Source organism: Sutcliffiella horikoshii, assembly GCF_021991925.1.
Classification (GTDB): Bacteria; Bacillota; Bacilli; order Bacillales; family Bacillaceae_I; genus Sutcliffiella_A; species Sutcliffiella_A horikoshii_F.
Genome location: NZ_RXZI01000004.1, coordinates 172,314 through 229,984 on the forward strand (window position 1 = coordinate 172,314; position 57,671 = coordinate 229,984).

The 57,671-nt window shown below is 42.4% G+C and carries 55 protein-coding genes (1 of these 55 only partly in view); 14 read left to right on the forward strand and 41 right to left on the reverse strand.

All coding sequences use genetic code 11. The features are described from left to right. The first annotated feature begins 106 nt into the window (after positions 1-106). Complete coding sequence (locus EKQ44_RS13085; protein WP_029326573.1) at positions 107-364, forward strand: YhdB family protein; 258 nt, start codon at positions 107-109, stop codon at positions 362-364. An 85-nt stretch (positions 365-449) separates the two neighbouring features. On the opposite strand, the gene EKQ44_RS13090 is transcribed toward EKQ44_RS13085, so the two are convergent. From EKQ44_RS13090 to EKQ44_RS13130, 9 genes are all read right to left on the reverse strand, one after another. Next, complete coding sequence (locus tag EKQ44_RS13090) at positions 450-989, reverse strand: NADPH-dependent FMN reductase (RefSeq protein ID WP_237664003.1); 540 nt, start codon at positions 987-989, stop codon at positions 450-452. Between the two features lie 130 nt (positions 990-1,119). Next, positions 1,120-1,752 carry a response regulator gene (locus tag EKQ44_RS13095; RefSeq protein WP_269151667.1) on the reverse strand — a complete coding sequence of 211 codons (633 nt, stop codon included), beginning with the start codon at positions 1,750-1,752 and terminating at the stop codon, positions 1,120-1,122. Further along, positions 1,749-2,888 carry a GAF domain-containing sensor histidine kinase gene (locus EKQ44_RS13100; RefSeq protein ID WP_331254662.1) on the reverse strand — a complete coding sequence of 380 codons (1,140 nt, stop codon included), beginning with the start codon at positions 2,886-2,888 and terminating at the stop codon, positions 1,749-1,751. Before EKQ44_RS13100 ends, EKQ44_RS13095 begins: the two co-directional genes overlap by 4 nt. Before the next feature lie 396 nt (positions 2,889-3,284). After that, on the reverse strand, positions 3,285-4,007 hold the full coding sequence (locus EKQ44_RS13105) for an SDR family oxidoreductase (protein WP_237664004.1): 723 nt from the start codon (positions 4,005-4,007) through the stop codon (positions 3,285-3,287). A gap of 147 nt (positions 4,008-4,154) precedes the next feature. Next, the gene (locus EKQ44_RS13110; protein ID WP_237664005.1) at positions 4,155-5,909 is read right to left on the reverse strand and encodes a phospho-sugar mutase; all 1,755 of its coding nucleotides are present in this window, start codon (positions 5,907-5,909) and stop codon (positions 4,155-4,157) included. Between the two features lie 180 nt (positions 5,910-6,089). After that, the gene (locus EKQ44_RS13115; RefSeq protein WP_237664006.1) at positions 6,090-7,790 is read right to left on the reverse strand and encodes a glycerol-3-phosphate dehydrogenase/oxidase; all 1,701 of its coding nucleotides are present in this window, start codon (positions 7,788-7,790) and stop codon (positions 6,090-6,092) included. A gap of 342 nt (positions 7,791-8,132) precedes the next feature. Continuing rightward, the gene (glpK, locus tag EKQ44_RS13120) at positions 8,133-9,623 is read right to left on the reverse strand and encodes a glycerol kinase GlpK (RefSeq protein WP_237664091.1); all 1,491 of its coding nucleotides are present in this window, start codon (positions 9,621-9,623) and stop codon (positions 8,133-8,135) included. A 22-nt stretch (positions 9,624-9,645) separates the two neighbouring features. Further along, positions 9,646-10,203, reverse strand: coding sequence for a glycerol-3-phosphate responsive antiterminator (locus EKQ44_RS13125; protein WP_237664007.1), 558 nt, complete (start codon positions 10,201-10,203; stop codon positions 9,646-9,648). 60 nt (positions 10,204-10,263) lie between these two features. Next, positions 10,264-11,166 (reverse strand): AEC family transporter, encoded by a 903-nt coding sequence (locus EKQ44_RS13130; protein ID WP_237664008.1) that lies wholly within the window; start codon positions 11,164-11,166, stop codon positions 10,264-10,266. Between the two features lie 176 nt (positions 11,167-11,342). Between EKQ44_RS13130 and EKQ44_RS13135 the strand changes: the two genes are divergently transcribed. Then, complete coding sequence (locus tag EKQ44_RS13135) at positions 11,343-11,759, forward strand: DUF4395 domain-containing protein (protein ID WP_237664009.1); 417 nt, start codon at positions 11,343-11,345, stop codon at positions 11,757-11,759. A gap of 710 nt (positions 11,760-12,469) precedes the next feature. Here the strand turns inward: EKQ44_RS13135 and EKQ44_RS13140 are convergent. Together EKQ44_RS13140 and EKQ44_RS13145 are read right to left on the reverse strand one after the other, a co-directional pair. Further along, a complete protein-coding gene (locus EKQ44_RS13140; protein ID WP_237664092.1) occupies positions 12,470-13,969 on the reverse strand; it encodes a bifunctional GNAT family N-acetyltransferase/carbon-nitrogen hydrolase family protein in 1,500 nt (499 codons plus the stop codon). Positions 13,970-14,179: 210 nt separating this feature from the next. Next, positions 14,180-15,862 carry a glycoside hydrolase family 13 protein gene (locus tag EKQ44_RS13145; protein WP_237664010.1) on the reverse strand — a complete coding sequence of 561 codons (1,683 nt, stop codon included), beginning with the start codon at positions 15,860-15,862 and terminating at the stop codon, positions 14,180-14,182. A 204-nt stretch (positions 15,863-16,066) separates the two neighbouring features. Here EKQ44_RS13145 and EKQ44_RS13150 point away from each other — a divergent pair, with 204 nt between their 5' ends. Both EKQ44_RS13150 and EKQ44_RS13155 read left to right on the forward strand, forming a co-directional pair. Next, on the forward strand, positions 16,067-16,501 hold the full coding sequence (locus tag EKQ44_RS13150; protein ID WP_237664011.1) for a disulfide oxidoreductase: 435 nt from the start codon (positions 16,067-16,069) through the stop codon (positions 16,499-16,501). A 2-nt stretch (positions 16,502-16,503) separates the two neighbouring features. Beyond that, a complete protein-coding gene (locus EKQ44_RS13155; protein ID WP_237664012.1) occupies positions 16,504-16,986 on the forward strand; it encodes a thioredoxin family protein in 483 nt (160 codons plus the stop codon). 30 nt (positions 16,987-17,016) lie between these two features. Here EKQ44_RS13155 and EKQ44_RS13160 read toward each other — a convergent pair whose 3' ends face one another. After that, complete coding sequence (locus EKQ44_RS13160) at positions 17,017-17,430, reverse strand: DUF5365 family protein (protein ID WP_237664013.1); 414 nt, start codon at positions 17,428-17,430, stop codon at positions 17,017-17,019. A 154-nt stretch (positions 17,431-17,584) separates the two neighbouring features. Here EKQ44_RS13160 and EKQ44_RS13165 point away from each other — a divergent pair, with 154 nt between their 5' ends. Next, positions 17,585-18,481 (forward strand): RluA family pseudouridine synthase, encoded by an 897-nt coding sequence (locus EKQ44_RS13165; RefSeq protein WP_237664014.1) that lies wholly within the window; start codon positions 17,585-17,587, stop codon positions 18,479-18,481. A 248-nt stretch (positions 18,482-18,729) separates the two neighbouring features. Here the strand turns inward: EKQ44_RS13165 and EKQ44_RS13170 are convergent, their stop codons facing one another. Continuing rightward, positions 18,730-19,149 (reverse strand): GNAT family N-acetyltransferase, encoded by a 420-nt coding sequence (locus EKQ44_RS13170; protein WP_237664015.1) that lies wholly within the window; start codon positions 19,147-19,149, stop codon positions 18,730-18,732. 149 nt (positions 19,150-19,298) lie between these two features. Here EKQ44_RS13170 and EKQ44_RS13175 point away from each other — a divergent pair, with 149 nt between their 5' ends. Next, a complete protein-coding gene (locus EKQ44_RS13175) occupies positions 19,299-20,102 on the forward strand; it encodes a FixH family protein (RefSeq protein ID WP_237664016.1) in 804 nt (267 codons plus the stop codon). A 288-nt stretch (positions 20,103-20,390) separates the two neighbouring features. Here the strand turns inward: EKQ44_RS13175 and EKQ44_RS13180 are convergent, their stop codons facing one another. Then, positions 20,391-21,218, reverse strand: coding sequence for an aldo/keto reductase (locus EKQ44_RS13180; RefSeq protein ID WP_237664017.1), 828 nt, complete (start codon positions 21,216-21,218; stop codon positions 20,391-20,393). Positions 21,219-21,346: 128 nt separating this feature from the next. Here EKQ44_RS13180 and EKQ44_RS13185 point away from each other — a divergent pair, with 128 nt between their 5' ends. After that, the gene (locus tag EKQ44_RS13185) at positions 21,347-21,673 is read left to right on the forward strand and encodes a hypothetical protein (RefSeq protein WP_237664018.1); all 327 of its coding nucleotides are present in this window, start codon (positions 21,347-21,349) and stop codon (positions 21,671-21,673) included. Positions 21,674-21,722: 49 nt separating this feature from the next. On the opposite strand, the gene wrbA is transcribed toward EKQ44_RS13185, so the two are convergent. From wrbA to EKQ44_RS13200, 3 genes are all read right to left on the reverse strand, one after another. Next, a complete protein-coding gene (wrbA, locus tag EKQ44_RS13190; protein WP_237664093.1) occupies positions 21,723-22,337 on the reverse strand; it encodes an NAD(P)H:quinone oxidoreductase in 615 nt (204 codons plus the stop codon). A gap of 163 nt (positions 22,338-22,500) precedes the next feature. Continuing rightward, positions 22,501-22,650: a hypothetical protein gene (locus EKQ44_RS13195; RefSeq protein ID WP_237664019.1), complete on the reverse strand. Its 150-nt coding sequence runs from the start codon at positions 22,648-22,650 to the stop codon at positions 22,501-22,503. 13 nt (positions 22,651-22,663) lie between these two features. Then, positions 22,664-23,965: a helix-turn-helix transcriptional regulator gene (locus tag EKQ44_RS13200; protein ID WP_237664020.1), complete on the reverse strand. Its 1,302-nt coding sequence runs from the start codon at positions 23,963-23,965 to the stop codon at positions 22,664-22,666. 331 nt (positions 23,966-24,296) lie between these two features. Here EKQ44_RS13200 and EKQ44_RS13205 point away from each other — a divergent pair, with 331 nt between their 5' ends. After that, complete coding sequence (locus EKQ44_RS13205) at positions 24,297-24,803, forward strand: MerR family transcriptional regulator (protein WP_237664021.1); 507 nt, start codon at positions 24,297-24,299, stop codon at positions 24,801-24,803. 24 nt (positions 24,804-24,827) lie between these two features. Here EKQ44_RS13205 and EKQ44_RS13210 read toward each other — a convergent pair whose 3' ends face one another. Then, on the reverse strand, positions 24,828-25,103 hold the full coding sequence (locus tag EKQ44_RS13210; RefSeq protein WP_237664022.1) for a hypothetical protein: 276 nt from the start codon (positions 25,101-25,103) through the stop codon (positions 24,828-24,830). 114 nt (positions 25,104-25,217) lie between these two features. Between EKQ44_RS13210 and EKQ44_RS13215 the strand changes: the two genes are divergently transcribed. Next, entirely contained in the window at positions 25,218-26,516 is a 1,299-nt protein-coding gene (locus EKQ44_RS13215; protein WP_237664023.1) for a histidine kinase dimerization/phospho-acceptor domain-containing protein, read from the forward strand. Between the two features lie 45 nt (positions 26,517-26,561). On the opposite strand, the gene uppP is transcribed toward EKQ44_RS13215, so the two are convergent. The 4 genes from uppP to EKQ44_RS13235 form a co-directional block, all read right to left on the reverse strand. Next, positions 26,562-27,392, reverse strand: coding sequence for an undecaprenyl-diphosphatase UppP (gene uppP, locus EKQ44_RS13220; protein WP_237664024.1), 831 nt, complete (start codon positions 27,390-27,392; stop codon positions 26,562-26,564). 21 nt (positions 27,393-27,413) lie between these two features. Then, complete coding sequence (gene crcB, locus EKQ44_RS13225) at positions 27,414-27,803, reverse strand: fluoride efflux transporter CrcB (RefSeq protein ID WP_237664025.1); 390 nt, start codon at positions 27,801-27,803, stop codon at positions 27,414-27,416. Then, positions 27,800-28,207, reverse strand: a complete 408-nt coding sequence (locus EKQ44_RS13230) for a fluoride efflux transporter FluC (RefSeq protein ID WP_237664026.1) — start codon at positions 28,205-28,207, stop codon at positions 27,800-27,802. The genes crcB and EKQ44_RS13230 overlap by 4 nt, the downstream gene beginning before the upstream one ends. A gap of 86 nt (positions 28,208-28,293) precedes the next feature. Continuing rightward, positions 28,294-29,358 (reverse strand): SDR family oxidoreductase, encoded by a 1,065-nt coding sequence (locus tag EKQ44_RS13235; RefSeq protein WP_237664027.1) that lies wholly within the window; start codon positions 29,356-29,358, stop codon positions 28,294-28,296. 171 nt (positions 29,359-29,529) lie between these two features. On the opposite strand from EKQ44_RS13235, the gene msrA reads away from it, so the two are divergent. Beyond that, positions 29,530-30,657, forward strand: coding sequence for a peptide-methionine (S)-S-oxide reductase MsrA (gene msrA, locus EKQ44_RS13240; RefSeq protein ID WP_237664028.1), 1,128 nt, complete (start codon positions 29,530-29,532; stop codon positions 30,655-30,657). A 150-nt stretch (positions 30,658-30,807) separates the two neighbouring features. Here the strand turns inward: msrA and proC are convergent, their stop codons facing one another. From proC to EKQ44_RS13255, 3 genes are all read right to left on the reverse strand, one after another. Continuing rightward, on the reverse strand, positions 30,808-31,620 hold the full coding sequence (proC, locus tag EKQ44_RS13245) for a pyrroline-5-carboxylate reductase (protein WP_237664029.1): 813 nt from the start codon (positions 31,618-31,620) through the stop codon (positions 30,808-30,810). Positions 31,621-31,999: 379 nt separating this feature from the next. Next, a complete protein-coding gene (locus tag EKQ44_RS13250) occupies positions 32,000-32,992 on the reverse strand; it encodes a sodium:calcium antiporter (RefSeq protein WP_237664030.1) in 993 nt (330 codons plus the stop codon). 405 nt (positions 32,993-33,397) lie between these two features. After that, complete coding sequence (locus EKQ44_RS13255) at positions 33,398-34,666, reverse strand: hemolysin family protein (RefSeq protein WP_237664031.1); 1,269 nt, start codon at positions 34,664-34,666, stop codon at positions 33,398-33,400. Positions 34,667-34,870: 204 nt separating this feature from the next. Between EKQ44_RS13255 and EKQ44_RS13260 the strand changes: the two genes are divergently transcribed. Then, on the forward strand, positions 34,871-35,839 hold the full coding sequence (locus tag EKQ44_RS13260; protein WP_237664032.1) for a ring-cleaving dioxygenase: 969 nt from the start codon (positions 34,871-34,873) through the stop codon (positions 35,837-35,839). A gap of 45 nt (positions 35,840-35,884) precedes the next feature. Here EKQ44_RS13260 and EKQ44_RS13265 read toward each other — a convergent pair whose 3' ends face one another. Beyond that, positions 35,885-36,610: a DUF1538 domain-containing protein gene (locus tag EKQ44_RS13265; protein WP_237664033.1), complete on the reverse strand. Its 726-nt coding sequence runs from the start codon at positions 36,608-36,610 to the stop codon at positions 35,885-35,887. Beyond that, positions 36,607-37,299, reverse strand: a complete 693-nt coding sequence (locus EKQ44_RS13270) for a DUF1538 domain-containing protein (protein ID WP_237664034.1) — start codon at positions 37,297-37,299, stop codon at positions 36,607-36,609. Before EKQ44_RS13270 ends, EKQ44_RS13265 begins: the two co-directional genes overlap by 4 nt. Positions 37,300-37,447: 148 nt before the next feature. On the opposite strand from EKQ44_RS13270, the gene EKQ44_RS13275 reads away from it, so the two are divergent. Together EKQ44_RS13275 and EKQ44_RS13280 are read left to right on the forward strand one after the other, a co-directional pair. After that, a complete protein-coding gene (locus EKQ44_RS13275) occupies positions 37,448-37,627 on the forward strand; it encodes a hypothetical protein (RefSeq protein ID WP_237664035.1) in 180 nt (59 codons plus the stop codon). 83 nt (positions 37,628-37,710) lie between these two features. Continuing rightward, positions 37,711-38,604 carry a GNAT family N-acetyltransferase gene (locus EKQ44_RS13280; RefSeq protein WP_237664036.1) on the forward strand — a complete coding sequence of 298 codons (894 nt, stop codon included), beginning with the start codon at positions 37,711-37,713 and terminating at the stop codon, positions 38,602-38,604. A gap of 11 nt (positions 38,605-38,615) precedes the next feature. Here EKQ44_RS13280 and EKQ44_RS13285 read toward each other — a convergent pair whose 3' ends face one another. The 4 genes from EKQ44_RS13285 to EKQ44_RS13300 all read right to left on the reverse strand — a co-directional run bounded on the left by EKQ44_RS13285 (position 38,616) and on the right by EKQ44_RS13300 (position 42,801). After that, positions 38,616-39,617, reverse strand: a complete 1,002-nt coding sequence (locus tag EKQ44_RS13285) for a DUF3231 family protein (RefSeq protein ID WP_237664037.1) — start codon at positions 39,615-39,617, stop codon at positions 38,616-38,618. 106 nt (positions 39,618-39,723) lie between these two features. Then, on the reverse strand, positions 39,724-40,572 hold the full coding sequence (locus EKQ44_RS13290; protein ID WP_237664094.1) for a VOC family protein: 849 nt from the start codon (positions 40,570-40,572) through the stop codon (positions 39,724-39,726). Positions 40,573-40,723: 151 nt separating this feature from the next. Then, positions 40,724-41,236 (reverse strand): DinB family protein, encoded by a 513-nt coding sequence (locus EKQ44_RS13295; protein ID WP_237664038.1) that lies wholly within the window; start codon positions 41,234-41,236, stop codon positions 40,724-40,726. A gap of 143 nt (positions 41,237-41,379) precedes the next feature. Then, positions 41,380-42,801, reverse strand: coding sequence for an alanine/glycine:cation symporter family protein (locus tag EKQ44_RS13300; protein ID WP_237664039.1), 1,422 nt, complete (start codon positions 42,799-42,801; stop codon positions 41,380-41,382). 362 nt (positions 42,802-43,163) lie between these two features. On the opposite strand from EKQ44_RS13300, the gene EKQ44_RS13305 reads away from it, so the two are divergent. Continuing rightward, the gene (locus EKQ44_RS13305; protein ID WP_237664040.1) at positions 43,164-43,346 is read left to right on the forward strand and encodes a hypothetical protein; all 183 of its coding nucleotides are present in this window, start codon (positions 43,164-43,166) and stop codon (positions 43,344-43,346) included. 34 nt (positions 43,347-43,380) lie between these two features. On the opposite strand, the gene EKQ44_RS13310 is transcribed toward EKQ44_RS13305, so the two are convergent. The 10 genes from EKQ44_RS13310 to EKQ44_RS13355 form a co-directional block, all read right to left on the reverse strand. Next, entirely contained in the window at positions 43,381-45,480 is a 2,100-nt protein-coding gene (locus tag EKQ44_RS13310; protein ID WP_237664041.1) for a sigma 54-interacting transcriptional regulator, read from the reverse strand. 80 nt (positions 45,481-45,560) lie between these two features. Continuing rightward, positions 45,561-46,730, reverse strand: a complete 1,170-nt coding sequence (iadA, locus tag EKQ44_RS13315; protein WP_237664042.1) for a beta-aspartyl-peptidase — start codon at positions 46,728-46,730, stop codon at positions 45,561-45,563. Between the two features lie 35 nt (positions 46,731-46,765). Next, positions 46,766-49,147 carry a cyanophycinase gene (locus EKQ44_RS13320; protein WP_237664043.1) on the reverse strand — a complete coding sequence of 794 codons (2,382 nt, stop codon included), beginning with the start codon at positions 49,145-49,147 and terminating at the stop codon, positions 46,766-46,768. After that, positions 49,120-50,139 carry an ABC transporter ATP-binding protein gene (locus EKQ44_RS13325; RefSeq protein ID WP_237664044.1) on the reverse strand — a complete coding sequence of 340 codons (1,020 nt, stop codon included), beginning with the start codon at positions 50,137-50,139 and terminating at the stop codon, positions 49,120-49,122. The genes EKQ44_RS13320 and EKQ44_RS13325 overlap by 28 nt, the downstream gene beginning before the upstream one ends. Continuing rightward, a complete protein-coding gene (locus EKQ44_RS13330; RefSeq protein ID WP_237664045.1) occupies positions 50,136-51,119 on the reverse strand; it encodes an ABC transporter ATP-binding protein in 984 nt (327 codons plus the stop codon). Before EKQ44_RS13330 ends, EKQ44_RS13325 begins: the two co-directional genes overlap by 4 nt. A gap of 15 nt (positions 51,120-51,134) precedes the next feature. Continuing rightward, entirely contained in the window at positions 51,135-52,694 is a 1,560-nt protein-coding gene (locus EKQ44_RS13335) for an ABC transporter permease subunit (protein WP_237664046.1), read from the reverse strand. 21 nt (positions 52,695-52,715) lie between these two features. Next, the gene (gene nikB, locus EKQ44_RS13340) at positions 52,716-53,639 is read right to left on the reverse strand and encodes a nickel ABC transporter permease (protein WP_237664047.1); all 924 of its coding nucleotides are present in this window, start codon (positions 53,637-53,639) and stop codon (positions 52,716-52,718) included. Between the two features lie 64 nt (positions 53,640-53,703). Beyond that, the gene (locus tag EKQ44_RS13345) at positions 53,704-55,329 is read right to left on the reverse strand and encodes a glutathione ABC transporter substrate-binding protein (protein WP_237664048.1); all 1,626 of its coding nucleotides are present in this window, start codon (positions 55,327-55,329) and stop codon (positions 53,704-53,706) included. Positions 55,330-56,274: 945 nt separating this feature from the next. Continuing rightward, positions 56,275-57,288, reverse strand: coding sequence for an ABC transporter ATP-binding protein (locus EKQ44_RS13350; RefSeq protein ID WP_269151668.1), 1,014 nt, complete (start codon positions 57,286-57,288; stop codon positions 56,275-56,277). Beyond that, positions 57,281-57,671 carry the 3' portion of an ABC transporter ATP-binding protein gene (locus tag EKQ44_RS13355; protein ID WP_237664049.1) on the reverse strand. 632 nt of this gene lie beyond the right edge of the window, so only the last 391 of its 1,023 coding nucleotides appear in the window; its start codon lies beyond the right edge, outside the window; its stop codon occupies positions 57,281-57,283. Before EKQ44_RS13355 ends, EKQ44_RS13350 begins: the two co-directional genes overlap by 8 nt.

A 57,671-nucleotide genomic window follows, 5' to 3' on the forward strand; every position in this document is an offset into this window, starting at 1 on the left:
GTGTAAGTTTTCGTTTGGAGATACGACCAACATTTTCATTGAGGAAAACCTGGCTTTTTAACACAAAATAATAGCACTCCTTAACAAGAGGAGGCGAGGAATTCAGATGAACACAGTTGATTATGATCGAGCGTTATATTACACGCACCGCTCAGAATGGGATAACCTGCTTATCCTGATGGTGCGGACAAAAGATGACTTCCTCTCCAAAAATATCGAGCATTTTCTTCACTCCTACAATTTCTCTAAGGACTACAAGGAGATCGAGAAGAATCTGTATCAACTATTACGATATATTGATCACGCTGTAACAAGGAGCACAGAAGATCAATTGGATGAGATAAGTCACGGATATATGGTGTGATTCCATTTCTTAGGTGAAACAGTGATCCGGGGTGCGACGGCCTTGGGTTGCTGTTTTTTAATTTTCAATAAAAAAAGGCCTTTAATCAGGCCTCTTCACTCTGCAACAGGTATTCACGCATTTTCACATACATTACTAATTCTTTATATAACGCATCCACCAGTTCCGCACTCTCTGCATTCACGGTGTCATTTTCATAATCAAAGCAATGCGGATCTAGAACTAGCTGTCTTGGTATCACATTCGCGTATACTCCACGGCCCACCACACGCATATTGTTCAATGCATTGATACCGCCTTTCCCACCACCAGCTACTGCCAACAATCCGACAGGCTTGCTGTGAAACTGTTCGCTGCCAAGGAAATCCAATGCGTTTTTTAGTGCACCGCTCATACCGCTATGGTATTCGGGGGAAAGTAACAGGACAGCATCTGCTTCTTTCACCTTTTCCCTTAAAGATTTCACATTATCAAGCTCTGCCTGATAAGCCTCACCATTATATAATGGGATGTCCCCCTCGCTTAGATCAATAATTTCCACCCCGTATTTCCTATTTAAAGATCTTGCAGCTATTCCTGTACGTCCACTTTTTCTTGGACTTCCATTGATCGCTAAAATTTTCATATGAACTACTCCCTCCAACTTCTTTATACTTTCAGTATATTCGACAATGAGTGTTGGCAAATCGGAAGAAATAGCTAACTTCCCCTACGAAAAACGAATCATTTTTTCTACGACTAAAGATGTACGTAAGTCAGGCAATGCCATGTTTCACGGCATATAACGCCGCCTGTGTCCTATCTGCCACTTCCAATTTGGCTAAAATATTGGAGACATGCGTCTTCACTGTCTTTTCGGTGATGAATAGAGCGGAGGCAATTTCTTTATTGCTTTTCCCCTTTGCAATCTCCGCTAAAACTTCCAGTTCTCTTTTTGTAAGATCCTCATGGAGGGTCTTATTTCCCACTCCCCTTGAAAAATGGGACATCACATGGGAAGTTACCTTCGGATGGAGCTGGCTCTCCCCACGATGGACCGCACGTATAGATTCGATCAGCTGATCAGGTTCCACATCTTTGAGTTGATAACCGGACGCCCCTGCACGTATGGCCGGGATAACATGGTCCTGATCAGAGAAACTTGTCAGGATCAACACCTTGGACGGAATTTTTCGTTCCATGATCTGTTTGGTTGCTTCAATTCCATCCAATTCCGGCATCACCAAATCCATCAGGACAACATCCGGCTTCAGGGCTTCTGCTAGCTCCACCGCTTCCTTCCCGTTCTTTGCTTCCCCGACAATCTCAATATCCTTTTGCGTTTTCAAGAAAAAGAGCAAGCCTCTCCTTACAACGTGGTGGTCATCTGCAATCACAATTCTAATCAATTTTTTTCCTCCTTTGTCAATGGCAGTTCCACCCGCACAAGTGTACCTTTGCCAAGTTCACTTAACAGTGTGAACGATCCTCCTTTGGCTTCGGTTCGTTCCTTCATACTCCTTAAGCCTAAAGAAGGAATCTCTTCACTTTGTGTAAAAGAAAAGCCTGCTCCTGTGTCTTTGATCTCCATCGAGACTCTTTTGTTTTTCACTTCAATCAGCAAGCAAGCGTTCTTTTTTCCCGCATGCTTCTTGCAATTGTTCAATGCCTCTTGGCCAATGCGCCATAAGCACTCTTCGATATGGTTCGGTAGGTCGATAACACCCTTAACTTCCGAATGAATGGTGAGCCCAAGCACTTTGCCATAATTGAGTAAGGCACTGACGACCCCATTTTCCAACCCTTCCGGCCTAAGCTGCCAGATGAGTGCACGCATTTCACTTAATGCTTCCTGGGAGAGCTCCTGCATGTATGTCAGCATCTCAATGATTTGCGGGTCCGTTGTAAGCTCTTTAGTCCCTCTGGCAGTGAGCACAAGTGAAAAAAGAAGCTGATTCACAGAGTCATGCAGATCTCGTGCCAACCTGTTCCGTTCGGCCAAAATGGACAAATGCTGTTCATTTTCTGAAAGCCTGATTCGCTTGATCGCGGTTCCAATTTGATAGGCAACAGACTCTAAAAGTGCAAGCTCCGTATCCGAAAAATGTGTTTTGGACGGTGCCGCTACATTCAGCAGGCCAAACTTTTCCTCTCCCGCGCGTAATGGGACTGTTGCATGGTGGGTGATATTGTTCGTTTCCCCCCATTCATATTTAACTGCATCCTCCAATCTTTTACAGGCAATGATATTGGATGCACGCTTGAGCCGGCCGTCCTGATATCGATCAAGGCACCAACACCCTCCGTCACACATGGCTTTTTTATTGTGACTTTTTAGGGCCTCTGGCAACTGATGCTCTGCAGCTAATTCGTATTTCCCTTTTTCATCTATTAAGTAAATCCAACCTGTTTGGAGGCTTGTCACTTGAAGTAGTTCTTTTAACACACTTTCTAGCATCGTTGGTAAATCATTCGCTTGATTGAGCGATTCTGCAATGATTTTAAGTGCTCTCAGTTCTTGGATTCTTTGATTTTCCTGGACCACGTTGAAGCCCCCTTGTTTCGTATAGCTTTCATGTCATTATTATCTTTCTATTGTAACAGGGGGAATCCCTTTTGGCTTTCGGAAAAAGTCCGGGGTTTTTGTACGACTTTGGTCGTAGTTGAAGGGCGAAGCGTAACTTTTTTGTGAGTAATTATGAAGACTTCTTACACGTCATTTCCTCCGATAGGGGTTTTCATAAGTTCGATGAAGACTTGGAAGTACTAGTTTTCTGCTTACTGAAGTCTTCATATGTACGATGAAGACATGGACGTCCTGGTTTTCCGCTTATTGAGGTCTTCATTGTCTTGACGTCCATTCCCGTACTTCAACCTAAAAACAAAAACCGCCTCAAGCACAACTACTCTACTTGAAACGGCACCTAATATTGAACTAATTTTATGCTATCGGATAATTCTGCACCAATGGATGCACGACTATTTCATCAATCAACATATGCTTCGGTGCACTTGCCATATAAGCAACCGCTTCGGCAATGTCTTCACCTTTCAACCAATCCTTCTTATCCTCCACTCCCTGTTCGGAGTTATTGAAATAGCTATCCACCATACCAGGGTTCACGGTACCTACACGAATTCCGTATTCACGAACCTCTTGAGCCAATGAACCGCTAAAACCTTGAACAGCATATTTAGTGGCAGTATATGCAGATCCGTTTGCTATAGTATAGCGCCCAACATCAGAAGAAATGGTGATGATGGTCCCTGCCTTTTTTCCTTTCATATGTGGCAGCACCGCTTTTGAGCAGAGAAATACGCCTTGCACATTCACATCAAACACTCTTCTCCATTCTTCCACCGTTGTATCTTCTACCAGTTTGAAAAAGCCCATTCCGGCATTATTGACGAGAACATCTACTCCTCCAAAACCGTTTATAACCGTTGAAACCATAGCATCAACTGACTTTTCCTCAGACACATCCACCTGATACCCTTTTACCTGGTCAAACCCTTTTTCTTTCATTTCCGCTTCAACATTATGTATGTCATCCGAGCTGCCTACCAATGCCAGTTTCATACCTTTTTCTGCAAGCTTATATGCGATGGCTTTTCCGATTCCTCGGGATGCTCCAGTAACGATCCCCACTTGATTCTTCAACATTCATGATCAACCCTTTCGTGATGTATAAGCAAATAGATATTTTTCGCATAAAAATTGGGTGATTTTTAGTTTTCTGTATGTGTGGCCCATAAGAAATGGAAAGGCGATCCACCTCGCCTTTCCATCCCCTTCACAAGCTATATTATCTTATGCTTTCCCAATACTATTCAAAAATTGATCTACTTTCTCCATCAACGAAGTGGAGATAGTATCCAACTTTTCTTTGCTCTGTTCCATTGTTTCAGACTGAGTCCCAATGTAGAACTTAATTTTCGGCTCTGTACCCGAAGGTCTTACACATACCCATGTACCGTCTTCTAGGAAATATTTCAGTACATTTGACTTTGGAAGTTCCATTTTTTCTATATCTTTCGTTTCCACCACTAGCCTTTCTTGTGTGGAGTAATCCTCAATCGCTGTAACCGCATATCCTGCTACTTTCGCTGGTGGCGTGTCCCGGAACGCCGTCAGAAGGTTAGCAATCTGTTCTGCCCCTTCTTTCCCTTTTAACGTCAAGGACTTCATGCCTTCCAGGTAGTAGCCATACTCCTCATACAAGTCCATTAACCCTTCATACATGGTCTTGCCAAGTCTCTTGTAGAATGCGCAAATTTCTACTGCCATGATGCATGCTTGTACAGCATCTTTGTCACGGGCGAAATCAGAAATCAAGGAACCGTAACTCTCTTCGTAACCGAATAAGAAAGTATATTCCCCGCTCTCTTCATACTGCTTGATTTTCTCCCCAATAAACTTAAATCCTGTTAACGTGTCAACCGTTTCCACTCCGTAGCTGTCTGCGATAACACGGCCGAATTCCGATGTTACAATCGTTTTCAGCATAACACCGTTTGAAGGAAGGGTACCTGTCGCCTTCTTTTCAGACAATAAATAGTGTAAGAACAGGGCACCTGTCTGATTACCAGTCAACACCACATACTCCCCAGCAGCATCTTTGACTGCAACTCCAAGGCGGTCTGCATCAGGATCTGTTGCAATCAAGATATCAGCATCGATTTCCTTGCCATCACGGATTGCCAGTTCAAATGCTGCATGCTCCTCGGGGTTAGGAGATGAGACAGTGGAGAAGTTCGGATCTGGCTGTTCCTGCTCAGCCACCACTTTTACATTCTTATACCCAAGTGCAGAAAGGCCTTCGCAAACTGGCAGATTAGCTGTTCCATGTAAAGGAGTAAATACCACCTTCACATCCTCGCCCATTTGCTCACCTAACTCTGGGTGTACACTGATGGTAGTAAGTTGCTTCAAGTACTCCTTGTCCAGTTCTTCGCCAATGATTTTAATCAGGCCCTTATTTTTTAATTCTTCTTCTGAAGAAACTTGAATTTCCAGCTCATTTTCTACTTCTTTTACTTTTGATATAACCTGATCCGCTTCAAACAACGGTAATTGTCCGCCATCTGGACCATACACTTTGTAGCCGTTATATTCTGGAGGGTTATGGCTCGCAGTAACCACGATCCCGGAGAATGCTTTCAAATATCGTACAGCAAATGATAACACTGGCGTAGGACGCAGGCTTTCGAATACATACGTCTGGATACCATGGCTTGCCAATGTTTTGGCTGCTTCCATTGCAAACTCTGGAGATTTATGACGGCAATCGTAAGCGATGGCAACTCCGCCTTTTTTCGCTTCTTCACCGAAGGATTCTATGTAGCGTGCCAAACCTTCCGACGCTTTTCGGACGGTATATATATTCATTCGGTTCGTACCAGCTCCGATTTCCCCTCGCATTCCACCTGTACCAAATTCCAATTCTTTATAGAAACTTTCTTCTTTCGCCTTGTCATCGTGCTTCATTTCTTTTATCAGCTTGACCATCTCTTCATCAAGTTTGGTGTGTGACTCCCAAAGGTCAAATTTCTCCATCCATTTCATCTGTCTTTTCCTCCTTGCGTTTATCAGGATACAGTAAGACTTCTACTTCCATACTAATGCTTCCTGCAAAAAAAATACGTCGAATTATGACAAATTACGCGTACGTGAACGTTTTCACTCATTATTATACTAAAAAAGAAAAGGAATCGCATTCACAATTCCTTTTCCAATCTATTTTATTTATCCAATTTTACTCACTGAGGGCTCAGGCTCCTCTTCATCCACTGCCGTCACGGCATCACGAAGATGACGGTCTAGTTCTTGACTGAATTTATCCTTCTGTGGTCCGCTCCAGACAAGCTCTCTTTCCATGCAATCCAATACTTTTTGTTTCCATTTCTTCACCCAATCGATATTAAAAAACATGGCGCCTGTTCGTCTGATGAAAAAATCAAGTGGGGTTGCAGCCATCTCTTCACGGATAGCGTAAATCAATTGAACATACACATCAATCGGTAACCCAAGCTGGACTGCCTTCCCCCGCTCCGCTTCCGCTATTTTATATAACTTATCAATATTGGAACCATACATGGATACAAGCCTTCTTGCTTCTTCCACCGTAAATCCATAGGCTAATCCCTCTTCACTCTTTTTTGCTACAAAACGAGGGAAATTGTGGGAACCACCTACATCACCTCCAGATATGGGCATTTTCTTTGTTTTGGAAGCTCCATATTTCTTTCCACCCTCCTTGTTTAACTGCTTGTTCAGCAAATTCACCACCATCTCGGCCATTTTTCGATATCCTGTCAATTTTCCTCCTGCTATCGTAATCAGTCCTGATTCTGATACCCAAACCTCATCCTTCCTCGAGATCTCTGATGCGGACTTTCCTTCTTCATGGATAAGTGGTCGCAATCCTATCCAACTGGACTCAATATCCGATTCTTCCAATTGTACGGAAGGAAACATGAATTTTATGGCCGAAAGAACGTAAGCCTTATCTTCCTTCGTCATCCTTGGATGAACCTTATCATCTGTATAGACCGTATCAGTCGTGCCCACATATGTTTTTCCCGCTCTTGGGATGGCAAAAATCATCCGCTTATCCTCTGTGTCGAAATAAATAGCCTGCTTGAGTGGGAACTTTTTCTGATCAAAGACCAAATGAATTCCCTTTGTCAGTTGAAGGTGCTTCCCTTTTTTCGAGCGGTCCATCTCACGGAGCGTGTCCACCCATGGACCTGCGGCATTAACTATCTTCCTGGCGCGAATTTTATAGCTTTTTTTACTAAGCTGGTCTACTACTAGTGCTCCAGCAACTTTTCCGTTCTCGTAAAGAAGCTTCTCCACTTTTGCATAGTTTACTGCCTCGGTCCCCTGCTTGATGGCTTCTTTCATGACTTCTATGGTAAGCCTGGCATCATCTGTGCGGTATTCAACATAGACACCCCCACCTTTTAAACCTTTGCTATTCAGTAGAGGTTCACGTTTCTGTGCTTCCGTTGCATCTAACATCTTCCTGCGCTCTGTCTTTTTTACATTGGCAAGGAAATCATACACTTTCAATCCAAGGGAGGTGGAGTACTTTCCGAATGTTCCGCCTTGATAGATCGGCAAAAGCATCCACTCCGGTGTGGTGACATGCGGACCATTCTCATACACGACCGCTCTTTCTTTGCCGACCTCCGCAACCATCTTCACTTCGAGCTGTTTCAAATAACGCAAGCCTCCGTGAACAAGTTTTGTCGACCTGCTTGATGTTCCACCAGCAAAGTCCTGCATTTCCACTACAGCCGTTTTCATTCCGCGAGTGGCGGCATCGAGTGCAATTCCACAGCCCGTTATACCTCCGCCAATTACCAGGACATCGTATGTTTCCTCAGCCATCTTTTCCAATAAGAGTCCTCGATTAAAGCCTGCGAATGTAAGTTTCTTCATCTGTAACGCCCTCCATCTCTATTAGTATGTATATAAACAATAGGCACTTTTCGTAAACTTTGTTGCTTTTTCGTATGGATACAGTAACCGTTATTTTTTTTACTGTCGTGCTCTTTTCCCTGCCGTACTTGAGAAACTACTTGCACCTAATAGAGCATGAAAGCAGTAAAAAGTCCAATTGCCGACTTTTTACAAGGATATAGCAACAATCTTTGAGAAAAGAGCCATACAAAAAGAGACCACAGGAAACATAGACAAAGCAAAGGCTCTGAATATGTTCTGTGGTCTCTCCTAATCTCCAACCGTCTTATTAACTTATCACTACTATATCATATGCAGCGCTTACTTAAAAGCCATAGTTGCATGAACCGCTTTTTTCCATCCTTCGTAAAGCTTTTCTTGATCTTCTTCCATCATTTCAGGATTAAAGGTATTATCCTTTTGCCATTGTGAGGCGATCTCCTCTTGATCTTTCCAGAAACCAACTGCAAGGCCTGCCAAATATGCCGCACCAAGTGCCGTCGTTTCATTCACCACTGGTCGCTCCACTCCCACACGTAATATATCACTCTGGAACTGCATGAGGAAGTTATTCTTCACCGCACCACCATCAACCCTCAAGGCTTTCAAGGAGATCCCGGAATCTTGTTCCATTGCCGTTAGTACATCTTTCGTCTGATAGGCCAACGATTCCAGCGTCGCTCTGATCAAATGTTCTTTGGAAGTTCCGCGCGTAAGCCCGAACATTGCACCGCGAACATCACTATCCCAATAAGGAGTACCAAGTCCCACGAAGGCTGGTACGACATATACCCCTTCAGATGATTCGACTCGCATGGCATATTCTTCACTCTGACTCGCATCTTTGAACATTCGAAGTCCATCCCGAAGCCACTGAATCGCTGATCCTGCAACAAAAATACTTCCTTCCAATGCATAGGTCACTTTTCCATCCAACCCCCAAGCGATGGTAGTCAACAAGCCATTGTCTGACTGTATCGCTTTATCGCCAGTGTTCATGAGCATGAAGCATCCTGTGCCATACGTGTTTTTCGCCATTCCTTTTTCATAGCAAGCCTGACCAAACAAGGCAGCCTGCTGGTCACCTGCAGCACCAGCAATGGGAACCTCTTGACCAAAGAAGTGAAAGTCGACCGTCTTTGCATACACTTCCGATGATGCTTTCACTTCCGGAAGCATCCTTGCAGGCACACCTATGATTTTCATTAATTCTTCGTCCCATTTTAATTCATGGATATTGAAAAGAAGCGTTCTGGAGGCATTTGAATAATCTGTTACATGTGCTTTACCGCCTGAAAGTTTCCAGATCAACCACGTATCAATGGTGCCGAAAAGCAAATCACCTTGTTCCGCTTTATCCCTTGCCCCTTCCACATGGTCAAGGAGCCATTTCACCTTGGTTCCCGAAAAGTATGCATCCACAAGAAGTCCCGTTTTCTCCCGGATTTTCTCTTCATGCCCTGCAGCTTTCAATTCCTCGCATATGGCTGCCGTTTGCCTTGATTGCCAAACGATGGCATTATGTATCGGCTGACCTGTATGCTTATCCCATACAACTGTTGTTTCCCGTTGATTAGTGATACCTATCCCTTCCACCTGTTCCGGTTTGACCCCGGACTCTGAAAGACAAGATGCGATGACTGCTAGAATGGAGCTCCAAATCTCGTTTGCGTTATGTTCCACCCAGCCTGACTTTGGAAAATACTGTTTGAATTCCTTTTGTGCCGTATAGACCGGCTCCCCTTTTTTATTGAAAAGAATGGCCCTGGAGCTTGTGGTCCCCTGGTCCAATGATAAAATATACGTTTCCATCATCTCTCCTCCTCCACTTTAATCATTTCGAGTAATGCTCCCAAAGTTCCTGCTTGGATGTAGTGACCGCCGTGGCTCCTGCTCCTATCGCACGATCCACATCCTCTATTGTGCGGATCAGTCCACCAGCAAAAACCGGTATTCCCGTTTTCTCCTTCACTTCCTGGATCATGTGAGGAACCACACCTGGAAGAACTTCAATAAAATCTGGTTGCACCTTCTTTATTACCTGATAACTCTTTTCCACCGCATTTGAATCCAGCAAAAACAATCGCTGAATGGCATAGATCCCACGCTGTTTTGCCTTTGTGATCACTGCTGCTCTCGTGGACACCAGCCCTGCAGGCTTCAGTGTCTGACAGAGAAACTCCGCTGCATGCTCATCGTTCTTGATTCCCTGTATCAAGTCGACATGAATGAACAGTTTCTTCTTTTCCCTTTTTGCGGCCTTGATGAAACTGGGAATCTGTGAAAGTTGACTGTCTAATATAACACCATACTCGTAGCTGCTTTGTAAAAAGAGTTCTAGTGTTTTACCGTTCTTCACTGCAGGTAGGATGGTCTGGTTTTGAAAAGTCATGGGAAGCCTCCCGTTTTTAATGAATTATAATATGAGACTGGTAAAATAAAAAGCTCACACTTACAGCACCAACCAATACATCAACGGCAACGTGATGAGGGTCAATAACGTACTGATTAAGGTCGCGCTTGAAACGAATTCAGGCTCTGTATTGAATTCCAAAGCATACATAGTCGTATTCGCCGCGGCCGGCATCGCTGCCATGATAATCATCAACTGTTTGATCATCGGATCCACCGGAAGCACCAGCGTAAACAGAAATGCAATGAATGGTGAAACGATCAGTTTTATAGAAAGAGCGTAGAGCAATTTCTCCTTTGCGGTTGTACGGATAGATATTTTCGCAAGTTGCATTCCAAGAATGACCATGATAACAGGAATGGTTGCGTCTGCCACCAAGTGGACCGCCTGCATGATAGGTTTTGAAACGGGGACTGATATCCCTTGGAAAAGGAGTCCAATAATTGCTCCATACATGATTGGCATTTTCACCACCGACATAAGTGCCGAACGGATGCCATCGTTGTCCGGACTCCCTTTTGCCGCATAATATACTCCAACTGTTGCCATGAGCAGGGACTGAATGACCATCAGAACAATTGCATACTCAAATCCTGCTGCACCAAAGAGCAACAGGGCAACAGGTGTCCCGTAATTTCCATTGTTCATGAAACTTGAGGATAGGATGAGACCACATGTTTCCGATTTGGAATATTTCCTTGCCCATGCAACAAAGTAGGTAAAAATGATTAATGAAAAACAAAGCAAACAGCAATATATGATGATATATAAGTGGTCACTGGAAAAGTCGTTCACGTAGAAAGTCCTAAATACAAGAACAGGTGACAAAAGATACATCGCCATCTTCGACAATGCTTTTACATCAAATCCAATTGTCTTCTGTCCAATAAACCCTATTGCAAATATCATGAAAACCGGTAATATTACCTCAAAAAATATCAATCTGCTCTCCCCAAATCTTATGTAAATTAATTGTGTGTGACTATTTTGTACTTACTATACTATCAAAACTTTTGACATTTATCTTCTTACCAGTTTTTAATCATTGCACTTCTATACTTGAATGGAGTATGATGTAACTAACAAATATCCGATTATACAGGTGGGATTAATTATATATGAAAAATAACACTTTACCAAAACCCTTGGTCACCTTTAATCAATGGTTCATATTGACGTCCGTTATCCTGTCCCTTACAACCGGCTTATATTTTCTGATGGCGGTACCTTTACTTGCAGGGCTTATGGGATTATCGCTAAAGTGGAACCCAGTTATTAGTGTAGCAAGGAAATTCCTTTCCAAGCCTCCAGGGTCCTATCCACAAGAAGATGTTGCCCAGCTTCAATTTAATCAGACCATCGCGGTTGCCTGCTTGGCACTTGCTTTGATTGGATTTTATACCGGGTTTGTCATTGTTGGGTATGCGTTTGCCATTATGGTAGGAGTCGCCTCTGGTGTTGCCTTGATGGGCTTTTGCATAGGATGTTTTATCAGGTTTCAGTGGCAGCAGTATAGATATCGTCGCGCTAATTAACGTGATGAAATAATTTTGTTGATGTGAACTCCTCTTTGGAGTTCATTTTTCTTTGTCCTAAAGTGATTAATAAATTGTAAATAGACTTTATCTCTTTTAAGAGGCTAACAATGTCCTCATTGGGAGTGGAAAAAATCAAACATTGTCCTCATACACCTCGTATGACGACCTTTTTCTGTAAAAATCCCAAACATTGGCCTCATACACCTCGTATGACGACCTTTTTCCGTAGAAAATTCCAAACATTGTCCTCATACACCTTGTATGACGACCATTTCCTGTAGAAACCCCCAAACATTGGCCTCATACACCTCGTATGACGACCATTTCCTATAGAAACCCCCAAACATTGGCCTCATACACCTCGTATGACGACCATTTCCTATAGAAACCCCCAAACATTGGCCTCATACACCTTGTATGACGACCATTTCCTGTAGAAACCTCCAAACATTGTCCTCATACACCTCGTATGACGACCATTTCCTCTAGAACCCCCCAAACATTGGCCTCATACACCTCGTATGACGACCATTTCCTGTAGAAACCTCCAAACATTGTCCTCATACACCTCGTATGACGACTTTTTTCTGTAAAAACCCCAAACATTGTCCTCATACACTGGACACATTAAAACATAACCAGCTTTTCCCCTTGTAAAAAGTACTGAACGTTAAAAAAGCGACCCCCATAACAGGGTCGCTTCTTTATTACTTTTTATACTTGATTTCGTAAACATCCCTGCGACGGTCCTTCAACTGACGCACGGTTCCTGATTGGCGCTGACGACGGAGAATTTCCAAGTCAACATCCCCGATGATTACCATTTCGATATTCGGATTACATTCTCCCACAATCCCGTCCCTTGCAAATTCGAAATCAGACGGCGCAAAGATAGCTGATTGTGAGTACTGGATATCCATGTTCTCCACTTGTGGGAGGTTTCCGCAAGTTCCAGCAATAACCGTATAGATCTGATTTTCCACTGCACGAGCTTGGGCACAGTAACGAACGCGTAAGTAACCTTGGCGGTCTTCTGTATTAAATGGACAGAAGATAATGTTCGCACCTTTTTCAGTAGCAATACGGGCTAATTCCGGGAACTCAATATCATAGCAGATTTGTATCGCAATCTTACCGCAGTCTGTATCAAAAACACGTACACTGTCACCGCGGCTGATCCCCCACCATTTACGCTCGTTCGGAGTGATATGCAATTTATATTGCTTCTCGATTGTTCCATCACGTCGGAAAAGATAAGCAATATTAAATACCTTTTCATCTTCCTCCACAAAATGGGAGCCTCCGATAATATTCACGTTATATTTTACAGCAAGATCAGTAAAGAGCTGGATATACTGCTCTGTAAACTCTGTTAAACGTTGTACCGCTTTACTTGGTACCTTTTCATGCAGAAAACTCATAAGCTGCGTCGTGAAGATTTCTGGAAACACTGCAAAGTCGGCTCCGGCATCTGACGCAACATCCGTGTAGTACTCCACTTGTGTGGCGAATTCCTCAAAGGAGCTGATGGATTTCATCATATATTGAACTACACAAATCCTTACAGGGAATGAGGTTTTAAAGTGTCGTTTTGTCTGTGGAATATACTCCACATTGTTCCATTCCATCAGGGTAGCATATTTATTGGAAGCGACATCGTCAGGAAGATAACCCGGATTGATACGCATTAAGGTAAATTCATTCAACAGCTGGAAAGATAAAACCGGGTCATAGATTTTATGACGCATCACTTGTCTGACATATTCTCGTGGTGTCATCTCCCCTGCATACTTATGATAGTTCGGGATCCGTCCACCGATGATGATACTTTTCAGATTCAGTCTGCGTGCAAGGTCTTTCCTTGCTTCATACAGGCGGTGACCGACTTTCATTCGGCGGTAGCCCGGATGCACCATCACTTCAATCCCATAAAGGTTATAACCGTCTGGATTATGGTTCGTGATGTAACCTTCATCTGTGATGTCATCCCATGTGTGACGGTCATCATATTCATCGAAGTTAATCAGCAAACTTGAGCAGGACCCGATAATTTCCCCATCATATTCTGCACAGAGCTGCCCTTCTGGGAACATATTCAAATGACTTTCAAGGTGCTCCGGTTTCCACGGCTGCATGCCAGGAAAGCACAAATGTTGCAAAGCAATAATATCATCTATGTCTTTCATTTCTATATTTCTGATAATCATCTTTTTCTCAAATTTAGATAAATCGATTTTTGACAATGCCTTCATCTCCTATCCTTATGTACAAAAAATCATGAAGGGCTGTTTCTGAATAAAAAAAAGGAGAATAGCCCAATATTACTTATTCCCCAATTTTATCATAACGAAACACAAAACATGAAAGGACAGACTCCTTGCCCAAAATAGTGGGTCAAGGGATCTGTCCCTTATCCATTAAATCTTATATACACGCGCTTCCCAAGGTTTAAGTTCAAAAGAATTTCTTGTTGTTTCACCAACTTCATAGTTACTAATCAACAATTCTGCATTACTAAGGTCAAATGTATCTTTCGTGTCGAAATGATGATTATTTCCCGAGAAATTTGTCACAACCAATAGCTTTTCGTCACCTAAAGTACGTGTATACGCGAAAATTTCGGTATGATTCTCATATAACATGTCAAAAGACCCGTATACAATTATTTCATGCTGCTTGCGAAGTCGGATTAATTTACGATAGTAATGGAATATAGAATCTTGGTCTGCTAACGCTTGTTCCGCGTTAATTTTCCTGTAATTCTCATTCACTCTGATCCATGGCGTCCCTGAAGTAAATCCCGCGTTTACCGTGTCATTCCATTGCACTGGTGTTCGGGCGTTATCCCGCCCTTTCGTGTAGATAGACTGCATGATGTCTTCTGGATTTTCTCCATGATCATCCACTCTCTCTTTATACATATTCAATGTTTCTATATCCTTGTATTCCTCTATCGAATCGAACTTGATGTTGGTCATCCCAAGCTCTTCCCCTTGATAGATATATGGCGTTCCTTTCATCATGTGCAGACACGTTGCAAGCATTTTTGCAGAAGTGACCCTGTACTCCATGTCATCTCCCCATCTTGAAACGATACGGGGCTGATCATGGTTATTCCAATATAAGCTGTTCCATCCGCCATCCTCAAGCTCGGATTGCCATTTGCCAAGTGACCTTTTCAAATCACGTAAATCCAATGGCTTCAGGTGCCACTTGTTCATTCCAGGTTGGGTATCGAGGTCCATATGTTCAAACTGGAAGACCATGTTTAATTCCTTGCGATCTTCACTAGTATATAGCCTTCCTTCTTCTGGAGAGACACCCGGCATTTCCCCTACCGTCATAACATCATATTTTGAAAGTACTTCCATATTCATTTCCTGAAGGAATTCGTGAATGCGGGGACCATTCATGAAATACTGATGACCGGACACATACTTCTTACCTTCTACCTTTTCTCCATCAGGTAACCCTTCTACTTTTGAAATGAAATTGATGACATCCATTCGGAACCCGTCAATCCCTTTATCGAGCCAGAATTTCATCATATCATAGACTTCCTGACGAAGTTTTGGATTCTCCCAGTTTAAATCCGGTTGTTTCTTGGAAAAGAGATGAAGGAAGTATTCGTCCGTCTGTTTATCGTATTCCCATGCGGAACCACCGAATGTCGCCTCCCAGTTGTTCGGCTCTGCCCCATCCTTCCCTGGCTTCCAGATATAATAGTCACGATACGGGTTGTCCTTTGATTTACGTGATTCCACAAACCACTCATGCTCATCAGAACTGTGATTGACCACCAAGTCCATGATAAGTTTAATCTCTCTCTTATGCATTTCTGCAAGCATTTTTCCCCAATCTTCCATAGACCCGAACTCGTCCATGATGTTGCGATAATCACTGATGTCATACCCATTGTCGTCATTCGGTGAAGTATATACAGGGGACAGCCAAACGACATCCACCCCTAATTCTTTTAAATAGTCCAATTTTTCAATGATACCTTGGATATCCCCCACACCGTCACCATTTGAATCATTGAAACTTCGGGGATAAATTTGATATACAACCGCTTCTTTCCACCATTGCCTAGTAGTCATCCTATTTTTATCTCCTTTACCATCACAATATATGAAATCGATTCCAATATTAATTGTACAGGATAGCAGGGGAGTTGGAAACCGCTTTCTTTAGCACCGTCAAAAAATGTTCACATTAATAGGAAAGGAATAGTTTTGCAATAATGTGTAGTAAGGTCTATAATTTTAGAAAAAGTATCTTGAATTCAAAAGAGGCGAATTATAGTGGATCATTCTAAGAAAGTGGAAAACCTATTGCTCGCGGCAACGATTATTGCCCTTGTCGCAACTCTAGGCAGTTTATATTTTTCTGAAGTATTGATGTATATACCATGTGAATTGTGCTGGTATCAACGAATATTGATGTACCCGCTAGTAATCCTGCTGGGAATTGCCACCATTAAGAAAGATGCGGGAATTGCAACCTACGTCCTTCCACTTTCCATTATCGGGGCAAGCATATCCTTCTATCACTATTTGATACAGAAGGTCGCATTTTTCGGCGAGAACTCCGTTTCTTGTGGAGTGGTGCCATGTACTGGTCAATACATCAATTGGATGGGCTTTATCACTATCCCATTTCTAGCACTTATCGGTTTTATATCCGTTACGGTAATCTTATTTTATGTAAGAAATCTTTCAAAGAAAGCAGGTAACTAATCTTGAAAAAACTCATCATTATCATGGCGGTCATCATGGCCATCTTTATAGCTCTCGTTGTCATTACTAATATACAGCAGAAACAGAATGTAGAAGGCAATCCTTTTGGAAAGGACAAACTTCATACAGAAACACAAAAACAACTGGATGATCCTCTTTATCAAAACATCATTACACCTGATCAATTGAAGGAAGATTTAGCTGCTGGTGAAACGAAGACTATCTATTTCTATAGCTCGACTTGCCCTGCTTGTAAGCAGACAAGCCCTGTTGTTGTGCCAATGGCAGAAGAGATGGGTGTTGATATGGAGCTATATAATTTACAGGAATTTGAACAAGGCTGGGACGATTACCGAATAAGGTCTACACCTACATTCATCCATTTTGTTGATGGCCAGGAAGTGGAACGCCTTGAAAACTACCATCAAGACCATAGCGTATATTCAAACTGGTTCGAGAAAGTAAAAGAAACTCCTAGCGAATAATCGCCAGGAGTTTCTTCCATTGTTGGAACACTAAATAAGAAAATGATTGGAAGGACGAATAAATTTACTGAAAAAATTTGGCTTGCTTGGCTTTTGTGCAAATTGATCAATTGAAAATGGGAAGGAAAAACCGAACTCCCTTAACATGTCGACATTCCTCTTAAATATTTCACGATGCTTGTTAAGTAGATCCTCTTCTTGGATTGCTTCAATAACTGCTATGATGGCTTGAAGACAAGAAATGATATGAAATGCTTCCTTTAACGTTCCATTGTAATCGGAAAAAGTATCATGGACTTCTCCAGTATGAAGGGATAATTGTTTGGCAAGGTTTTCTATCTCTTTATCTGTGAAATAATAAGGAAGAATGTTCGTTAAGAGGTGTTGGACCAATTCACCGATGTGGTCCTCCTGCTCTGGAGTTGATGCGTACACTACTTTCACGAATTAAAACCACCCTTTTTAACTTCTCTATAACAAAAGAGTAACACAAATGCATCTTTAATTGGGTAGGTAGTTAATGGAATCCATAGACTGATTACGACAAGAATCAATACTGAATTTTGTGTTTCATGATTTATAAGGAAAGGAGCTTACCATGAACAACCATACACTAACATTTACCATTACAAAAGATAACAACCTCCCCTTACAGAGCTACTTGAAAGATGTGTTGGGTATACCAAAAGGCCTTCTCCACGAATTGCGTATGTCCAAGCAGGTCATGGTGAATGGGAAGGTCCCAAATTGGACAATACCGCTTCAGGAAGGTGAGGAGCTCTCTGTCCCGATTTTGGCAGAAAAACTCTCTCCTCCTGCTTCAGACTTGAAAATTGAGGTAGTATTTGAAAATGAGCATTTCTTGGTGGTAAACAAGGAGGCTGGCATGGATACACACCCTTCCTCTGAAAAAGACTTACACTCCCTATCCAACGGAGTTGCCTATCATTTCAAAGTAAACGGAATTCATTCCAAAGTACGTCATATCCACAGGCTGGACAAAGACACCAGTGGTGCCATTCTTTTTGCCAAACATGCCATCGCTGGAGCAATACTTGATAGGATGTTAGAAGAAAGAAAAGTAAAAAGGACTTACCTCGCACTTGTGGAAGGGATCATGGACAAAACCACAGGGACCATCGATAAAGCAATTGGAAAAGATCGCCATCATGCTTCCAGAAGGCGAATTTCCCCGAACGGCCAAAGATCCGTCACTCATTATAATGTCTTGAAAACTTTCCCTAAGGATAGATTAACCCTTGTAGAATTGACGCTTGATACAGGAAGAACACATCAAATCCGAGTACATATGAGCAACATGGGTCATCCTTTATACGGCGACAAGCTTTATGGGGCAACGGGTAAACACCATCGCCACAGTCTCCATGCTTGGAAGTTAGTTGTCCCACATCCTTTTACAGCTGAGAATATCACTGTACACGCACCACTCCCTGATGGGTTCGGGCCACCTTCTCTAAAACTTGAAGAGCTGTAGCACTCTAGCTACAGCTTCAGACTGTTGACAAACCTTATATATTTTAAGATTTGAAAGTAACTGTTGATCTTCGTTCCAGGCGCTTCGCTTTCCAGCGGGCGGTCCGTAAGCCTCCTCGGCTTACGCCTGCGGGGTCTTACCTGTCCCTTCCTCCCGCGGGAGTCTTCGCGCCTTTCACTACGATCTACACGGGAATCTCATCATTTTTAATAATAATTAACTTTGTCTACACACTGGACCTGTAGCAGCTACAGCTTCTTCCTGAATACATAACTCGCTTTCTCATAATCCATCTTTTCTTCATAAAACCTATGTGCATCCACCCTAACTAAACCGGAAGACAGCGTTACTTTCTCGCATCCTCTTTCTTTTCCCAGCTCCTCGATATACCTAAGCAACTTTTCTCCATACCCCTTCGACCTTGAAGTAGCTTTTGTCACAAGATCATATACATAAATGTGGCGTCCATCATAAAAATTTGTCAGGGTAATGATACCCGTGACCGCCACCACATCTTCTCCTTCAAATAATGCATGGACTTCATAGCCCTCACGTCGCATCGTTTCGTTCATTTCAAGAAAGGACTCTTCTGTCAAATGGGGTCTTAACTCTTTCATTACAGTATATCCCTGTAATAACTCTTCAGCTGTCTGCAAGTGTTTAATCATAATCCTTTTCCTCCCTTATGTATAAAGCCCATCGTTAATGGTCATTACCAATATAGTACTATTTTTGTTCACAAGATTGATCTTTTTTGAATAATTTTTCGTTAGGTTTCTAGATATAATAAAACCATTGAACGAGAGGAGTGCTCTAGTTGAAAAAATTAACTTTACTGATTTGCCTGCTTTCACTATTGATGTTGGCAGCTTGTGGATCATCTAATAACGATGGAAAATCGAATGGTGAAAGTGCAGGGATTCCTAGCATAGTAGAAGTGGAAATCAAGCTTCCGGAAACCATAGAACCGAAGGAAGAAGTAAAAATCGAAGCATTGGTCACACAGGGTGATGAAAATGTGGAAGATGCAAATGAAGTGACATTTGAAGTATGGAAACAAGGGCAAGAAGCTGATCATGAAATGTTAGAAGCAGACAATGATGGAGAAGGAATTTACTCCATAACCAAAACGTTTGATGAGGAAGGCTTTTACTATGTGGTGGCTCATACCACTGCAAGAGATATGCATGTAATGCCACGCGTTGAAGTGACAGTTGGGAACCCTGATCCTTCCGAAAAGGAGGAAGAGGTTAGCAATCACGAGCATGACCATGAAACTCACGAACAAACCGATCATGATGATCATCACAGCCACGGTCACGAGCATGAAAATACCTTACACATGTCGTTACAACATGCTAAAACGGTGAAAGCAAATCAAGAAACCATATTATCCACAAAACTTATGCAAGGAGAAACACCATTTACCGGTGCAAATGTCCGCTTTGAAATTTGGCATGAGGACTCTGAGAAGCATGAATTTATAGATGCGGAAGAAGTCAGTGACGGTAAATACGAAGCCACAGCGACCATGAACGAAAGCGGTTTGCACTATGTCCAAATACACGTGGAAAAAGAAGAACTGCATGAACACCAAATAGAAGAATTGGAAGTTAAATAAAGTATAACGAAAGGTGCCGGTCAAAAGAACCGCCACCTCAGTGTGTAGACGAAGCAAAATTCATAGCAGTTTTCAAGTTGATCGTAGTGGAAGGCGCGCAGACTCCCGCGGGAGGAAGGGACAGGGAAGACCCCGCAGGGCGTAAGCCCGAGGAGGCTTCCGGACCGCCCGCAGGAAAGCGAAGCGCCTGCAACGAAGAGCAACTCTTCCAACAGATAACCTAACTGGTTTATAGTTTGTCAACAGTCTGAGGTGCCGTTCAAAAGAACCGGCACCTTTCGTTTAAATTTAAAAATCAAAGTTATCCGGATCCGGACCTACCCGCTTATTTTCATTCAACGCATGAATTCTTTGCATCTCTTCTGCTGATAACTCAAAATCAAAAATATCAGCATTCTCTTTAATACGATGCTCCTTCACAGACTTAGGTATCGTTACCACACCATTCTGTAGATCCCAGCGTAAAATTACCTGTGCAACAGACTTATTATGAGAAGAAGCAATTTCTTTTAATACTTCATTATCAAGTAGTTGTCCCTGCATCAAAGGTGACCAAGCTTCAAGCTGGATTTCGTTTTCTTTACAGAAATTAAGCAACTCTACCTGAGAAAGCTTAGGATGGTACTCCACTTGATTGACCATCGGCTTCACTTCTGCCACTTCCAGAATATCTTGCAGATGATGTATTTGGAAATTACTTACACCAATTGCGCGTACTTTGCCATCTTGATATAGCTTCTCTAATGCCTTCCAAGTATCAACATATTTTCCTTTCACCGGCCAGTGAACAAGGTAAAGATCAAGATACTCAAGACCAAGCTTTTCCATGCTCTCATCAAATGCTTTCAAAGTGGATTCATACCCTTGGTCTGCATTCCATACCTTTGTCGTAATGAAAAGCTCTTCACGAGGCACATCGGATTCTTTGATCGCTTTTCCGACACCTTCTTCATTTTTATAGATGGCAGCCGTATCAATGCTCTTGTAACCCGCATGAATGGCCATCTTTACTGAGGCTTCAACTTCCTGCCCCTCTTCTACTTTAAAAACCCCCAAGCCAAACCATGGCATTTCTATCCCATTATGTAAGGTTGTGGTGGACGCTAAACTTTTCATTTTTTTCACCATCCCAATTTTATAGAATACCTTTATTATGTCCGATTACCGAAATTAAGCAAATTATTTGCCTAGGCCTTCACCCAAAAATTTGTCCATCCATATAAATAGAAAAAAGGAGTTTTTTGATGGAGATGTTTGACTACATTATGCTTTTGAATTTGTTGGCCATTGTTTCTACGACGCTAGGCAGTTATCTATACGTCTCCCAGATGGTGAAGCGAAAAGGCGCTTTTTTCTTTCATACGGTCATCAGTCTTTCCTTCATTGTCACCACTTGGTTCATTACCACTACAATTTGGTACTTCCTAACCATACAGGTTGACGGACTCCTTTACATTGGTGGGATGCTTTTCAACATGATGGTAGCCATCTTCTGTTCAACCGTCCTTTTGGCATATCTCTTTGTCCAGCGCGCTTATCTCATAAAAAAGTATAAAAAAGGAAATAAATAACACCTATCCCAAGGTTCTCATGGAACCTATGTGATAGGTGTTTTTTTAATTATTGCATGCTGTTCTTGATGGCACTGGCCACCTGGATGGTGCGCTTGGTCTGATGCTTCACCGCTGCAGCCACATCCTCTTTCCAGTTCCCATCCTGATCGGCCGTCACACTTGTGCCATATGGATTTCCTCCGGTTTCAAAAATGGAGTTATCTGTATAACCTGGTGCCGCTACAATCGCTCCCCAATGATACATGATGGTGTACAGATTAAGGATCGTCTGCTCCTGGCCACCATGAGGATTACTAGCAGATGTCATGGCACTTGCCACCTTGTTGGCAAGCTTTCCTTCTGCCCAAAGACCTCCTGTAGTATCCAAGAATTGCTTCATCTGTGCAGGGAGGGTGCCATATCTTGTCGGGACACTGAAGATGTATGCGTCGGCCCATGTCAGGTCATCCAGACTTGCCTCTGGTACATCCTTTGTCTCCTCTAGATGTTGCTTCCAAGCCGGATTGGAATCAATTGCCTGCTGCGGGGCAAGTTCAGGCACCTTGACCAACTTCACCTCTGCTCCAGTTGCTTTTGCAGCCTCTTCAGCTGTTTTTGCTAGTTTGTAGTTGGTTCCTGTTGAGCTGTAATAAATAATTGCCAATTTTACATTCGTTTCCATCATATAACACTCCTTTTTCTTTTAGTCCAAGGGTTAACTTCTGGATGGTGAGGTTTTATGTACTTTCCCTCTAAGTTATCTTGTACCCAAATATCTTGAATTAAAACTTTCCACTAAAAAAACCTCCTGCCACTTAAGACAGGAGATTTTCTCTTAATGCTAATCAACCACCAGGAATGATCTCAGGGTATTCATCCTTATTTGAAGTTGACATCACATCTGGCTGGGTTTGGACTTCCGCTTTTTGCAATTCCCCAGCTCCTCCAAACAATAGAAATACAGCAACTGCCACAAGAATCAATCTTTTCTTCATACTAATCATCTCCCTATTTTAAGAATGTTTGTTTCTTTAATTCTTTGTAACCAAGTGAGTAGTAGTAGCTGGCTTTTTTATATTTATAAGTAGATTCAAAATAATGTGCCAGCCGTTCCGCATAAATGATGAGCGGTTCCTTTAAATCCTTTTTCTGAAAATATGGCAAAGCTTCTTCCAGAAAGATCTGATCGAACCTTTCATAATCGCTCTCTAGGATACTTTCATGAATAGAAAAATAATAATGATACTCAATGGCATCCTCGGGATTCTCCAATAGCGACTTACCTATCTGAAGCCATCTTCTGCATTCGGATAAATCCCCCAGTTTATCATATTCCAATAGAATGCAATAAATGGAGGTGAGTTTACTTAATGGTTTATCCTCCCGTTTTAAATAGTAACTTTTTTCATATTCTTTTATTGCTTCCAATTGCTGACCTTGAATAGAATACAATTTCCCTAGATTATGATAGATGAGTGACTGTAGATACATATTGTTGAGAGATTCCGAGAGTTTTTGTGCAAGGAGATAGCTTTCTTCCGCGCGGTCATACTCCCCTATCCTTCGATAACAGATCCCCAACAGCACCTGACATTCGGCACTTCTCTTGAAGTCATAGATTCCCTGGAACTCGTGGAGCGCTTTGGTGGTATACGTGATACTTAGCGGTTCCTTCAAAGTCTGGCTGTATGTAAGACCAAATAGGTAATAAAGGTCTGCTTCTTCGGATTTATCAAAATTGGAGTTTCTTTGAAGGAGCTTTTCCGCTATTTTCAGGTGTTCTAAGACACTGTTGAAATTATTCAATCTATATTCGTAAATGGAATAGAACTTTTGGAAGTAATAGTGCATTTGTATATCAAAAACATCCATGAACTGTTGCAGTTTATCAATTAAAATTCGGGATTGCTCCATGTTCTTAAGATATAGTTGATAGCGTAATTCAAATAATACAAAATACATGTAGGTCTTCGTATTTACGGATGAGATTTTATTGGAAAGCACCTCATGCCGTCGTCTGATTTCTTCACTCTCACTTGTTGTCATCAATTTGTACCAGGAAGTCAACTCTTCTAAAATCGAATCATCCTGCTGTTCAATCAGACTGACTTCAAGACGTTCACAAAGAAGTCTCAATACTTCCTCACTCGGGGAGGTCAAGTTGTTTTCTATTTTTGATAGATAGGAAACAGAAATAATCCCTCTTGCAAGGTCATCTTGCTTTAATCCTTTTTGTATGCGAAAAAATTTAATTTTGCTCCCAATATCCATTTTAGTTGTCTTGGTTGCTGGCTGATCTAGATTTATCATATGGATCATTCCTTCGCTTTGTATTCTATTTTAAATATTCAGATTACTATAAGTAAACGTTTACGTCAAAGCGGTTTGGATTATGTATCTCTATTATAAAAGCTAACCATGATTTTCGTAACCACTTTTTTATAGTTATCTAGGCATATTTCAATAGGATAATTCTCCTTTGTTACAACAGTAGATGAGTAATCTGTTGGGTGTCACCGATAAAAACATATGTTAATTGTAACAACATCACTATTTTTGACGAACGTTAACTAGTTTTGTCTTCCATGGAGGAGTTCACTCATCAATGTGTAATTAGATTAAGGAAAGGGAGGTAGTTTGAATGGAATTAAAGACACATGAAGTTGCAAAGGAATTGGGAATGGCCCCTCGGACCATCCGAAAGTGGGTTCAAAAACACAACATCCCCTGCAGCAAGAATGATTATGGCCATTATGTCTATGATGCAAAAGCCATTGCCCGTCTGGAAACTCTAAAAGCAAACTCGGAAGTCGCCGGTACACTTGAATGGTTTGATGCCGACACTCCCAACCCTCAAAAGGTAAAAAGGAATGACACCACTCCAATTGAACAAAAAATGGAAGCCTTGATGGAGAGAGTTAGCAGGACAGAGCAACTGGTGCAACAAAAGGCGGACGATGTGGTATCCTATCAACTCCTGCAACAAAGAAAGGAAATGGAAGAACTGACGAAGAAAGTGGAAAAACTAGAAGAAATGCTCGATCAATTGCAAGCCAAACAAGGAAAAAAACTCGAACCCCCATTGATTTTTGACCAGCCCCCACAACCAAAACGCCGCAATGTATTTCGTTCCATATTCGGATTATAGTGAAGCTGCCTATCATAATGATGGTCAGCTTCCTTTTTTTATACCATCTAGTACGACGGTAAATTCCTTGATTAGTAAAAGTTGATCGGAATCCTCTAGTTGTGAAGCAAGTATGCGTTTGATTGCCATAACATACTTGTCCTCTGGTTTCTTTCTTGTTCTCGGGTGAGTCAACTCATCATTCAACTCCGTCCTTATAGCTTGGTGCAGCATATTTCCCTCACCCATGTTGAGGCTTTGGAGTGAACGGCTATTCCATAATTGTTTATATAGCTCAAACAACTCATCTGATTTTTTCATGGTTTTCCTCCTAATTTCTACAAATTCTCTTAAATTTTATAGAATTTTCTTTCAATTTATGGTACTTTGAAAAGGAATACTCGTACATATAGCATCTCGGTAAGGAGACTAGCAATGAACTTTCTGAAAGATATATTACTACAACTATTCTTTTTGGTCGTTCCTCTTCTTTTTTACTATTCATTGGTGCACAGGAGATACAGTAAGCCTTCGGAATTATTCCGACAGACGGCGGTTTTTTTCTTCTGTACCACTTCTGCATTTTTATGTATTCTATATCCAATACAAATATTTCCTGGCTTCCCTATTTATTTAAGTGGTATTCCCGTTTTGATGGCCTTTATGTATGGTGGATATTTGGCAGGGTCTTTGACCATCATGGCTTTTATCCCTTTTTCTATTGTTTCACCATCATTTACCTGGTCTATGCAGATGCTTGCCATCATACCTGCTCTTGCAATCTTGCTTCATTTTTTTCTAAAAAGTCGGAATTTCCATACAAAAAATATTTCTTTCGTTGCAATGGCAGCGTTAGGAGGTATATTATACGCCACTTCCTCTTTTTTAATAAACAATCATCATAACTTAATGGGTGGATGGACAACCCATCTTCAACAAGCTTTTTTGTCAGGGATAATTTTTGTGGGGAGCACACTACTTCTTTTTTACATAATGGAAGTTTTATGTGGCATAGATCAGCTGCAACAAAACTTCAAGAAAATGAAAAAGCTATATCATATCAACGTGTTGGCTGACGAAGCATCAAAAGAATTCCATAAGCCCTTGACGATGATAAAAGGATTCACACACTTATTAGGGGCTGAACAAAATAAGGCGAATAAAGAATACGTCCCTATCATCCTAGAAGAATTACACCGGGCAGAAAGAATCATTGATTCTTATTTAAATCTAGCAAAAGCAGATATGTTTCCCTCAAGGACCATCTCCTCTAAAGAACTTTTGGAGTACGTATTAGCTGGAATCTTTACTTATGCAAACAACCAGAACGTTCAAATTAAAACGAAAAATATGCGCAACCTTAGAATTAAAGGCAATATGGAGATGTTGGTAGAATCCATGACAAATATTTTAAAACATTGTATTGATTCAAATGGTGGTGCAATCAATAGAATCCACCTTAATCATTTTCTCCACCGGAATGAGGTTGTCTTTGAAATACTGCTTAATTCCAAGGGGGTTGAGACAGAACCAGTTAAATCATTTTTACATTTACCTGCGATGCTCGACAAAGCAGAAAATTCTGCTCTTTATACCGCCTACACCACCTTTCTAGCTCATGGAGGGGATATTCAGATCAGAACCAGGATGTTTAGAAACACACTAGTCCTTACACTTCCGGCACAAGTCAAAAAGAGCGAATATGCTAGCCGTAAAGTAATAAGAACTAACTAAAGAAAAGGGATACCATTAATCAGCAGGATATCCCTTTCTTTATATTTAAATATCCTTAATGGTGTCAGGATCAATTAATAGATAAATCAACGCTGCTGCTACGAAACAGTATATAGCAAAATAAATAAGTTTGCTTCGCTTCAAGAATCCAATAAGCCAAACAATTCCAAGCCAAGAGCAGATAAAAGTTACTACAAATGCGGTAATCAATGCAGGTACTCCGATATCAGTAACGAAACTACCATATATATCATCCAACGCTAAAACTGACGATCCAAGGATTACTGGGATGGATAAAAGAAAGGAATATTTTACTGCCGTCTCTCTGCTTAATCCAGTGAGTAAAGCTGTAATAAGAGTGGCTCCTGACCTTGAAATTCCAGGAAACACTGACAAAGTTTGTCCTAGTCCTACCATCACTGAATCTTTAAATGTCATTTCTCTTTCACTACGGGTCCCATAGCGATGAAAGCGTTCAATGTATATTAATGCTATTCCAGTTACCGTAAGGGCCAACGCCATAGAACCAGGGCTCTTCATGGATTCATCAAACATATTACTTAATAAGACTCCTAGCACACCGGTAATAATTGTCGCAACTACTATGTAGATGGCAAACCAAAATTGTATCCTATTTTCTGGCGTCTTCTTTTTGAAGTAGGAAAAAAAACCCACGATCACCTGCCAAAGGTCTTTACTAAAATAAATCACAACCGCTAGGATCGATGCCAAATGTAAGAATATCTCAAAAGATAACCCTGGAAATCGATATCCTAATACTAATTGGGTAATGACGATATGAGCGGTACTTGAAATGGGTAAAAACTCCGTAATCCCTTGCACAATACCGAAAATAATTGCTTCAATAATCGACATATTCCTGCTCCTTAATGCTATTTATGTATTCAATGAGAAAAAACCAATGATAAAGCCAACTATCGAACCACCGATGCTTAAGGAAACATAAATTCCTGCTTTTTTATAAAGCTTTTCAGTGAGAAGTTGGATTGCCTCCACACTGAAGGTGGAGAATGTAGTGAAGGCTCCCAAAAAACCTAAACCTAATGCTAGGAAGATTGTATTTCCATATAATACTTCCGGTTCATCATACATCCCGCCGTACAAGAGTCCAAGGCCAAGAGAACCGACCAAATTTACTATAAGCATTGCAATAGGAATAGATGGGTTAGGAACTTTACTCATAAAGAAAAGCCCAACCAGATATCTGCATACCGCTCCAACCCCACCACCGGCACTAAGTAACAATGCCATCATAGATTGACTCATTCCACCTCTCCCTCCCCCTGAATGGAAAGGTGCCGCTCGGCATAACTTCTCCCTGAAACGAACCCGATGAAAGCAAAAAATAATCCCCCGGTGATAGAAGCTATTATGTAAATGGCAGTGGATAGGGCCATAGCCTGTGAACCCATTAGGAATACATCTCCCGCCAACGTTGACATCGTTGTAAAGCCGCCGCAAAGACCGACACCCAAGCCAGCCTTCACCCATTCTGCAGACTTGATATAGAGGAACCAACCTGTAAGTACACCAAGCAAAAAGCTCCCCAAGATATTTTCCACCAAAGTTCCAAAAGGGAAACTATAGCCAAGCGTTCCAATATTAATACCATACCTTAATAAAGAGCCCAATGCTCCTCCAATGAGTACAGCCAATATATTTTTCAACATGCAACTTAACCACCTATTTGAAACGTTTTACACTAATTATGCAAGAAAAGAGTGGGTGACTGCAAACGCCATCCACTCCTTTTCTCTTACATTTCCACCTTAACCTTTTCCGGTTGAAAATATGCGCGAACAATGATCTCGAGAATCTCATGTGTCATATTCAGATGCGCAATCGGGCTGCCTTTCAAAAGCTTTTGTGTATTGGCATCTTCGAATGAGATACTTCGATCAAGGTATGGTTCAAATACGTCAATCATGCTATTCAATTGAATTTCCACTGGTGTTAACGTGTATGCTGTTCCTTTTTCATAAATTCCTAGGGTTTTAAATTGTAGGTGCTCCTTGATGGTACCTAGTATCTCCCTATTTGTGGGTGGCGTGGGATTCGTAATGTTATAGATGGTGTTTTTCGTTGCCTTTTTTGCCGCAATCGTTAGGATATCAGCGACATAATCCACCGGTACGAGATTGGAAGTACCTTCCTTAGAACCTACCAGGTGAACCTTTTCATGATAATTCTTTCGCTCGAGTTTACGCTTGAAAAGTTCCAGTCCCCTCATGAAGCCATAAAGGGTAAAGTTGGAATCTGCTTCTCCTGTCTTTGAATCTCCTACAATGATAGCCGGACGGAATATGGAGACATCCATCTTATCCTTGTACTTCATCACTTCGTGCTCAGCAAGCGCCTTACTCTCCTCGTAAGGATTGTTGAAATTCTGTTGCAGGTCATACAGTTTTTCCTGCCCCTTATTGGAGACCCCTACTGTATAGGCGGTACTGACATGGATGAACTTTGGCACTCCGATTAGCCTTGCTACGCCAAGGGCGTTCTTTGTTCCGTGATAATTCATTTCCATAAGAGTGTCTCTAAGATGATGATCAAATTTCACCAATGCCGCAAGATGGTAGAAGATATCTACCTTCTTTGTAAGTCCTGAAAGTATATCCGTAGAGAAGCCGAAATTCTTTTCCACGATATCTCCTTTCAGGATCGTGACATTCCCCTGCAAGGATAGAGGCAAGCGGTCCTTTAACTCCTTTGCTTTGCCCATGTTTCTGGCTAATAGATAGACATTATGTCCTTCTTCCAAGAGGTTGCGTATTAACCTCCCTCCTAAAAATCCAGTAGCACCAGTTAAGAATATATTCATTGAAGTCCTCCATTGTTGAACATGATTTTTCAATCAAATCTACTACAATCTTAATATAGAATCTGGCATAAATCAAAACTTGGAAAATATTGATGAAGCATATCACGATTAGTGGGCTGAAGATGACATACGTTATACTGGAAATAATGACATATGACAAAGGAGTCTGTGATGAGTAAAAAATTCTGGGGTTTACTTCTTGTGATTGGTTGTCTTGCCGCGTACTTCTTTATACCCAAAATGTATACCACGGTAACTCAAAAATCCATTGGCAGCATGCCATATGAAGTCGAGGAAAGTGAAAATATCTCGTTTGCCACTTTTGCAGGCGGATGCTTCTGGTGCATGGAACCACCATTTGAAAATCTTCCCGGGGTGTATGAGGTGGTTTCCGGCTATACTGGAGGAAGCGTGGAAAACCCCGCCTACAATGATGTTACCACCGGGGACACAGGCCACGTAGAGGCTGTCATAATCGCTTACAATCCTAATGTTATCGAATATGCTACACTTTTGGAGGTATTTTGGAGACAGGTCGATCCGACAGATGAGGATGGACAGTTTGTAGATAGAGGGACGCCTTACCGCTCCGGGATCTTCTATCATAATGAGGAACACCAGCAACTTGCGCAGGAATCAAAAGATAAACTGGAAGCCTCCGGACGTTTTGAAGCACCCATTGTTACAGAAATCAAAGCCGCAGAAACATTTTACATCGCAGAAGACTACCACCAGGATTATTACTTGCAAAATCCTGTACGCTATGAATATTATCGGGACAATTCAGGGCGGGATAAATACTTAGATGAGGTCTGGGGAGACGATAGAACCGTCATTCCGAAAGTAAAGGATGATGGTAGCACCCTCCTCCATTTATCCAAGGAAGAATTACGCTCCCACTTAACACCTGAACAATATTATGTGACACAGGAGGACGGTACAGAAGAGCCGTTTAATAATGAGTACTGGGACTCTGAGGAAGAAGGTATCTACGTGGACCTAATTTCCGGAGAAGCTTTGTTCAGTTCCACAGATATATATGATTCTGGCACAGGGTGGCCGAGCTTCACGAAACCTCTGGTGGAAGAAAACCTTGTGGAGCTTGAAGACCGAAGCTTTTTTTCTGTCAGGACGGAAATCCGTAGTAAATTGGGAAATGCCCATCTGGGACATGTGTTTGATGATGGCCCTGAGCCTACTGGATTAAGATATTGTATGAATTCCGCAGCTCTACGGTTTGTCCCAAAAGAGGAAATGGAAGCAAAAGGATACGGGGTGTTCCTGGATCTATTTAACTAGCCCTGTTAAAGCGAGCACCGGGAAAGACTCCTTCAAGCGCCCTTAGGAAAAGCGGAGCCCAGTTCGGAAATCAATAGCTGAACTTAAAAGTTCCATGTTAAAGACTATCACCACCCACTCGCCATATGATGGTAAGTGGGTGTGCAATCATTAAGCATCCTTCAGCTTTTTCGATTTTCCCGTACAAGCTTCCATCGCAGATACCACTGCAGCACGGAAGCCCTGCTTTTCGAGCGTGGTCACCGCTTCAATCGTAGCTCCACCTGGGGTACACACATTATCCTTCAGTTCCCCAGGATGCTTGCCTGTTTCCAACACCATTTTCGCTGCACCAAGGACGGCTTGGGCTGCCATTGTGTATGCTTGATTTCTCGCTATGCCCTGTTGAACGGCCCCATCTGCCAACGCTTCAATGAACATATACACATAGGCAGGTGAGGATCCGCTGACAGCAGGTACTGCATCCATTAGCTTTTCAGGCAGCACCTCCGCCTTACCGAAGCTCTCAAAAAGACGGATGACGTCTTGCAATTCTTCCTCTTTAACTGTGTCATTTGCACAAATCGCACTCATTCCCTCCCCTACCAAGGATGGGGTATTAGGCATGACACGTACCGCTTTGATCTTTCTTTTGAAAGCTACTTCAAGGAACTCCAGGGTTATGCCAGCAGCGATGGTAATAACGACTGCATCACGCTTGACCACATTTGAAATCTCCTCTATTACCTCTTCATGGAGATCCGGTTTCACCGCCAAAATCAGCATGTCTGCTTTTTTAGCTACTTCCCTGTTATGTAACGTTGCTCCAATCGCGTATTCTTCAGTAACCTTCTCTACAGTCGCCTTTGTTTTCGCACTGGCAAGTATCTGATTTGCAGATACTAGCTCTGACTTTATCATTCCACCTATAATGGCCTCAGCCATTTTCCCGCAACCAATAAAACCAATTCTCTTATTCTTCATTTATGTATCACTTCCTAATCGTTCTGCCTAGAATTATATAGAACCTGTATTAAGAAAGCTACCCCATTGGCGGGGTAGCTCAGTGTGTAGACAAAGTTCAAAAATGATAAAAATTTCTAGTTGATCGCAGTGGAAGGAGCGGAGACTCCTCGAAAATGCTATCGCATTTTCTTCGTGCGATGAATCGCTGTCGAAGTATTCCTTGTCCTGCGGGAGGAAGGGACATGGAAGACCCCGTAGGGCGTAGCCCGAGGAGGCTTCCGGACCGCCCGCGGAAAGCGAAGCTCCTGCAACGAAGATCAACTCTTCCAACAGATAACCTAACTAATTTATAGTTTGTCAACAGTCTGAGCTACCCCATTGGCGGGGTAGCTATTGATTATGGACTAATGAACAGGTAGATGCTGTTTGCCACATATAGTGCAATAATCGCAAGTGAAATGATGAGATAGCTTGGTGCCTGTTTGGCTTTTGTCCGATGTAGCATGGTATATAGAACAATCAGGTTCATGATAATGAGTGTGATGGTGGATATATAGTGGAGTAACTCCACTGATGAAAGCAACAGCCCACCTCTGTAAAAAATATCCGAACTGCCAAGCACGAACAAATTGAACAGGTTACTCCCCAATACACTTCCAATGGCAAGCCCCGGATTTCCGAGACGCACGGCAACGATGCAACTTACCACTTCCGGCAAAGAGGTGGTAACCGCAATCATAAACATCCCGACAAAGCTTGATCCCAAACCTGTGAGTTCCCCAATTCTGTCCCCTGTCACAGTCAGGATTGTTCCAAACACCATGATAAGGAAACAACTAAAGATAAAGAAAGAAACAGTCCTTTTCATTGAAATGGAGGAGTAATCGATTTCTTTTTTTACATTGGTAGTGTTGAGCGGCACTTCGGGTACCTGTATCTTGGAAAGAAAAAACATCCCAAGACCATATCCGACCAATAGCAAGATCGAATCCAACCCGATACCGAACACTTGAAACCCGGATTTTATATGAAGACCCACCAAGAGATAAATGGAAAGGATCAATCCAACGAGTGCTGTAAATACGTGCTCCTTCGTCTTGTGCTGAAAGATCCTCCTCTTGATGAAATAAATGTTGATAAAAGCCAAAGTCAGCATGTTAAAAAGGTTGCTTCCCAAAATATTACCTAAGATAAGGTCTGGATTATTGATGATAGCAGCTGTATAACTTGTCGTGATCTCCGGCAGGGATGTTGCTCCACCAAGTAAGACAGCTCCCAAAAATGCACCACCCTTATGAGATTTTTTGCTGATGATATCCGCATATTTGGAAAGTTTAACAGCTACAACAACTGTTACAATCACACTGGCGATAAATAAAAAATAGACCAATTTACATTCCTCTTTCTACTGTCGGCTTTTATATTTTCAAAAAAGAACATGCCTTAATTTCCCTCAAAGGTGTAGCTTTTAAAGCGACAGATATTGGTAGTGTTTCCATCTAGGTATTCCCTTTTTGATGGGGAATGTAACTTAGTTGGAGGAGAAGTGATGGGGGGGATGCTATGAACCCCGGTGATCATCAAAACCCCTTAACATTGTCCTCATTGACCTTCTATGAACCCATGTCACCAACAAAATCCCTAAACATTGTCCTCATTCACCACCTATGAACCCCGGCCACCAACAGAATCACTAAACATTGTCCTCATTGACCTTTTATCTCGCCACAAAGACAAACTTATGACATAAAAAAGGCCCTGACACCACTTATGGATGCCAGGACCCTCTATAAAATTATGCAGAAAAAACGATATCAATGTTTTTTTCCACCACTACTTTTTGAATTCGATGTTTCTTCACTTCTTCAATATGGATGACGAAGCTTTCACATTCAACCCGCTCTCCTTTTTTGGGAAGGTAACCGAGCATGTCGGATATCCAGCCTCCTAATGTGTTAGCTGTCGACTCTGCTACTTCAAGTTGCAATAGCTCTGTGAATTCTTCAACAGGCAGACGTCCATCCATGCGGAATTTCAATTCATCAAGAATTTCCACCAGGTTTTCATTTTCGTCATGCTCATCCCATATTTCCCCGACAATTTCCTCAATGATATCTTCAATGGAGATGATTCCAGCTGTTCCCCCGTATTCATCAAGCACAATGGCAAGGTGGTTTTGGGAGGTTTGTAGCTCCTTCAATAGGTTCGAGATTTTTGCAGAACCAATGACAAAGAATGGGCTGCGGGCAATATCCTTTAAAGTAAATGCAGGATTTTGAACATATTGTGCGAAAAAGTCTCTATGTGAAATGACTCCGATTATATTATCAATGGATCCTTCATATAAAGGTAAGCGTGAATATTGTTCTTTTATAAAGATGTCTTTAATTTCTTCAATAGACGTATCCTCTGAGATGGCAACCACATCTGGCCTAGGCGTCAAAATATCTTTCACAACGATATCATCAAACGCTATGGCATTATGAAGCAACTCTCGTTCTTGTGTGAGAAAAGTCCCTTCTTCTTCTCCAATTTCCACCATTGCGATTACGTCTTCTTCTGTTACAGTAGGCTCCTCCTTATCTGCACCAAGAAGTTTCTTGACACCTACTTTTAGTTGGACGAACAACCATGTAATTGGATAAAAGAGTTTCATGACTGTCATTAAAGAGGCTGATATTAAAAGTAAATATTTTTCTGCATATTGTTTTGCTAAAGATTTTGGCAAAATTTCACCAAAAACAAGGACTACTACAGTAATAATCGCTGTCGTAATTGCAAGCGTACTGCCACTGCTTCCATAGATCTGTGTAGCAATATTAGTCGCAATTGCCGCCATCGCGATATTAACGATGTTATTACCGATTAGAATAGTGGAAATACTTTGATCAAAGTTCTCCGCCATGTTTAAAGATCGTTTTGCTTTTGCATTGTTGTTTTCTGCTTGATTACGAAGCCGCACTTTATTAACGCTCGTAATAGCTGTTTCTGATGCCGAAAAATATCCTGATAATATTAACAATGCCCCTAATAAAATTATCGAGTCATAGGGTATACTATCCAAGTTCTCATCACTCTCCTACATATATATATAATAAATATATTTTGAAACGGGAAATTTAGCAATAAAAATGAAAAAAATACCTTAAAAAATTGTATTTTTCCAAATTTTTAACAAAATTGCACAACCTTTATTTTCATGATATAATTATCTCGAATTAAAGATATATGAATTAAAAATATTTATATAAAAAAGGAGTGAACTCATATGGAATTGTTAGGTTTACACCACGTTTCTCTATTAACAGCGAAAGCAGAAAAGAATTATCAATTTTTCACGGAAGTACTAGGTATGCGACTGGTGAAAAAAACGGTTAACCAAGACAATACCTCCTCTTATCACCTATTCTACGGGGATGCGGAGGGGAATCCTGGAACAGAAATCACCTTTTTTGATATTCCAGGTCTAGGCAGGACATATGAAGGGGTTTCAAGTATTTCGTCCACTTCATTAAGAGTGCCGACTACCGAATCTCTTCACTTTTGGAAGCATCGTTTTTCTTCCTTGGATGTTAAGCATGGCAATATTGAAAAAAAAGCAAATCGGGATACATTGGCATTCGAGGATCACGAAGGAACAAAGCTGGTCCTTGTTGCTGATAATGAGGAAGAGGGCGTTAGTGCAGGGGTCCCTTGGGTAAAAAATGACATACCAAAGGAGCACGCGATCATAGGGCTGGGTCCTGTGACGTTGACAGTCAAATCCTCACCTCCTACAGCCACCATTTTAACCAATGTCCTTGGTTTTCGTCATGTGGGGTCGTATCCATCTCTCAAAGGAGATTTTCCGGCGATAGAGGTATATGCAACCGGAAAGGGTGGATCAGGCGCGGAAGTCCATCTCGAAACCAGACCGGATCTACCCGCCGAAAAAATTGGCAGAGGTGGCGTGCACCATGTTGCATTTCGGATTCCCAATAAAGAAGAATTCAACCAATGGGTTCAGCGTATCAGACAAATACGTCTTCCAAACTCTGGTGAAGTGGAGCGACATTACTTTAAGGCGCTTTATTTCAGGGAGCCAAATGGAATCCTGTTCGAGCTTTCCACGGACACTCCAGGATTCACTGTCGACGAACCGCTAGAAAGCATGGGAGAGCAACTCGCACTACCGCCTTTCTTGGAGCCAAAAAGAGCGGAAATTGAAGCAAGCCTGAGACCGCTGGAAATCAATTAAATCATAAAAATGGGAGAGCTATCTTTGGCTCTCCCAAATTCTTTTTTAGTTTTCCTCCACTTCCTTTTTATAGATGATCCCCAACACGAGAACAGAGATGATAGGTGCCAATGCAACGAGTGCGATCATACCAAAACCATCCGTCAAGGGATCACTTCCCTCCGTCACAGATGCCACGCCAACCGCCATCGACAAGATGAAGGTAACCGTCATCGGTCCCGTTGCCACTCCCCCAGAATCAAAGGCGATACTGACAAATATCTTTTTTGTAAAAAACAGCAAGATAAATGCGATCAGATAGCCGGGAATAATATAATACCAGATGGAAAAATTGAATTGGATCCGGAGCATGGACAGGGCAATGGCCACTCCTACTCCTACAGAAAGAGTCAGTAGCATCGCTTTTTTGGAGATGTATCCTTCCGTAACATCCGCTACCTCTTTATTAAGCACCCTTACAGCCGGCTCTGCTATCGTGGCTACAAAACCCAGTACAAACCCGATTGGAATCAGTATCCAGGAGTGAGTCATATCGCCAAGGCTCTCTCCCATCTTTTCACCTACCGGCATGAAACCGATATGGACACCCTGGAGGAACAGGGCCAGGCCTATGTATGAAAAGGCAAAACCAAGCAATATCTTTTTCAGCTTATCCCAGTCCAATTTTAAGAAAATGAATTGAAAGACCAGGAAAAATACCAGTAATGGAACTAAGGCGAAGGTTACCTCTATCAGCAGCTCTCCAAAGCCCTTAAAGATATCATGCATCATTGATAGATCACCCCTAATAATAGAACAGCAAGTATTGGGCCGATGGAAGCCAATGCAACCAGTCCAAATCCTTCACTTGAGGATTCGTCTTTTCTCATTACAGATGCAACTCCAACCCCTAAAGCTAGAATAAAAGGGACTGTCAGGGGACCTGTCGTCACCCCTCCGGCATCGAAGGAAATCGGAACAAAGGTCTCCGGGGTAAAAAAGGCGATGATGAAAACAAGCAGGTATGCAGGCATAAGTAGGTAAGGTAGCTTTATTTTATAAATGGTCCTTACCATGGCCAGCGCAACAAAAATCCCCACTCCAAGGGCCACCGAAAGAATCAGGGTGGTCGAGGTAATTTTCCCCTCCGACACTTCGTCCACCTGGGTTGCCAGCACTCGCACATCCGGTTCAGCCACAGTGACAGCCACCCCCAGCAATAAGCCGACAAGGATGATCAGCCACTTCTTCTTCGGCTTTGGAAGAACTTTTCCAATCATGTCCCCTACAGGCAAAAGCCCGATGTTAACTCCCATCAGGAAAAACATCAAACCAAACGTGACCATTAAAAGACCTATTATAAACAACATGAACTTCTCAAAAGGAAGCCCAATCAAGAAGATTTGCAACAAAACAATTACTATAGATACAGGTAATATTGCCAGAAAAGATTCCTTGACCGAATCTTTGATATCCTCCATCTCTTCACTCCCACTCTACTTATCTCTTTTTTACCTTTTACCCTATTATTCCCAATACATAACAAAGGAAGGTTTATTTTTTTTGAAAGCGCTGACAAGTTTAAGCCTATACACATATAGTGTTAGCAAAGGGAAAGGAGGGTGTCACATGGAAAGAATTCTTCTGTTTTTTGCAGCCATGCTAGCAGGTTTTGCGCTTCTAAGAGTACCAATGACTGGAACGTTTGCTGCTCTTGAGCCGATCACTAGTATTCTGGGCGTCATTACTGTTTTAGTATTCTCACTTGCCTTAATCTATCGAGGGGTAAGAAACCTCATAAACCGATAATCATCTGTGGTATAATTGTAAATAATCTGAAAAGTCCTGGAGCCGTGCACACTCCGGGCTTTTTATATGGGGTGAGATACGTAATGAATGAAACAGTATTTGTGTTTCCATCAAGAGATGCAATAGAAGAAGTGGCGATTTTCATTTCTACGTTCAATGGACAAGCACAAAGCCACATCGGTTATTGTGGAAGGCAAAAGGAAGAGATAGTCTCTTCATTGAAAAATGATTTTACAGATATTCCTTTTGAAAAAGCTTTCGTTGTAGCTTACGAGGGTGAAACATTAGTTGGTGTCCTAGGATTTGATGCAGACATCGAGCAGGGATCGGCAGAGGTTTGGGGGCCTTTTTTAACTGACAATCAGAAGGAACAAGGGCCATTATTGTTCAAGAAGATGTTGTCCATATTACCTTCTGTGGTGGAAAAGCTTAGCATGTTTCCCAACAAGGAGAATAAAATGGTCACGTCAATAGCAGTAGATTTTAATTTCTCAAAACAAAGCGAACAGGCTATCCTGACCATGAAACGAAATGACTTCAACTTGACTCAAGTAACGAGGCTACCGGAACTGCCTGTGCAATACTACAGCGAGATGATGAGACTTCACGACCTAGCCTTTCCTGATACATACTACAGTGGAGAACAGATCATTCGCCGTCTGAATGCACATAGGAAAGTGTTTGCTTATGAAAAGGAAGACTGCTTGGCCGGCTACATCTATACGGAAGTCGAGCCTGAATTTTCAGAGGCGAGCATAGAATTTTTTGCAGTGGATGAGCGGTTTAGGGGAAATGGCATTGGGGCTGATCTATTGAGAAGCGCAATTGCTTGGATCTTTTCATTTAAGGGGATGGAAGAGCTACAATTATGTGTGAATGCAACTAATAATCATGCAATCAAACTTTATCAGAAGTCCGGTTTCAATCTTGCTGATGAACTCCTTTTTTTCGAAAAGAAGCTGAAGGTCCGCGTCTGACCTTCAGCTTTTTACTCCTGCAGCTTCCTTCGGTTCACAGATTGCGGTGGTTGTTCCATCCAACCTCGTTTTATAAGCATTTCCACCCCTTCTTCCCCATATTTCGCTACGTCCAAGATAATGGTAGAATAGTGCATGGCAAGATCTTTGCGCATTGCAGTGGACATGGCATATGCCAAGAGATATAATCCCGAAGAACTTGTGGTAGAAATAAGAAACAGGATGAGCCTATCTGAAAACGGTGAAACCGTTGAATCTGTTACCTCCATGCTGACCGGAATATTACCCAGGTGGTCTTCCTTCTTCAATACATTATTGAAAACTTCCACCTGTTTCTCCGCAAGCTTCTTTCCTTTTTCCAAATACGCCTTGATCTCCTGGTCCCTCATGACTTGAATCAGTCCCACTAACATGATCATCCCTATATAATTCCGTTCAATTACATAAAAGATTTCACCAAGCTCCATCACATTCAATGGCCTTTTGTCACCAAACCACGTGCCAAGGATGGTCTGTTGCTCTTGGATATACTTCACATCCTTTGGATAGGGAATCTTCGGTGGTCTATCGTAAATACCCTTAGCAAGCATTAATTCAAGGGCATTCCTGTAATGTTTAGTTGAAGTTTTCAAACATTCGCTAAAAAAAGCGACCACGTCGCTTCTGGCAATTTTCGTCAAAACAGTGGCATAATATGGGACTGTCATCTGACCTACCCTATACGCGAAGCTCAGGGCAAAAAGATCCGTATATAGTGGAGGAGCTGACAGATTTACATCTTTATCTGAAAACCCATCTGGAATCGGAAATCCTTCCTTTATAAAGATGTTTTTTATTTCCTCATTATATCTTTCTTCTAAATACAAAGACTCCTTCACTACACGTTGAATTTCGGAGTCTTCAACCTGTTGAAGAAAATGCTTGTAAAAGCAGATTGTTGCACTATTTTGTATGTAAGTCGTCCATAAAGCGGCGATTTCCGGCGTTGTCAGTTGTATGTTATGTTCCTTCATAGAATACTCCCATTGTACACGTAGTTAATTTTTAAGATGTGTACTGTATCCTTTATTTATTCACTAGAAAAAAAAACAGACTCCAAAATGGAAGTCTGCTTGCCTTTTAAACGAGTTTAATTTTATTACCTGAAGGGTCATACGTGTAATAGTAGCCATCTACCCACTCTACTTTACTGCCTAATGAGGTTAACCTATCGACTGTGGCCAGCTTCTTTTCTTCACTTGAAAACATCAAGGAAAACCATTCTAGACCAACTGTGTTTCCTGCAGGCGCGGGAGCCCCCACTCCATTCCATGTGTTAAGACCGATATGGTGATGGTAACGTTCCGTTGATATAAACAAAGCCTGCCCCCCATAGCGAGTGACAACTTCAAACCCTAGCCCTTCTGTGTAAAACTTCTCTGTATCCTTTAGTCCGGAAACGTGCAGATGAATATGTCCCATCACAGTCGCTTCAGGCAGACCGCTCCATGGTGTAGCTTGCCCCTCTTTTAACAGTTCTTCCACGTCTAGCGCAATGGAAGCCATCTCCACTTCCGGTCCGTTCCAATTCCATTCCCCAGCCGGACGATCTCGATAGATTTCTATACCGTTTCCATCAGGATCCGCTAAGTACAGGGCCTCACTCACAAGATGATCTGATGCACCTTGCAACCTTACACCCTTGTCGATGAAGTGGTGTATGATGCTTCCAAGGTCAGCTCTTGATGGCAATAGAAGCGCAAAATGATAAAGGCCGGTGGTACGTTGCTGCTTTGGTTGGATACCCTTCGGTTGTTCAATGGTCAAAAGTGGTGTTAGCCCATCTGCAGAGAACACCGCTTTGGATTCTGTATGTTCCAATACCTTAAAGCCGATAACATTAGTATAAAATTCGATGGAGCGTTGAAGATCCTCTACTTTTATCATAACCTCCCCCACATAAGTGGTAGGACTTTGATGAAAATGCATCATATATCATTGCCTCCTTCATTTCCTTTGAAACTAAATATCTTGAATTAAAGATATTTTACCACATTAATTCCAGTTTGCATACAGTTATTTTTATCTAATAAAGGGTCTGGCTTAGATACTAGCCGCCAGACCCCTTATTACTTCTATTTTATACCGGCTGAATTTCCTCTGTCACTTTGCTCCAAAGGTCCTCTGTCCCAACTGTCCGTTTAATTGTATTAATGGTTCCTTGATGCAATCCTTCATGCCAGATTGCAAAACTCAGAAGCTCACCAAGCGTTGAAAGCTCATAGTCTCCCAGTTTGAACGGTCGGTCAATAGGCTCCTCAAGCTTACCTGATAAATCCGCTTGAATACGTCTTGGCTGGTCCACCAAATACTTCCTGATTTCTTGGAGGGACGGAGCTTCTTCCACCCAATGATGAGGGCTTGATCCCATCTTAAATAACTCAAGGTAATTTTCCGGTACATGATGTGCTTCTCCAATGAACGGATAGAGTAATGTATCTTGTGCAACAAAAATATGACCAAGATTCCATCTAATCGAATTTTTTACTTCTCCAGGCATCTCATCAGCAAGTTTCTCCGTCGTGGCATCCAAGGCAGCAATGGTCCTTTTTCGCACAAAATGCATCTGTTTAAATAGTAGTTCTTCCATCATTTCAACCCCTATATGATTGGATTTCACTTCCCCTTATACTTTTCTTCATTTTTGTATAAAAACCTTTTACTTTTAGATATAACCGAAACAAAAAAGCCACAGGATCCCCCTCAGGATCCCGCAGCTTCATTTCTCCAAAAATCTTATGCCCCTTTTTCTTCCACATTTGCCGTCTCATCTTCCCAGCATTCCGTATTCTTTAATCCTTTAATGTTGCTCGCATAGAATACCGGATCTTTTCCTTCTTTACGTTGCTTCATATAGTCCTTCAATACTGCTAGAGCGATTTTTCCGATAAAGGCCAATGCCACTAGGTTGGTGATGGCCATCAATGCCATGAACAAGTCAGCCATGTTCCAAACCATGCTAAGGCTTGCAACAGAACCGAAAATGATCATCCCAAGCACCGCAAAACGGAAGATCATTGTGGCAGCTTTGCTTTCTTTGATAAATTCTATATTGGACTCTCCATAATAGTAGTTTCCGATAATGGAACTGAAGCAGAATAACAGAATAGCAATGGCGATAAAGACGCTTGCCCATGGCCCTACGTGTTCAGCTAATGCCACCTGGGTCAACTGTATTCCCTCCATCTCCGCTCCACCTGGAATGCCTGCTAGCAGGATAATGAAGGCTGTTGCACTGCAGATCAGGATCGTATCGACAAATACTCCAAGAGTCTGAATGAAGCCTTGCTTGGCAGGGTGACTTACGTCTGCCGTTGCTGCTGCAACCGGGGCACTACCCATACCAGCTTCATTGGAAAATAATCCTCGTTTAACACCATTCATGATCGCAGCACCGATCCCACCAGCAACCGCTTCGTTAAATCCGAAAGCACTGGAGACAATGACACCTATCAAACCAGGAATTTCTCCAATGTTTAATACAATGACATACAATGCCAACAATAAATAGGACACAGCCATGACAGGCACGACAACCTGTGAAACCTTGGCAATCCGCTTAACTCCACCAAAGATGACCAAAGCGACAATTCCCGTCAGGACAAGTCCGAGTGCCAAGCGGTTCACACCGAATGCTTCATGGAACGCAACGGTGATGGTGTTCGCTTGAACAGATGTAAACGCCAATCCGAAACAGAAGGTAATAAGGACGGCGAAAAGGACCCCCATCCATCTTGCTCCCATTGCCTTTTGCATATAATAGGCTGGTCCGCCTTTGAAACCGCTCTTATCCTTCACTTTGTATACTTGTGCAAGTGTACTCTCAATAAAGCTTAGGGAAGCACCAAATAGGGCTACTACCCACATCCAGAATACGGCTCCTGGACCTCCTAGCGAGATGGCAATCGCGACACCTGCAAGGTTACCTGTCCCGATTCGCGTTGCCGCACTGATACAAAACGCCCCGAAGGATGATACTCGTTTTTTGGTTTCATTGGTTGTTGGACTCTCTTTAAGGAGACGCATCATTTCCCCAAGCTGGGTAAACTGGACAAACTTTGACTTTAATGAGAAGAAGATTCCAAGGCCGACCAATAATGCAATTAGAATGTATGACCAAAGAATTTCATTACTCCATTCAATAATTGTGTCTATCATGCTGTTCACACCTTTTCCTATAGTTTCCACATAACACCTATCATATTGGTAACGCTTCCAATATTTGTTTCAAATAAAAATATTTAATAGAAAAGCTTTAAAGTTTTCCTATTAAATACTTTTATCACTGGTTTTCCTACAACTATTGCAGACCAGACACGAAAATCGATGGGTGTTATATAATACTTTTATAACTCTATCACTATACTAAGATAGTTTCAACAATAATTACTGAATTAAATATTTTCTCTATTTTCTGAAATAAATTACTTTCCTTATTAGGTGAAAAATTTCCTATTACCTTTCTTGGATAAAATGGTTTATACTGAATCTACTATCATAGACGAGTAGGAGGGGTTAGAATGTCCGAAAATAATCAACCGAAGAAAATCAGTCTGCAAGAAGCAATGAAAAAACAGTTGGAAAATAAAAAGAAGCAGGCTTCAGGTGGTAAAGGGAACTTCAATGGTCCACAAGGCACGCAAAAGATGAAAAGTCAGCAAACGAAAAAACCAAGCAACACTAGAAGAAAGATGGGCGTTTAATCCTATATAAAAGCAGTATGCAAGGCTACCGCCTTTACATACTGCTTTTGCTTTTTAGCATAGTCATGCCTGCTTCTGTTATTTTTGTTCCTTGCCTTCCTCTTTTCTTTTCGATAAGACCCATCTTCTCCAAAGTATCTAGCCTTAACCTTACCTGTTGTTCCGTTAAAAAGGCTTGGCGCTCTTTTGTTTCAACGGAAATTTTCCTACGACTGACCGATCCTTCCTTCTTATGCAGATCATAGAGAATCTCCATCAGGTTTAACAATTCTTCTGTTAATTCCCGTTGCTGAATACGAGTGCTATGCTCCGGGTCATTTCCCACACTCCGATTGGAAAAATAGATATCCGAAGCGATTTCCTTGACCGTTCTTCGACTTTGCTGAAAGAATCCTTCATTAGGTATATCTTCCACTCTTATTGTATTGTTTTCACATACAGCAAGCATATAATCGATGGTATTTTTCAATTCACGAATATTTCCATACCAATTATATTGCTTGAGCTTATCCAATACTTCCCTTTCCAGTTTGATATGTTGCCTGCCACTTTGATGGATGAAATGGTGAATGAGGGGTTGGATGTCTTCCTTCCGTTTTCGAAGTTCAGGAAGCTGTATAAATAGTACTTTTAAACGATGATACAAATCCTCTCTGAATTTCCCCTCCTCCATCAAGGCAAGGAGGTCCTTATTCGTTGCCGCTACCACTCTGACATCGACAGGGATGATTTTGTTACCACCAATGCGCAATAATTCTCTTTCCTGCAGGACACGAAGCAGCCTCGCTTGGACCTTTAAACTGATATCCCCTATTTCATCCAAGAAGATGGTACCACCATTGGCTTGCTCAAATAGACCTTTTCTTCCGCCTTTTTTTGCTCCTGAGAACGCTCCTTCTTCATATCCAAAAAGTTCACTTTCGACCAGGTCTTCTGGCAGCGCACTGAAATTAACTGCCAGGAAAGGTCCATTGTTTCGTGAGGAAGCGTTGTGAATGGAGCTTGCGAAAAGTTCTTTCCCGGTACCACTCTCCCCTTGTATGAGAATAGTTAATTCCGTTTTGGCAAGTTTTCGGGCTATTTTCTTGGTTCTAATCAATTCTGGATGACTTCCTACAATATCATCGAAATGGTATTTTCCATAGAACCCTCTTTTCACAAGTTCCCTTTTTAATTGTTTTTCCATTTCAATGGTTTCACTCGCATCCTTAAAAGTGACTACAATAGTGCCTGTGGGATCAATCATGAATCGGTGAACCATATAACTCATGGAGTGAATGGTAAAATAGCCGTCCGCCTCCTCCTCCCGTTTGTTCATGATGAAATCATAGAGTGCGGGTTCAGAGATTACATCTCGAACATGACGGTCCACCGCTTTCTTCATCGGCACTCGAAGAAACCGCTCCAGTATTTCATTGAAGACCGTAATCTTTCCCATCTGATTGATGGCAAGGATTCCATCATTGACACCATTGACCACCTTCTTCAGATGGTCACTGTTTTTATTGGCTTCCTGGTTCGCATCACCTAATCTTTTACTCAATCTCGTGATCGTACGTATGTATTTACTTGAAACCTGATCCTGCTTTTCCTCTAGTAGCCCTAACCTATTCAATATCGTTATGATGGTTGTGATGTCTATTAGTCTAGGTCCTATATTGATGATTTCCTCCACATATGGAGGGACAAGGTCCAGTTCACCAGGCGTTATGGCAATTCTTATTTTCTCTTTATCCTTTTTACCAGGGAAATAGGGGATCAATTGAAGATGGTTAATTCCTAGAATCTCAAAAGAAGAAATCGCTTCTTGCACCGTTTCGGGGAAATCATTCACATAAAGAACCTTCTCCCCTTTTGCGACACTATATATTTTTTCAATATTAAGGAAATTAACAATACGCCTAGCTACCAATACCGTACAGTTGTCTCCGATATAGGCTTGTGCTTCCTCCTCAATCAGGTGGGAGGATAAGATGATCAGTTGATTGTGAACCTTTGTCACTTTATGGGCATCCACCGAATAACTGCGTATCCGAATAAAATCACCGATGATTTCATTCAATTGATTATCGAGCGTTCTCCTTGTTTCCTCGGATCCCGCCAAAAGCGTCAGTTCTCTTGCTTTCATTCCCATCTCCCACACCTCCATTTAAAGAAAAACACTGTCGTGATCAGCAACAGTGTTTTTCCAATCTCTTTATCAACTATTATAGCTTACTCGAACGTACCTTTTTCAAGTAGTTTTTTATTCCACAACATTTTTCGGCCAAGTGCCATCACAGACTCTATTTCAAATGTCGATTCATCAAGTAAAACAAGATCTGCATCTTTTCCCACATCAATGGTCCCTTTAGAGGAAAGGCGCAATATTTTGGCAGGGTTCTCGGTAATGACCTTGAATGCATTTGCAGGCTCCACACCTTGTTCCACGATTGCCTCCCTCACTTCCTTGTATAAAGAAGTCACCCTTCCTAGCTGCAGACCGATAAACTCACCATCCTCATCGAATTCCGGCAAGCTTGCCTGGCCATCTGAAGAGAAGGTGATCTGTCCGATCGGCACACCATTATCGAGCATCTCTTTGAGTCCAACACTGCATTTCGTTTCTCCCTGTTCAATAAACTTTGCAATGCTTGAGGTGGTAAAGTCCACATAGCCACCCTTTTTGGCGTGGGCAATTCCTGCTTCAAACAACTCCCGGTTACGATTGATATGGGTGGGCAAAAATTGGCGAATCGGAATATCTGTCTTTTCTATGACCTCATCCAGAATCGAGAGCTTGCTCCCACTATCACCAAGATGCATATTAACGATTCCCGCTTTCCCCGAAAGCATTCCTCCTACACGCGCAGCTGCAGCAATTTTGGCAACTTCCTCGTAATTTGGTTGGGAGGAACGGTGGTCAGCAATGGCTATTTCCCCTACCCCTATAATCTCTTCAATTAAAATTAAATCATCTTCAATCATCCCTGTCAGCGTTTTGACAGGAACCTGATAGGAACCTGTATGGACATAACAGCTTATGCCCTCCTCCTTTAGTGCCTTTGCTTTTGCCACAAGGCTTGCCATCGTCCTCGTTGTCCCATCTGTTCCAATGACACCGACAAGGGTCGTGATTCCACCTGTAATGGCATCCGATAACACGAGCTCAGGAGTACGGGTTCGATAGCTCCCTTCTCCACCACCGCCCATGATATGGACATGATTATCGATGAAGCCTGGTACGATAAGCTTTCCTGCTACATCGAGGATTTCTACATGTGCACTTTCTTCAAAATGTATGTCATCCCCTATTGCCGCAATCCGCTTATCGACAAGTAGGATATCTTTTTTTCCTAAATAATCAGGACTGTACACGGTCCCGTTTTTCAATACCTTAATCATGTAAGAAGTCTCCTTCAGTTATTTCTGTATTTATCCTATTCAAGCCATAGTGATAATCTAATATTTGCGACCGTCCCTTTTTTATAAGAAGTCAATTCAACTGTCTTATAGCCCTCATCACTTTGGTAGTATTTAGTAAAGCTGTCCTTTGCCCATTGTAACGCAAAAACAGGGTCGGATGCACCACCTTTTATAGAGGTCACCTGTTCTGTTTTTGAGCTTCTCGCAAAAGAAAGCAGTGATTTGGTCGATTCATACGCTCCATCAAATAAATGAGAACTATAATATAGGGTGTCGTCATGTTGAATCAATTCCTGTTTATTTTCATTAGGTACGACTTCTTTCGTGACCATGTTGAAGGTATCCCCTTCAGTCAGGTGGTGCACAATGACATCTTCTACTTCAAAGCCTGGCACAGTACTTTTTTCATTAAAGGTTGCGCCACTCACATCGAGTATCCACACCCCATTCTCACCTATCACTTTTCCTATGTCTCCGGTTATCTCAAGGGCAGTCCCCTCATCAAGGCCTACCCCTATTTCATGACCGGTATCTCGCATAGCTACAAGCAAACGGCCGAGCCTTCCACGCATATCAAAATGTGTATCAGTCAGTATATTTTCAACTAGTCCAAGCCCCGGGATTTGAAAATTATTGTTTTTTATACTTGGATCAAGAAAGCCAGTTAGTGGGACATCAGCGATGCTTTTCACTTCCGTATCATTGATGACCAATGCCTCAAAACTTCTACCAACCCCAAACATTGGGTTACTCATCACATGTGCTCCCGCACTTGTTCCGGCTACCACTCCACCATTGTCATGAACATATTGTATGGCTTCGAGCAGCGGGGTCGCTGTTCCATCGTCGTTAAGCAATGACCTTGCATGTTTCATTTGATCCCCACCCTGTAGCATCACTGCATGACTGCTTTTTACTAGATTGACGAAGTAATTATCATGGGCGACAAATTCGAAGGTATCTATTGCCAATGGAATATAAACAGGTTCAAAGCCTCTATTTCTAAATTCGGTTTCTAGAGCAAGATAAGGGCCATCATCAAGGTGAAAATGGTCATACGCAACGTCAACCGAATCTCTCGAACTATTAAAAATGGCGATGCGTGGACGCTCCACACCCGTAGCTTCCCGGACTGCATGATAGTATGCATCCGTATTGCCTGTGGCCCCACCAGCAGGAAGCAAGGTACCGACACCTTCCCCGATTGTTTCAAGAGGAACTGGCATAGAATTTGTGTTAATCATCTTAAGCGATTTACTAGATCCAAGCACTGCTTCTTCACTCACCGCCGTCACATAGGCATAATACAACCCACTATGTGGGGGGTCCCCCTCGATTGTTTTTTGATTCTTAGCAAAGGGTATAGGTGCATTTCCAATCTCCTCAACGGATAGTAATCTTCCGCTATTCTCTCGTTCCAATTCTTCAAGAAATTCCAAGTTTCCTCCACTGATAAAAGGCTCCACGAGGCTTGTCAATCCCAATGAAGAGTAAAATAAGAAATAGTGAGTAATCTTTCCGTCATCTGCCTGTTCAAAAGTCACCGAGTAATTTTCGATTTGCTTTCCGCTACCTATCACTTCGACATCAGTAGGGTAAGGCATGATACGGATGGTACGATCAGCCTCTGTCATTCCCAACACTCCATCCTCTCCAAGTGTCGCTGCGTAAGCATAATAGTCACCTACACCTAATGGTTTCCCGGACATCACATCCACTTGCCCGGAGCGGAAGGTATTCCCTCCACCGTCTGCATAGCTTAGATTGGTAATTTTAAAAAGTTTATCTTTGTTTTCTCCTTCAGTCTTTGAAGTGAGATGCTGGTCTATTTGTTCAGGAGTCAACCCCTTCACATAATCCCAGACTTCATAAAAACCCGTTTTTGAATAAAACATCAAATAGGCTTCTACTCCGTCCATCACTTCCGCCTTCTGAAATCCTAGCTGGTAATCTTGAATGACGGAACCATCCCCGTTTTGAAAGAGAGTAACATCCTTCAAATCATAAGACGGACCTTTTTCAACAAATAAGGTATAGGTATCTTGTTCACCTTTTGGAGTGGCGACCTCAATATGAACCCTCTTCTTATTTGTTGGTAAATCAACCTTTACTTGTTTCCGGTGGTTCACCCTTTCACCATTTACAGCCAACTTGGCATTCACAGCGATTGGTGTAATTGACAATGCCAGTTGGTCTTCCTCCGTTTTCACACGATATTCTTTTATAGTTTGGCTGAATTCACCTTGAATCTGTCCATTGTGCACAACCAGTTCCATCAAGCCTTTCTTATGGACATGCGACGGCTGGGCATAACCATTTGCTGCCGGGAATAGTAAAGCACCACATAATAGGATTGCTAGTACCTTCGTTAAACGATTCCACCGCTTTCTGAGCATGAGGATACCTCCAATTTTTCAGTTTTCGCAGAGTATAAGTGACATGCAACCTGGTGATTATCAGAATGTTCCTTTAATTCTGGACGGTCGGTATGACAGTGAGCCATTACTTTAGGACATCTCCCTACAAACGCACAGCCTGTAGGCGGATCAACCGGAGAAGGTACATCACCTTGAAGAATTATCCTTTCCTTCCGCTCTCTTGGGTTGGATATCGGGATGGCATCAATCAATGATTCTGTATAAGGGTGCAGCCTCTTCTCAAATATCTTATCCGCTTCTCCTATTTCTACGATTCTACCTAGGTACATCACCGCGACACGATCACATAGATGTTGAACAACACTCAAGTCATGAGAGATAAATAGATAAGTAAGTCTAAATCCCTCCTGTAAATCCTTTAAGAGATTCAAGATCTGCGCCTGTATGGATACATCCAGAGCGGCAACCGGTTCATCAGCTATAATGAGTTTTGGTTTCAAAATAAGTGCCCGGGCAATTCCGATACGCTGCCTTTGGCCTCCCGAGAACTCATGGGCATATCGATGAAGATAGTTTTTATTCAAGCCACAAACATCCATAATATCTTCCATTAGCTTACGGCGCTTCTCTCTCTCTACTCCATGTGCCTTCAAAGGCTCAGCCAAAATCTGTTCCACGGTTAGTCTGGGGTTTAGGGAGGCATAGGGGTCCTGGAATACAAGTTGCATTTCCTTGCGCAAGCTACGCATCTCTTTGACCGATAACTCAGGCAGATTCTTTCCCTGGAAAAGGACATTCCCTGACGTCGCCTTTACCAGCTGGGCAACCCCTCTACCCGTTGTCGATTTCCCGCACCCCGACTCTCCTACGAGTCCAAGTGTTTCCCCCTCGTTTATCGAAAAAGAAACATTATCAACGGCTTTAACATAGGAGGCAACCTTCTTTCTTAGGCCCTTTTTTATCGGAAAATATACCTTTAGATCCTTTACTTCCAACAACGGTTTACTCATACGGTTACACCTCTATCTGCATGGAGCCAGCATCGACAGGAATGGCCTTTGCTCACTTCAAGTAGCTCGGGATCCTCTTCCCTGCACAATGGGATCGCCTTATTGCAACGATCCGCAAAGCGGCATCCTTTTGTAATCGTCCCTGCCAACGGAACCTGGCCAGGGATGGACCGCAGGCGATCCCGTTTTTCCCCAAGCTTCGGAATCGATTCTAACAGTCCGATTGTATAGGGATGCTTCGGATTATTGAACAATGTATCCACATCCGTCTCCTCGACAATCTCTCCTGCATACATGACAATCACTCTGTCGCACATTTCTGCGATCACTCCCAGATCATGGGTGATCAACATGATGGCCGTATCGGTTTTTTCCTTCAGATCCTTCATTAGATGAAGGATCTGCGCCTGAATCGTTACATCCAACGCTGTCGTCGGTTCATCCGCTATCAATAGCTTTGGCTGACAGGCAAGCCCCATCGCAATCATGACACGCTGGCGCATCCCACCTGAAAGCTCAAAGGGATAGGCTTCATATATTTGTTCCGGTCGGGGGATCCCAACAAGCTTCAACATATCTACTGATCGCTCACGTGCCGCTTTTTTGGATATATCATTATGTAAAAGCAACACTTCGTCTAATTGCTTCCCAATTGAAAAAACAGGATTAAGCGAGGTCATTGGCTCCTGAAAAATCATGGAGATCTCGTTCCCTCGAATTTTGCGCATCTCTTTTTCTTTCTTTTTCAACAAGTCCTGCCCCTGATATTGGATGGCGCCCCCTGTGATTTTACCTGGAGGGGAAGGCAATAACCTCATGATGGATAAGGAAGTGACACTTTTTCCACAACCAGATTCCCCGACAATACCCAATGTTTCCCCTTTATGAACATCAAATGATATCCCGTTTACCACTTTCAGCTGTTTGCCATCACTTTTGAAGCTAACCTCTAATCCTTGAATTTCAAGCACTTTTTCCATCTTTGTTGCCACCTCCTACTCTTTTAACTTTGGATCAAGCGCATCCCGTAAGCCGTCTCCTAAAATATTGAAGCTTAGTACCGTAATCACAATAGCGAGCCCCGGAAAGAATGTCGGATGAAACACATTCCCGCTGTTATCTTTTGCCGCACTCAACATGGAGCCCCATTCAGGCGCAGTTATGTCTCCTCCAAGCCCTAAGAAACTGAGCGCTGCTCCAATCAGGATGGCCACACCGATTCGCATCGTTAGATAAACAATCACCACAGACAGGGTGCCCGGAAAGATATGCCTCATGATGATGATGCGATCCTTCACCCCGATTGATTGGGCCGCTTCCACATAGGTCATCTCTTTTAACGCAAGCGTACTTCCGCGGACAATCCTGATAAAGATCGGAATGGTGAACACAGCCACAGCAAAGATGATATTCGCGAGTCCTGCACCAAGAAAGGCAATCACTGCGATCGCGAGTAATATTCCTGGAAAAGCGAGTAGTATATCGGTGAAACGAGTGATCAGATTATCAAGCCTGCCTCCATAATAACCGGCTATCAACCCAAGCCCCGTTCCAATCACAGCACCAATCGCAACCGAAACAAATCCTATCATTAGCGTTTCTCTTGTACCCATGACCACCCTGCTGAAAATATCCCTGTTCTGATGGTCCGTTCCAAAGAAGTGGAGTGAGGATGGTGGTTGATGTTTATAGATATCCACTAAGCTCACTTCTGTGGATGCCGGTACGATAGAAACCAGCTGAGGCGTTATTTCTTGGACATCAATAGGCAGATGGACGACTGTCGACACCATACCTGCCGTAACCTGCACAAGAGCGTCTCCTTGCCCTTTCAACGTCACAATTCCTTCTTGAGACACTGTGGCAAGCTCCTCATCAAGAGACAGAAATTGGACTCCTCCCTCATTTTCCTCAGAGCTTCCCGCCGATACAAAACCACTTCCTTGATTGAAGGCTTGTTTATCTTCTTGTCCATCCAACAGGAAGGCTTCTATTCCATCAAGTCCATTAATGGTGCTTCCATCGGATAGAATCGCATTTAAATGTACCGAGTATCTATCCCCGCTTTTCATTACTTTGTTGGGCTGTTCCGCCTCTATCCGAATGATGTTCTGCCCCATGGCTTCTGAGTCACTTGATACGTTCACACCTATCAGTGAACGCACGCTTTCACTTTCGATGCTTGTATAGGTGGTACCGGAAGTATTTGCCGTTAAAGTCACGCCATCTGTCATTCTTCTGATGGAAGCAATTCTTCTATCTACGCTTTCCACTTTGATATTTTTTATTTCAGATCCTGAGATGGCACTCCCATCACTAAGCACTCCCGTAATGGCTACTCGTTGACTTGTCATCTGTTCACTATCGATTCCCTTGTCCGCATACTGCAAGGTTACCGGACGATAAGGGTCGAACGGTGCAAGCCAGGAGCCGAACACCCCGACCAGTACAATGAACGACACAATAATAAACGCTAGAAACGCAAAACGTTGCTTGATGAATTTGTGTAGAAACACCTTGAAAGGAGAATACGAAGAATGCATTTTTCTGCTCATAGATTTTGTCTCCTTTTTTGCTTAATCGTATCTGATTTGTGGATTCAAGAACCCGTAACTGATATCCACCAATAAATTGACTACAAGGAATTGAAAGGAAAAAAGTAAGATCAATGCCTGTATGACGGGATAGTCTCTTGCCAGGATTGAATCGACCAAGTAAGACCCAAGCCCCGGCCAGGCAAATACCTGCTCTACCACTACCGCACCTCCAATAAGGAAGCCAAACTGAAGGCCAGTCATGGTCACTACCGGGATGAGCGCATTTCTTAAAACATGGCTCCACACGACTATCGATTCCTTTTGTCCTTTTGCACGTGCCGTTCTTACATAATCTTCTCTCATTACTTCAAGTACACTGGACCTCGTAAATCTTACAATGGTCGCCGCCACCCCGAACCCCAAAGTGATGGAAGGGAGGAAAAGATGGGCTAAAGTACCACTTCCACTCGTCGGAAACCATCCGAGTTGCACCGCAAAAATTTGCATCACCATCAGACCGAACCAGAATTCAGGAACACTCAGCGCTGTAATGGCAGAGACCATCCCAAGGCGATCCCACACGGTATTTCTTTTCGTTGCAGAGATGATTCCAACAAAAATCCCAATAAGAATGGCCCAGAACATCGCAAGCATCGTCAAAGTGAACGTAAATCCAAAACGCCTCATGATCTCAGAGGACACTTCCGTTTTCGTTCGATAGGAAGAACCAAAATCCCCATGGATGACCATATTGTACATATAGTTGCCATATTGAACGAAGAGTGGTTGATCGAACCCCTCCTTCGCCCTTAAGGTCTGGTAAGTTTCCTGATCCAGCTCCGCGCCGTACATGATGCGAATCGGATCCCCAGGGGTTAAATGAACAAACAAAAATGCAATAATCGTTATGATAAGTAAAATAGGGATCATTCCAATAATCCTTCTGAATGCAAATTGAATCATGCAACTTCACCTCTTTATAAAGAGTAGACTCATAGGTTTATGCTCCCTATGAGTCTATATATTATTATTGTTTCTCTACTAAATTCAGATGGACACCACCTGAAGGCAACACATAAATACCATTCACATTTTTTCCTTTTGCAATGATGGTATCAGGGATATGCAGGAACACCCACGGAGCATCTTCATATATTTTCATCTGGATATCCGCATAGATGGATAAAGCTTGATCTTGGTCTGGTGAGCGAAGCGCATCGTCAAACATACCGTCCAGTTCTTCATTTATATAAAATCCAGAATTATTGAAGTTTGGCGGCACACGGTCAGATGCAAAGTTTGGCCTTAATCCGTAATCCGCTTCTCCTGTACCTGGTGACCAGCGTCCAATCCAAAGGTCCGTCTCTTCTCCAGCATCTAGCATGTCAAACAAAGTACCACTTTCAAATGCCTGTACTTCTACTTCAATGCCAATTTCCTTCAGCTGGATTGCCACATACTCAGCGACAGACACAAATTCCGTTGTGTTCCTCGTCCATAAAGTCGCCTGGAATCCCTCTTCCATCCCCGCTTCTTTCAAAAGTTGCTTGGCCAGCTCTTTGTCATGCTCATACACACTTTGGCCTGCATATCCGTAAACGGCAGGAGCGATGGCGGAATCTGCGACTTGTGCATAGCCATCTGCAATTTGTGCAATGAGACCATCTTTATCAACTGCATGATTCATCGCTTGTCGGACTTTTAGGTCGTTGTATTTCTCTTCTTTGAAATTCATTCCGATATAAAATACGTTCGTTGAAGATCCAACATATAGATCCACATCCTCTTCCTGTTCAAGCTCCTTGGCATTAAGGGTAGGGATCGGGAATATCACATCCACCTCTCCAGTTTTTAACTTATTGACACGAGTGCTCGCCTCCACAATCGGCAAGAAGGTGATGCTATTTACTTTTGGTTGCTCCTGGTCATTCCAATAGTCTTCATTTTTCGTAACAACTACTTGCTCACTGTCCTTCCACTCTTGGAATTTGAATGGCCCTGTACCTACTGGGTTCCGGTCCAAGTTATAGTCCTGGTCATCTTTTTTCTTTTTCAACTCATCTAGTGATTTGAAGGAAGCAGAAGAATGCGCCATATAGGAAGCCATTGCCGAATTTGGTTCTTCCGATTTGATGGTGATGCTGTACTCATCATTGACTGTCACTTCGCTTATAAAAGAGAAGAAGGAAGCGCGCGCCAAGCCATTTTCGGCATCCCGTACAAAATCCAGGTTCTCTTTTGCCACTTCCGCATTAAAGTCTGTACCATCATGGAATTTCACTCCCTGTTGCAAAGTGAAGGTGATTTCCGTTGCATCATCATTAAAGTTGAATTCCGTAGCTAGTACAGGAACAAGGTTCATCTTTTCATCAAAACGCAAGAAACCTTCAAACATAGTGCTTTGAACGGTTGCAGAATTACCGTCTGTGGAGTTGAATGGATCCAAGGACGTAGGTTCCGCTTCAATTCCTACTATTAATTCACCATTTGCGTCTGTTGCTTCTTCTGAGTTTTCATTGGTGTTTGTTGTATCTGGTTGAGTGTTGTTACTTGTAGGGTTGGAGCTACATGCTGCCAGAATGAGCAGACAGAGGATGAGTAAGTACGGTAGGAACCAGATTGCCTTGTTTTTCTTTTGTATTTGCGTTTGCATGTGGTTGATTCTCCCCTTTTTCGTTTGTGGTTTTGGTTTCATTGAGGGAAGATGCAAGAAGTGTGCCAATAATAGAATTTTTAGAAAACTTTTAGTTTATGGTGGTGGAATATGAGGGATGGAAGTATGGAGTAAAGTCTTATGATTACTTTTATTGGGTGTTTTCGGTTGTTTTTAGGTTTATTGGGTTTAATAAGGTTGTATTGGGTGGTTTTTGGGTGTGGTGCGCTAAAGGGGCTGTGGATTTAGGTTAGTGATTTTCATTGTGGTCTAATTTTTTGTGTGCTAGGTCTTGTTCATTTAATGCTCCAAACGGATTTCGATCTAGGGATTCATCTGATCTCATCTCTATGGACACTCGGATTTCTTCCTCCCATTAATTTTGCGTATCATTGGTCCTCTATGACACGCGTTTTTCCTCTCTCTTCCCTTTTCGCGTTCCATACGCCCTCTATGACACGCGTTTTTTCCTCTCTCTTCCCTTTTCGCGTTCCATACGCCCTCTATGACACGCGAATATCTTCCTTCCCACCAATTTCGCGTTCCATACACCCCCTATGACACTCAAATTTCTTCCTCCCTACCAATTTCGCGTTCCATACGCCCTCTATGACACGCGAATTTCTTCCTCCCTACCAATTTCGTGTTCCATACGCCCTCTATGACACGCGAATATCTTCCTTCCCACCAATTTCGCGTTCCATACGCCCTCTATGACACGCGAATTTCTTTCTCGCCACCAATTTCGCGTTCCATAGAACCTCTATGACACTCAAATTTCTTCCTCCCTACCAATTTCGCGTTCCATACACCCTCTATGACACTCGAATTTCTTTCTCCCTACCAATTTCGCGTTCCATCCACCCTCTAACACATAAAGTCACACAAAAAAACCACTCCCAACAACGGCTGAGAGTGGCTTACCCATTTCACATTCAATATCTATTAATAATTCGTCTTTAACTGAGAGAAATCAACTGCTCCGTCTTCCACCAAGTGGCATGCAGATTGCTGGTTGACACCAGGAATCCCGTGAAGCTTCGGCTCTTCCGTTTTGCATCGATCGAATGCATAAGGACAGCGTGTATGGAAGCGGCACCCTGCAGGTGGATCGATAGGAGAAGGAACATCACCTTTTAAGATGATACGCTCTTTTTTCTTCCCAAGATCTGTACTAGGTATAGCGGACAATAATGCTTTTGTATAAGGATGCTGCGGGTTAGCAAAAAGTGCATCTTTATCAGCAATTTCCACAATTTTACCCAGATACATAACAATGATTCTATCAGAAATATGACGCACAACCCCAAGGTCATGGGAGATGAACAAGTACGTCAAATTAAATTCACGTTGAAGTCTTTTAAGCAGGTTCAATACCTGAGCTTGAATGGATACGTCCAAAGCTGATACCGCTTCGTCACAGACAATCAGCTTTGGATCAACAGATAACGCCCGGGCAATACCTATACGCTGACGTTGTCCTCCACTGAACTCGTGCGGATGGCGGTCAACCTGATGGGCACCAATCCCAACCGTTTCAAGCAGTTCCACAATTTTTTTGCGACGATCTTTACGAGGTACAACATTCTGGATTTCCAATGCTTCCTCTAAGATCTGGCTTACTGTTTGACGAGGGTTTAAAGACGCATATGGATCTTGGAAAATAATTTGCAGATCCTTACGTTTCTTTCTCATCTGCGATTTATTTAAAGCAAGTAAATCTTCCCCTTGGAAGCTTACTTCTCCGGAATAAGGATTGTCCAGGCGAAGGATGGCACGTCCAGTTGTGGATTTACCGCACCCGGATTCCCCTACGATACTGACCGTTTCCCCTTCCTTCACGGAAAAACTGATGTCGTCTACTGCTTTGACATGATTAACCGTTCTTCCGAAGATTCCACCTTTAATAGGAAAGTATTGTTTAAGATTTTTTACTTCTAATAATGTTTGATTACTCATGGCTAGCAGCAACCTCCTCGTCTTCCCACTTATCTGTATAAATCCAGCAACGAACCTGATCGCCGTCTTCTGTTTCCTTCAAGTCCGGCAAACTGCTGCGGCAGATATCTTTGGCATGCGGACAACGAGGAGCAAAGCGACAGCCCTGTGGCAAGTTGAATGGACTTGGTACAGAACCATTAATAACAGATAGGTCCCCTTCCACATCCTGATCATGTTTTGGGACAGAGTTTAATAGACCAACCGTGTACGGGTGCTTCGGGCTTGAGAAGATGGTTTGGACATCTGCATATTCCACCACTTTCCCGCAATACATCACGGCAACCTTGTCACACATCTCCGCCACTACCCCTAGATCATGTGTGATAAGCATTAAGGAAGTG

What these genes read in the sequence shown, in the direction of transcription:
- EKQ44_RS13085 (WP_029326573.1), top strand. Translation starts at nt 107, where the DNA reads ATGAACACAGTTGATTATGATCGAGCGTTATATTACACGCACCGCTCA.
- EKQ44_RS13090 (WP_237664003.1), bottom strand. Translation starts at nt 989, where the DNA reads ATGAAAATTTTAGCGATCAATGGAAGTCCAAGAAAAAGTGGACGTACA.
- EKQ44_RS13105 (WP_237664004.1), bottom strand. Translation starts at nt 4,007, where the DNA reads ATGTTGAAGAATCAAGTGGGGATCGTTACTGGAGCATCCCGAGGAATC.
- EKQ44_RS13110 (WP_237664005.1), bottom strand. Translation starts at nt 5,909, where the DNA reads ATGAAATGGATGGAGAAATTTGACCTTTGGGAGTCACACACCAAACTT.
- EKQ44_RS13115 (WP_237664006.1), bottom strand. Translation starts at nt 7,790, where the DNA reads ATGAAGAAACTTACATTCGCAGGCTTTAATCGAGGACTCTTATTGGAA.
- glpK (WP_237664091.1), bottom strand. Translation starts at nt 9,623, where the DNA reads ATGGAAACGTATATTTTATCATTGGACCAGGGGACCACAAGCTCCAGG.
- EKQ44_RS13125 (WP_237664007.1), bottom strand. Translation starts at nt 10,203, where the DNA reads ATGACTTTTCAAAACCAGACCATCCTACCTGCAGTGAAGAACGGTAAA.
- EKQ44_RS13135 (WP_237664009.1), top strand. Translation starts at nt 11,343, where the DNA reads ATGAAAAATAACACTTTACCAAAACCCTTGGTCACCTTTAATCAATGG.
- EKQ44_RS13140 (WP_237664092.1), bottom strand. Translation starts at nt 13,969, where the DNA reads ATGATTATCAGAAATATAGAAATGAAAGACATAGATGATATTATTGCT.
- EKQ44_RS13145 (WP_237664010.1), bottom strand. Translation starts at nt 15,862, where the DNA reads ATGACTACTAGGCAATGGTGGAAAGAAGCGGTTGTATATCAAATTTAT.
- EKQ44_RS13165 (WP_237664014.1), top strand. Translation starts at nt 17,585, where the DNA reads ATGAACAACCATACACTAACATTTACCATTACAAAAGATAACAACCTC.
- EKQ44_RS13170 (WP_237664015.1), bottom strand. Translation starts at nt 19,149, where the DNA reads ATGATTAAACACTTGCAGACAGCTGAAGAGTTATTACAGGGATATACT.
- EKQ44_RS13180 (WP_237664017.1), bottom strand. Translation starts at nt 21,218, where the DNA reads ATGAAAAGTTTAGCGTCCACCACAACCTTACATAATGGGATAGAAATG.
- EKQ44_RS13185 (WP_237664018.1), top strand. Translation starts at nt 21,347, where the DNA reads ATGGAGATGTTTGACTACATTATGCTTTTGAATTTGTTGGCCATTGTT.
- wrbA (WP_237664093.1), bottom strand. Translation starts at nt 22,337, where the DNA reads ATGGAAACGAATGTAAAATTGGCAATTATTTATTACAGCTCAACAGGA.
- EKQ44_RS13195 (WP_237664019.1), bottom strand. Translation starts at nt 22,650, where the DNA reads ATGAAGAAAAGATTGATTCTTGTGGCAGTTGCTGTATTTCTATTGTTT.
- EKQ44_RS13200 (WP_237664020.1), bottom strand. Translation starts at nt 23,965, where the DNA reads ATGATAAATCTAGATCAGCCAGCAACCAAGACAACTAAAATGGATATT.
- EKQ44_RS13205 (WP_237664021.1), top strand. Translation starts at nt 24,297, where the DNA reads ATGGAATTAAAGACACATGAAGTTGCAAAGGAATTGGGAATGGCCCCT.
- EKQ44_RS13210 (WP_237664022.1), bottom strand. Translation starts at nt 25,103, where the DNA reads ATGAAAAAATCAGATGAGTTGTTTGAGCTATATAAACAATTATGGAAT.
- EKQ44_RS13215 (WP_237664023.1), top strand. Translation starts at nt 25,218, where the DNA reads ATGAACTTTCTGAAAGATATATTACTACAACTATTCTTTTTGGTCGTT.
- uppP (WP_237664024.1), bottom strand. Translation starts at nt 27,392, where the DNA reads ATGTCGATTATTGAAGCAATTATTTTCGGTATTGTGCAAGGGATTACG.
- crcB (WP_237664025.1), bottom strand. Translation starts at nt 27,803, where the DNA reads ATGAGTCAATCTATGATGGCATTGTTACTTAGTGCCGGTGGTGGGGTT.
- EKQ44_RS13230 (WP_237664026.1), bottom strand. Translation starts at nt 28,207, where the DNA reads ATGTTGAAAAATATATTGGCTGTACTCATTGGAGGAGCATTGGGCTCT.
- EKQ44_RS13235 (WP_237664027.1), bottom strand. Translation starts at nt 29,358, where the DNA reads ATGAATATATTCTTAACTGGTGCTACTGGATTTTTAGGAGGGAGGTTA.
- msrA (WP_237664028.1), top strand. Translation starts at nt 29,530, where the DNA reads ATGAGTAAAAAATTCTGGGGTTTACTTCTTGTGATTGGTTGTCTTGCC.
- proC (WP_237664029.1), bottom strand. Translation starts at nt 31,620, where the DNA reads ATGAAGAATAAGAGAATTGGTTTTATTGGTTGCGGGAAAATGGCTGAG.
- EKQ44_RS13260 (WP_237664032.1), top strand. Translation starts at nt 34,871, where the DNA reads ATGGAATTGTTAGGTTTACACCACGTTTCTCTATTAACAGCGAAAGCA.
- EKQ44_RS13265 (WP_237664033.1), bottom strand. Translation starts at nt 36,610, where the DNA reads ATGATGCATGATATCTTTAAGGGCTTTGGAGAGCTGCTGATAGAGGTA.
- EKQ44_RS13270 (WP_237664034.1), bottom strand. Translation starts at nt 37,299, where the DNA reads ATGGAGGATATCAAAGATTCGGTCAAGGAATCTTTTCTGGCAATATTA.
- EKQ44_RS13275 (WP_237664035.1), top strand. Translation starts at nt 37,448, where the DNA reads ATGGAAAGAATTCTTCTGTTTTTTGCAGCCATGCTAGCAGGTTTTGCG.
- EKQ44_RS13280 (WP_237664036.1), top strand. Translation starts at nt 37,711, where the DNA reads ATGAATGAAACAGTATTTGTGTTTCCATCAAGAGATGCAATAGAAGAA.
- EKQ44_RS13285 (WP_237664037.1), bottom strand. Translation starts at nt 39,617, where the DNA reads ATGAAGGAACATAACATACAACTGACAACGCCGGAAATCGCCGCTTTA.
- EKQ44_RS13290 (WP_237664094.1), bottom strand. Translation starts at nt 40,572, where the DNA reads ATGCATTTTCATCAAAGTCCTACCACTTATGTGGGGGAGGTTATGATA.
- EKQ44_RS13295 (WP_237664038.1), bottom strand. Translation starts at nt 41,236, where the DNA reads ATGATGGAAGAACTACTATTTAAACAGATGCATTTTGTGCGAAAAAGG.
- EKQ44_RS13300 (WP_237664039.1), bottom strand. Translation starts at nt 42,801, where the DNA reads ATGATAGACACAATTATTGAATGGAGTAATGAAATTCTTTGGTCATAC.
- EKQ44_RS13305 (WP_237664040.1), top strand. Translation starts at nt 43,164, where the DNA reads ATGTCCGAAAATAATCAACCGAAGAAAATCAGTCTGCAAGAAGCAATG.
- EKQ44_RS13310 (WP_237664041.1), bottom strand. Translation starts at nt 45,480, where the DNA reads ATGGGAATGAAAGCAAGAGAACTGACGCTTTTGGCGGGATCCGAGGAA.
- iadA (WP_237664042.1), bottom strand. Translation starts at nt 46,730, where the DNA reads ATGATTAAGGTATTGAAAAACGGGACCGTGTACAGTCCTGATTATTTA.
- EKQ44_RS13320 (WP_237664043.1), bottom strand. Translation starts at nt 49,147, where the DNA reads ATGCTCAGAAAGCGGTGGAATCGTTTAACGAAGGTACTAGCAATCCTA.
- EKQ44_RS13325 (WP_237664044.1), bottom strand. Translation starts at nt 50,139, where the DNA reads ATGAGTAAACCGTTGTTGGAAGTAAAGGATCTAAAGGTATATTTTCCG.
- EKQ44_RS13330 (WP_237664045.1), bottom strand. Translation starts at nt 51,119, where the DNA reads ATGGAAAAAGTGCTTGAAATTCAAGGATTAGAGGTTAGCTTCAAAAGT.
- EKQ44_RS13335 (WP_237664046.1), bottom strand. Translation starts at nt 52,694, where the DNA reads ATGAGCAGAAAAATGCATTCTTCGTATTCTCCTTTCAAGGTGTTTCTA.
- nikB (WP_237664047.1), bottom strand. Translation starts at nt 53,639, where the DNA reads ATGATTCAATTTGCATTCAGAAGGATTATTGGAATGATCCCTATTTTA.
- EKQ44_RS13345 (WP_237664048.1), bottom strand. Translation starts at nt 55,329, where the DNA reads ATGCAAACGCAAATACAAAAGAAAAACAAGGCAATCTGGTTCCTACCG.
- EKQ44_RS13350 (WP_269151668.1), bottom strand. Translation starts at nt 57,288, where the DNA reads ATGAGTAATCAAACATTATTAGAAGTAAAAAATCTTAAACAATACTTT.